Below are 57671 nucleotides of genomic sequence, written 5' to 3'. Positions count from 1 at the left end.
CCACCGAAAGATGCTGCTAGCAATGGCTCAAGATTTACGAGTTATCATGGTCAAATTAGCTGATAGACTACATAACATGCGTACGTTGAAGCACCTGCGAGAAGATAAGCAAAGAAGGATCGCTCAGGAAACTTTAGAAATCTATGCGCCTCTTGCACATCGTCTAGGGATCAGCCGGATCAAATGGGAATTAGAAGATACAGCACTTCGTTATCTAAATCCAAAACAGTATTACCGTATCGTCCACTTGATGCAGACGAAGAGAGAAGAACGTGAAAAATACGTAAGTGGTACTGTTGAAGATATTCGAATAGCGACAGAAGAGCTGGGGATTTTTGCAGAAATCTATGGACGGCCAAAACACATTTATTCAATCTATCGTAAAATGAAAGATCAGAAAAAGCAGTTCAACGAAATTTATGACTTGCTAGCTATTCGAGTGATCGTAGATTCAATCAAGGATTGTTATGCTGTATTAGGAGCAATCCACACAAAATGGAAACCAATGCCCGGCAGATTTAAGGATTATATTGCCATGCCAAAAGCTAATATGTACCAATCTTTGCATACTACCGTGATCGGTCCGGCAGGAAATCCGGTAGAAATTCAAATCCGAACACAGGAAATGCATGAAATCGCTGAATTCGGGGTTGCTGCACACTGGGCCTATAAAGAAGGAAAAAATGAAAAAGTAGAACCAGATGGTATAACGAAACAATTAAGCTGGTTCCATGAGATACTCGAACTTCAAGACGAAAGCTATGATGCTTCTGAATTTATGGAAGGCGTAAAAGGAGATATCTTTAGTGATAAAGTCTACGTCTTCACACCAAAAGGAGACGTTACTGAGTTACCAAAAGGATCCGGACCATTGGACTTTGCATACAGTATCCATACAGATATCGGTAACAAAACCACTGGTGCAAAAGTAAATGGCAAAATGGTGCAGCTTGATTACAAATTGAAAAACGGAGATATCATTGAGATCATGACTTCTCCAAATTCATTTGGCCCAAGTCGCGACTGGTTGAAATTAGTTGCTACTAGCAAAGCAAGAAATAAGATCAAACGTTTCTTCAAAGCCCAAGATCGAGAAGAAAATGTGATCAAAGGCCACGAATCCGTGGTCAAATGTATTACAGATCTAGGATTTACGCCTAAAGATATTTTGACGAAGAACAAACTGCAAGAAGCACTCGATCGTTTTAATTATCAAACAGAAGATGATCTCTATGCAGCTGTAGGGTATGGAGAAGTTAGCCCCTTGACGATGGCCAATCGTCTGACTGAAAAAGAACGTAAAGAACAAAAAATCGAGCAGCAAAAGCAAGAAGCAGAAGAAATCATGAATCAGCCGAAAAAAGAACCTGACAAAATGAAAGTACGTCATGAAGGTGGCGTTGTCATTCAAGGGGTAGAAAACTTACTAATTCGTATCAGTCGCTGCTGTAATCCGATTCCTGGTGATGATATCGTTGGTTATATCACTAAAGGCAGAGGGATATCCATTCATCGTCGAGATTGTCCGAATGTTCAGCCTGACAAACCAAATGTAGCAGAACGTTTGATTGAAGTCGAATGGGAAGATACATCGAATACACGAAAAGAGTATGATGCAGATTTGGAAATTTACGGCTATAATCGTTCAGGCTTATTGAATGATGTACTTCAAACAGTCAATGCGCTAACGAAAAATCTCAACAGCGTTGAAGCACGGACGAATAAAGATAAAATGGCGACGATCCATTTGACGGTTGGTATCCAGAATTTATCCCACCTAAAGAGTATCGTGGATAAAATCAAAGCAGTACCTGATGTCTACAGTGTACGCCGGACGAATGGATAGGAGGACAGATATGAGAGCAGTTGTTCAACGGGTAAGTAAAGCTGCTGTGTCAGTCGATCAGCAAGAAATTGGAAAAATTGGCTACGGCCTACTTGTTTTATTAGGCATTCATGAAACCGATACGCAAAAAGATGTGGACTATCTGGTAAAAAAAATTGCACAAATGCGTATTTTTGAAGATGAACAAGGAAAAATGAATATTAGTGTAGAAGATGTGGGAGGACAAATTTTAAGTATCTCTCAATTCACACTGTTTGCGGATACGAAAAAAGGAAATCGACCAAGCTTTGTGGAAGCCGCACGACCAGAAACAGCTATTCCTTTATACGAATCATTCAATGAAGGAATCAGAAGTCGCGGCATCACAGTCGCTACCGGACAATTCGGAGCAGATATGTCGGTTTCTCTCGTCAATGATGGACCTGTAACGATCATTATTGATTCTAAAAACAAATAAAGTAATCTGGTTTTCACTAGTAAAAACTATGAAACACGTCGCTTAAGTTAGACTGATAAACTCTAACTTAAGTGGCTTTTTTGTCTGCAAAAAGCGCTTCTTTTGTCAGCAGTCGGAAAAAAAGTTAAGCTTAAATTATACAAGTTATTTTTTATAGGAGGTTGCTGAAGATGAAAGAAGTACCAGTAGTAGATATCAAAATCACAGATTTAAAAAAATTGTATCAAAAAGGATACAACATGTTGGAGGAGTTACGCCATGAAGCGGACGCTCCCGTCGTCAAAGCAAAGATTTTCAATAAAGAAGCTATCACGATCTACGGATCATCAGCAGCAAAAGTATTTTATGATCCAAGGAATTTCAAACGAAAAGGTGCTATGCCAAAATTAGTATTGAAGACACTTTTTGGTCAAGGTGGAGTACAGACTTTGGATGGAGCTGCTCATCACCATCGGAAAAATATTTTTATGGATCTAATGACACCGGAAAGAATGGAAGATTATCATCGTATCTTAGATAAGAATCTGACACAAGCACTTGAAGCACAGCATGGTCAATTTGAACTATTTGATTTAAGTAAGATGGTTTTCTTTACATCTATTTGCGAGTGGGCAGGTATCAATTTATCAGCGATTTCTAAAGATGAGGTCGAAAAATTAGCAGAATATCAAATCTCTATGATCAGCGGAACGTTTACTTCTCCGATTGATCACATAAAAGGTGTCGAAAATCGCAAAAAATCAGAAAAATGGGCGCAAGGCTTGATTGAAGAAGCTCGACAAAATCCTGTGGCTGGAAAAGAAAATGTGGCATTATATGCTTTTGCCAATGCCACAGATTTAGATGGTCAGCTTTTACCTCTGGAAGTGGCAGCTGTTGAATTATTGAACATCATCCGTCCAACGGTTGCTCTAACTGTGTGGGCGGCATTGATGGGACATGCACTTTTCAGTAGACCAGATTTGTATCAGCAATTAAAAAATGACTTTTCGACGTTACAAGATCCGTTTATTCAAGAAATGAGACGCTATTATCCTTTCTTCCCAATGCTACCTGCGATTTCGCTGAAAGAAGTAGAAGTAGATGGTTATCGTATACCAGAAGGCAGTTGGGTTATTTTAGATTTATATGGAACAGACCATGATGAACGAACAGTTGAAGCGCCAGATTCCTTTATGATCAAACGGTATGTAGGAAAAGCAAAAGATATTTCCTATAAAGAAGAATATGAGATGATTGCACAAGGCGGGGGAGATTTTCGACAAATGCATCGCTGTGCAGGAGAATGGATCACTCTTCATAGTCTACGTGTGTTTTCCGATCAGCTAGTAAATAAGTTTGAGTTCTCTGTACCTGAACAAGATTGGACGATTCCATTCAATCAGTTTCCGACTTATCCGAATAGCCGAGCGCTACTTTACAAGAATTAGATTAGCATAAACTTATCGAAAAAAAGGAAGATCAAACAGTGCTGATCTTCCTTTTTTCATATTACTATAAATTGATAAGGTCAATTGATCAAAATCCACGAAATGCTTCATCAATGGTTTGATAATCTTCATTGGATAAATGCAAATCTAAAGCTTGGACATTGTCAGATACTTGCTCTGGACGCTTAGCTCCAGGTATAACTACAGACACTCGTGGATTCTTCATGTACCAAGCTAAAACAAGTTGCGCAGGAGTGGCTTGGTATCTTTTAGCAATGGGGCGAAGTACATCGACAGCGGTTAAAATTTCTCTGAAACGTTCTCCTTGGAAATCTGGATTTCTTTTTCGAGGATCTCCTTCACCAAATTGTTTTTCCTCACCAAGTTCATATTTTCCTGTCAGCAAACCGGAAGCAAGAGGAAAATAGGGAACAAAACTGATTTTGTTTTTTTCAAGATAAGGGAATAATTCTTTTTCAGCCTGCCGATGGATCAAACTGTATTTATCTTCTACTACATCGACATATCCATCTGCATTCGCTTCTTTCAATTGTTCTAACGTGAAGTTTGACACACCGACTGCTCGGATTTTTCCTGCTTCTTTTAATTCGTGCAATGTAGCAACTGATTCATTTTTTGGTGTGCTTTCATCCGGAAAGTGGATATAAAAAATGTCGATGTAATCAGTTTGCAGACGTTTTAGTGCATCTTCCACCGATTGTTTGAGAAACTCAGGAGAATTATCAAATGTTCGCCCTTTATTTGGTACATGAGCAGCTTTTGTAGCGATGACGACACGTGAGCGATCATATTCTTTTTCCTTCAGTACCTCGCCAATCAGTTCTTCGGAACGGCCGTTTCCGTAAGCATAAGCGGTATCGATCAAATTGATCCCGCTATTCAAAGCTGTACGAACTACTTGTTTTCCTGTCTCATCTTCCAAACCGTCAAAAAGATTATGTCCTCCAACGGCATTTGCTCCTAATCCAAGCTGTTCTGCGTAGACTTGTGAATGTCCGATTCTTATTTCTGCCATAGCTGATTCCTCCTTTTTGTCTAGTCTAAAGCAAAATACCAAAAAGCTGAACTAAAACGTTTTTGTGAGGGGAAATAGTCAGATATCTCTTGACTTTGAGACTGGTTTTTAGTAGGTTATAAGTAATATCGAATGTCAATGAAAGAGCGAGTAAGTTTTTGAAACTTTACAAGAGAGGATCATCGAGGCTGAAAATGATCTAAAGTTTCATTAGCCTAAAGACACTCTGGAGATGGACGAGTGAAAAGCCGTCCCGCGTACGAGCGTTATTCGTAAGAGGAAAGAGAAATCTTTCAAAATTAGGTGGTACCGTGTATGAATTTCATTCACCCTTGTTCATGATGAACAAGGGTGATTTTTTTATTTACATAGCTAAGAAAGGGAGAGAAAACTATGAGTTTCCAAAGACCAAAAGGAACAAATGATATTTTGCCAGGCGAATCAGAAAAATGGCAGTTTGTCGAAGAAACAGCACGTTTATTATTCAGAGATTATCAGTATAATGAAATGCGTACACCGATTTTTGAACACTATGAAGTGATATCCCGAAGTGTAGGGGATACAACGGATATCGTTTCAAAAGAGATGTATGATTTTTATGACAAAGGGGAACGCCATGTGACGCTTCGACCAGAAGGTACAGCACCAATCGTTCGTTCTTTTGTTGAGCATAAATTGTTCGGCCCAGAGTATGCGAAACCGTTCAAAACTTTTTATATGGGACCAATGTTTCGCTACGAACGCCCTCAAAAAGGACGGTTACGTCAATTCCATCAAATCGGAGTAGAAGCATTTGGATCAGAAAACCCTGCAACTGATGTGGAGAGCATGGTGATGGCACTTGATTTCTTCAAACAGTTGGGGATCACGCAAATCCGGCTAGTCATCAATTCATTAGGTGATAAAGAAACGCGTCAAGCCTATCGTCAAGCATTGATCGACTATCTTTTACCTTTTGAATCAGAGCTGAGTGAAGACTCTAAACGCCGCCTTCATGAAAATCCATTACGCGTATTGGACAGTAAAGACAAACGAGATCAAAAATTTGTGGCAGAAGCTCCATCTATCTTAGATTATCTAAGCGAGCCTGCTCAAAAACATTTTGATACCGTTGTTTCCATGCTGGATGCATTGGCTGTTCCTTATGAAATCGACAGTAATATGGTTCGCGGACTAGATTATTACACACATACGATTTTTGAAATCATGAGTGACGCACCAAAAATGGGGGCACAAGCAACGATTTGCGCAGGCGGACGTTATGACAATCTAGTGGAAGAACTAGGTGGTCCTTCAACACCTGGCTTCGGATTTGCAATGGGTATCGAGCGATTACTCTTGACTATGGAGGCAGAGGAAGTAGTTATCCCTGCATTTAATGAGTTGGATGCTTACGTGGTCGTACTCGGAGACGAAACAAATATCGAAGCATTGAAAGTGGTCCAAGCGATTCGAAACTTTGGTTTTTCAGCTGACCGCGACTTCATGAACCGTAAAGCAAAAGCGCAATTTAAGACAGCAGATAAAGCGAATGCCAAATTAGTATTGGTGATCGGTGAAGATGAGCTTGCTAGTCAAACGATTAATGTCAAAGCAATGGCAAGCCGAAAAGAAAAAAGTTTTCCATTAGAAGAGATATATGAACATTTTGATGAAGTCTATGATGAAATGACTTTATTCGAGTAGGAGGAAAAAAATAAATGGCACAAAGAACGATCTATTGCGGATTAGTTTCCGAACAACAATTAGAACAAACAGTTACATTAAAAGGATGGGTACAAAAAAGACGAGACCTTGGGGGAGTAATCTTTATCGACCTACGTGATCGTGAAGGAATCGTTCAAATCGTCTTTAATCCTGAAATCAACAAAGAAGCATGGGAAATCGCGGATAAATGTCGCAGTGAATACGTGATCGAAGTGACTGGGGAAGTTAGAAGACGCGGAGAAAATGCAGTAAATCCTAAAATGGCCACTGGTGAATTCGAAGTGATTGCAAGTGAAATCGTGATTTTGAATCAAGCAAAAACCCCGCCATTTCAAATTGAAGATGATCAAGCAATCAGTGACGAAATACGTTTGAAATATCGTTATTTGGATCTGCGTCGTCCAAAAATGACTAAAAACATCAAATTAAGAAATGCGACAACAAAAGCGATTCGTCATTATTTAGATGATAATGACTTTCTCGATATCGAAACACCTTACCTAGGGAAATCTACACCAGAAGGCGCAAGAGACTACCTAGTTCCTTCACGTGTCCATGCTGGACATTTCTATGCGTTGCCGCAATCTCCTCAATTGTTTAAACAATTGCTGATGAATGCTGGATTCGACCGTTATTATCAAATCGTTCGTTGTTTCCGCGATGAAGATTTACGTGGAGACCGTCAGCCTGAATTTACGCAAGTAGATATTGAAACAACGTTCTTAACAGCAGAAGAAATCCAAACTTACACAGAGGGATTGATTGCGAAGGTAATGAAAGAAGTTCGCGGTATCGAAGTCACATTGCCATTTCCTCGTATGACCTATGATGAAGCAATGGCTCGCTACGGCAGCGACAAACCGGATACACGTTTTGACATGGAATTGATCGATCTAAGCGATACAGTCAAAGAAGTAGAATTCAAAGTCTTCCAAATGGCTCTTGAAAACGGCGGTGTCGTGAAAGCATTGAATGCTAAAGGCGCTGCAGATCGCTACTCACGAAAAGACATGGATCAGTTAGGTCAATATGTAGGACAATTCGGAGCTAAGGGGCTTGCATGGCTGAAAGTAGAAGAAGACGGATTGAAAGGTCCAATTGCTAAATTCATGGGAGAAGCAACAGAAGCAATCATTAAAGCAACAGATGCAAAACCAGGTGACTTGCTGATGTTTGGCGCAGATAAAAGTGAAATCGTCGCTGCTGCATTAGGTGCTATCCGGACACGTTTAGGAAAAGAATTAGGACTAATTGATGAATCGAAATTCAATTTCTTATGGGTAACTGATTGGCCACAATTTGAATTTTCAGAAGAAGAAGGTCGATATGTCTCTGCTCACCATCCATTCACGATGCCAAAAGAAGAAGATATCCCGTTATTGGCTGAAGACCCTGCAAAAGTCTATGCAGAAGCTTATGATATCGTCTTGAACGGTTATGAACTAGGCGGAGGTTCTATCCGTATTCATACTCGTGAGCTTCAAGAAAAAGTACTAGAAACTCTAGGCTTTACAAAAGAACAAATGGAAGAACAATTTGGTTTCTTGTTAACAGCTTTAGATTACGGATTCCCTCCACATGGCGGTATTGCATTAGGATTGGACCGTTTTGCAATGTTATTAGCCGGAGAAGATAATATTCGTGAAGTCATTGCCTTTCCTAAAAACGGAAAAGCAGCAGATGTGATGAGTGATGCACCAAGTATGGTTTCGCCTTTACAATTGTTCGAATTGAATATTGATGTAACGAATATAGAAGAATAGCCGATAAAAAGGTAAAAAGGATTTGTCGAATACGCTTCTTTTGACAACCTTGATTTAATTGAAAAACACTTTATAATGAAGCCATAACATATAAAGCGGGGCTTTTCCATGAAAAAAACATTCGAAAATTGGGCTTATCATGATTACACGACCAAGCTTTCGGTATCTATCGTTTATGCGTTGATCGCATCAGTCGCATTGAATTTCTTTTATCAGCCAGGACATATTTATTCAAGTGGTATTACTGGTCTAGCTCAGATTTTGACGACTTTGTCAAAATCACTGATAGGATTCGAAGTACCGGTATCAACAACTTTGTATTTACTGAATATACCTTTGTTTGTATTGGCGTGGTTAAAAATCGGGAAGAAGTTTACAATTTTCACTTTTATCACAGTCACTTTGACCTCCCTTTGTATCCATATTTTACCGGAAACAGTCCTATCTACTGATCCAATCATCTGTGCGTTGTTTGGGGGGGCTGTGATGGGACTAGGTATTGGGCTAGCGTTGAGAAACGGCCTATCATCGGGCGGTCTAGATATCGTGAGTATCACGATTCGTAAAAAAACAGGAAAGTCGATTGGTTCTATTTCGATCTACTTCAATGCATTGATCGTTTTTGTTGCCGGAATTCTATTTGGCTGGCAATATATGTTTTACAGTACGTTGTCTATTTTCGTCAGTGGAAAAGTAACTGATGTCGTTTATACTAAACAAAAGAAGATGCAGGTAATGATCGTAACGAAACATCCAGAAAAAGTAGTAAATGAAATCCAAAACTGTATGCGTAGAGGGATCACGATCATCAATGAAGCAGAAGGTGCTTATAAGCATGATAAGCAGACAGTATTGATGACGATCGTTACACGATACGAACTGCCTCTACTTAGAGAAGCAATGAAAGCTTCTGATCCACAAGCTTTTGTAAGTATTGCAGAAAACGTCCAGATACTTGGTCGTTTCTATGAGGATGGCATTTAAATCGAGTTTGACAAAGATTCATGAAATACTGCTGTAGACAGACGTTCGTTTGTCTGCAGTTTTTTTCTACCATAGTAGAATCAGCAAAGAAAAACTGCTTTTTTATTTGAAATTTTCTTAAAGTTGAAAAAAAGCATGTTTATTTTTTTAAATTTATGGGATGATAGAAAAAAATAGTAGAGAAAGGACACGATTCTACTTGCTATTTTCACTTAATACCCGTATATTACGAATGAAAAAAGTTTATGAAAAGTTGGAATATTGAATGGAAAAACAAAAAAGGTTAAAAAACAGCCGCTACATCACTGGGTTTGATGGGCTCCGTTCATTAGCTGTGGTGGGTGTTATCTTCTATCACCTTCTGCCAACTAGTATGAAAGGCGGCTATTTGGGCGTTCCGATTTTTTTCGTCGTATCTGGTTATTTGATCACGGATCTGCTGCGGCAGGAATGGGAACAAAATGGAAAAATCAATATTTGGCAATTTTATGTCAGAAGAATGAAGAGACTCTATCCGGCACTTGTTTTTATGCTTGTGACAGCTTCGGCTTATATCACTTTGTTTCAGCGAGGGCTGTTAAACAATCTTCGAGGAGTTGTGGTCAGCAGCTTACTGTATGTCAACAACTGGTGGCAAATCAATAACGGTTTATCTTATTTCGATCGATTTGCTAATGAGTCACCGTTTACGCATATCTGGTCTTTAGCAGTAGAAGGTCAAAACTATTTGGTTTGGCCGATCTTATTTGTATTGTTGATGGTATTTGTTCGTAAAAGAAAATGGATCTTTTATACTGTGTTAGGTACATCCTTCCTCTCCGCCATCTTGATGATGATCTTGTATACACCAGGAGGCGATCCAACCCGTGTTTATTACGGTACCGACACTCGTCTGTTTTCTATATGGTTGGGAAGTGCGCTTGCGTTTGTTTGGCCAAGTACGCGTTTAAAGAAAAACATCCCGAAACAAGCGAAAAATATTCTGAATATCGCTGGAGGAATCTCGCTTTTGGCACTGATTCTTTGCTTCTTCTTTTTAGATGATCATTACAATTTCATCTATTACGGAGGAATGCTCCTAGTGAGTCTGTTATGCGTAGTGCTAGTTGCAGTGACAGCACACCCTGGAGCAAGTTTGAATCGATGGCTGACAAATCCAGTATTTACTTGGATTGGTAAACGAAGCTATGGCATTTATCTGTATCAGTTTCCAGTTATGATTTTTTATGAAGCAAAGGTGACTGATATTGCCGATCATGTTTTGTTGCATACTTTAGTGGAAATCACATTGATTCTAATCATCAGTGAACTTTCTTATCGATATGTGGAGCGTCCGCTAGCACGTTTTGATTATGGTCGTACATTCCAAGTGATGAAAGGATGGTTCAGCAAACCGATCATCAGTAAGAGCAAACCATGGGTTGTTCCAGGCACATTACTTGTAGCAATTGCACTCGTTGGTTTCGTTACGGCACCGAAAAACGCTGTAACAGCCGATCAAAAACAACTGCAGGCAAAAATCGCTGAAAGTAAAAAATTAGCAGAAGAAACCAGAAACAATTCAGAAAACACCACTAGTTCGGTTGACCAAGCGATCCTTGATAAGTACGAGTTGTCCAAGGCACAAGGGAATAAGGCACAAAAATTAGAACTAACGGCATTTGGTGATTCAGTTATGTTGGATGCTGCAACGGATCTACAAGAACTTTATCCAAAAGTAGTGGTAGATGGAGATGTCGGACGACAATTATATGCCAGTGTACCGTACATTGAAAAATTAAAGGAACAAGATTTGTTGAAAGACACTGTTCTGATTGGACTAGGAACGAATGGCTCATTCTCGGAAGCTCAGTTTGATAGTGTGATGGATGCAATCGGTGATCGAAAAGTATACTGGGTCAATGTCCGAGTACCGACGAAGCGCTGGCAAAATGACGTGAATGCGATGCTTGAACAGATGACGAAAAAATACGACAATATGACGCTGATTGATTGGTACAGCTACAGTAATGACCATAGTGACTGGTTTTATGATGATCAAGTCCATCCAAATCCTGAAGGGATGACACATTACATTCACTTAGTCAGCGAAGCCTTGCTAGGAGGAAGTTCAAGTACGAACAGCAGTGAGACAAACGTGACAGAATGATAGCTACAAAAAACTTCAGGCAAAAACATTTGTTTTTGCCTGAAGTTTTTTTATATTTATCGTGTTTTTAACATTCATATAGATTCAGGAAGCAAAACGGTTGAGTGTGTCTGTAAATAACGTTCTTTTTGTTTTCGGGTGAGTTTTTTGAATGCAGCTTCTGCTTTTGTTGCTTCGCTTCTTGAAGAAAATACTTCTGCATGGATCATCTTAACAGGTCTTCTTTTTTGAAGACGAGTATATTTAGCACCAGTACCATTGTTATGTTCCTCTAATCGTCTAGAAAGATCGGTTGTATATCCACCATAAAATGTCTGATCTTTACAGAATAATACGTAAAAATAATGTTCATTTGCCATAGAGCATCTCACGAATCTCTGCAGTGTATTCTCCATCCATATTGTAAGTGATCAATGGTGGAGCGACTTTGAATCCGTCTAATTTGCCTTCTTTGATTCCTTCAACTAACAAAATATTTGCCTCTTTTCCAGGTTTTGGGTAAACAAATTGGATCCTTTTAGGTGCAATTCGATAGTATTCCATGACCTGAATGATTTCTAAGAACCGATCAGGACGATGGACCATAGTAAAGCGTCCATTTGTTTTTAGTAGCTTACTTGAAATATCGATCACTTCTTCTAACGTCGTATGGATCTCATGACGGGCGATTGCCAGGTGTTTATTAGGGTTCGTTTTATTTGTTGGCAGCCCTTTGAAATAAGGTGGATTACAGACGACTAAGTCACAAGAATTATGTCGAACGACAGATAAGCTGTCTTTCAGATCGATGGTGTGGACGGTCATTTGTTCATTTAAATGGTTAAGCGCGATACTACGTCTTGCCATGTCTGCTAGACGAGGTTGAAGTTCGATAGCGTCGATAGCCGCCTGGGTTCGTTTACTTAAAAAAAGTCCAACTGCGCCATTTCCTGCACAAAGGTCAACAATCTTCCCTTTTTTTGGTACACGGGAAAAGTGAGCAAGCAGCACAGCATCTAAAGAAAAAGAAAACACTTTGGAACTTTGGATAATCTTGATATCTTCTGCGTATAATTGGTCGATTCGTTCGTCTTCGTGAAGCATGGATTCCCTCCAAAATGAAAAAAATAGTCGTCTGTATTATACTATTTTTATTAAAAAGAACCAAGGTGGCTTGTCAAACCTCTATTTTTTATGCATACTATGACCATAAGAAGGGAAAGGAAGAGACTATGTTTTATCGATTTATGCGCGGGGTAGTTCGAGTACTATTAGCCTTAGTTAATGGAAATGCCCGCTATGAGAATAAAGAAGTTTTACCGCAAGATGAGAATTACATACTAGTTGCTCCCCATCGTACTTGGTGGGACCCATTATATCTGGCGGTAGCTGCAGCACCCAAGGAATTCAGCTTTATGGCAAAAGAAGAACTGTTCAAAAATCCAGTTCTGCGATTTATATTAACTCGATCCAATGCTTTTCCAGTTAAAAGAGAAAATCCAGGACCAAGCGTCATTAAAACACCTGTAAAGATTTTGAAATCGACAAATTTGAGTTTGATCATGTTTCCCAGTGGGACAAGACATGCTACAGAACTTAAAGGCGGAATGGCATTGATTTCCAGAATGTCTAAAGCGAAAATCGTGCCAGCTGTATATCAAGGTCCGTTGACACTTTGGGATCTGTTCAAGCGTCAGAGAGTGACAGTGCGTTTCGGCGAACCAATCGACTTATCAGATATCAAGAAAACGGATAAAGAAGGTATGGCGGAGATCGAACGACGAACACAAGCAGCTTTTGACAAATTGGACAAAGAAGTGAACCCTGATTTCAAATATGAAGTCAAAAAAAAATAAAATGATAAGTTTATGCGTGGGCGGTCTTTTGAATCTACTGTCCTGTTCAGTTCAGACTTTTCAATGAAAACGAGGGAGAGACGTCAAGTCTGCCCTCTTTTTGCGTTCCAATATGTAAAATAGAAGACAGGTGTCATGTAATGGATCAAAGTGTTATAATAATTAGAAGGACATTTTTTGAGGTGATTGAATGCGTTTTTTACATACAGCCGATTGGCATATCGGAAAAAAACTACAAGGTTATGACTTGATTGAAGACCAGCGTCATGTACTATCTTCTATACTAGATATCGCGAAAGAAGAAAAAGTAGAGGCAATCGTGATTGCCGGAGACTTATATGATAGGAGTGTCCCAGCTGTTGATGCCGTAGAATTATACAATGAATTGATGGTCGATTGGAATTTAAAGGAAAAGATCCCGATTTTTGCTATATCAGGAAATCACGATAGCAGTACGAGACTTTCAGCGGGTACGCCATGGTTCAGTTATTCGAACTATTTTTTGCGAACACAGCTAGCAGAAGCATTTGAACCAGTCGAGTTTAAAAACGTACAATTTTTCTTTCTTCCTTACTTTGAACCAATTGCAGCGAGATTATATTTTGAAGATGACAATATCCGAACGATCAAGCAAGCGGTAGCCAAGGTGATAGATAAAATGCAGGAGCTATTTGATTCAGAAAAAAAACAAGTATTGATTAGCCATTTTTTTGTAATGGGAAGTGTAAAATCTGATTCGGAAACGAAAATCGAAGTAGGCGGGTTGGATTCGATCCCTGGTGAACTACTTACACCGTTTGATTATGTAGCACTAGGACATTTGCATAATCAAGCTGCTTTGAGACAGGATAATGCTCGCTATAGCGGTTCCCCATTGAAATTCTCTTTATCTGAGATCAACCAAAAAAAAGGCGTATGGATCGTTGACCTGACAACAGGCCTGGAGTTGAATTTTAGGGAGATCGAACCCCTGCATGATATTGAAGAAATAACAGCGAGTTTCAAAGAATTGCTGGACCCTGCCTTTTATCAGTCCGTCAATCGGGAGAATTACATCCATATCTATCTCACTGACAGAACGATCATCCCGAATATGATGAACCAGCTTCGGCAAATATATCCTCGTATTTTGGGGATTGAACGGGCAAACGGTCGAGCAGAACAAACAAAGCGCAAACGGAAAGTACTAGAAATGAAAGATCCTCAAAAATTAGCAAAAGCATTTTTTAGTGAAATGACGGAAGAACAGCTAACTGCAAACCAAGAAAAATGGCTCGGAGAAACGTTGCAAGAAATCATGGAAATGGAATGATCAAGAATGAAACCGAAAAAATTACAACTTAAAAATTTTGGTCCTTTTATCAATGAGACCGTAGATTTTTCACGTTTGACAGAAGCACCGCTTTTTTTGATCAGCGGGAAGACAGGAGCTGGCAAAACGACGATTTTTGATGGGATCACCTTCGCACTTTTTGGTGAAACTTCCGGAAGACTTCGCTCTGGAAAAGAGATGCGTTCTTTGTTTGCTACACCAGACGAAGAAACAAGCGTGACTTTTTCTTTTGAACATCAGCAGATGAGCTATGAAATCGAACGAAAACCAGAACAAGTTTTAGCAAAACGAAAAGGAAACGGAACAAAAAAACAGGCAGCCAAAGTAACGTTGACCATTTTTGATGGGAAAGGAAAAGAAATAAAACAAATCACAAAACGTACAGAAGCAGATCAGTTGATCAGAGAACTGATGAATCTCGATGCGAAACAGTTTTCTCAAATCGTTTTACTACCCCAAGGAGAATTCCGTAATTTTTTGGTTTCATCAAGCAGTGATAAAGAGACTGTTTTACGTCATTTATTCGGTACTCAATTTTTCCAACAGTTCAATGAGCGATTAAAAGAAAAAGCAAAACAACAGCAACAAAAATTGGATCATTTAGAGCAAGAGCTGCATCTTCTGCAAAAAAGGTTTGTTTTAGTCAAAGAAGAGGAACCAGCAGCAGGGTTTGAAGCCGTTTTAGCCCAATGGACAAACCATCAGGCAATACTCGAAAAACAAATCACGGAAGAAAAAGAAGCTCTAACGGAACTTCAGGAAAAACAAAAGCAACTAGAAAATTCCTACTATCGTTTTGAAAGCTTGAAAAAAAGTTATGAAGAAAAAACGATATTAATAAACAAGCAAAAGGAATTAGCTGCTCAAAAAGACGAAATAGAGGAAAAGAAACGATGGATTGGGTATTATGAATTTACGCAACGATTAGTCGAACCAATCCAGCGCCTACAAGAAATAAAAGCTGAAAAAATAGAACTGTCACAAAAAAGTAGTGAGCAAACAAAGAAACTAGCGATGACTACGCAGAATTATGAAGAGTGGCAAAAAAATGAAGCAAACCGCGTACGCCGACAAACAAAAATCAAAGAAGCTGCTCAAAAACTGCAAAACAAACAGATGATGGTGCCAATTGTCGAATCCTTACGTAGTAAAAAACAAGACGCAGAACAATTAACAATTTCATTGGATAAAGAAGAATTGAATGCCGAGAAGCTGTATCAAAATCTCGCTATCTATCAGGAAAGAACTCGAATTCTTCAAGAAAATTTACTGGATCAGGAAAAACTGCAAGAAGATCGTCTTGCTTTTGGACAGTTAAAATATCTAGATGAAAAGCAGCAAGAAATAGAAAAACAAAAAGCAAAAGACACTGGGTCGCTCGCACAGATAAGAGAAGAACTCAAAAAAGCAACTGAAGAAATAACAAAAAATAGTCAGCTATTGAAAGAACAGACAGAACAAGCAGAACAGCTGAAAAGCCAATGGGCAAAGCAGCAAATTGCTCGTCTTCAGCTTTTTTTGCGTCCAGGGGAGCCATGTCTTGTTTGTGGATCAACGGAACACCCCATACAACAATCAAAACACGAACAGCCAAATAAGGAAGATATCTTAAAAGTAGAACAACAACTGGCAGAAGCTGAGTCTGCTGTAGAAAGAACTCAGCAAATCATTGCCAAAAGTGAAGCACATGAAAATAATCTTCAACAACAATTATCAGATTTAGAACAAAAAATCATGGCAACGAATATACAATTGGCTGAACAAGAAGAACACTTGCAACAGGCTTTGAAAAAGGCATTTCCTGAGATAACAGAACAAAAAACAAAAACAGCTCTTGTAGTAATCGAACAATCTTTAGATAGACGAAAAAGCAAGATGGCCAATGCAAGAATAGAGCTGGAAGAAATAAGACAACAAGCAGAAAAGCTCGAACAACAATTAGCTGTCTACAAACAGCAGCAGACAGAAAAAAATAATCAGCTCCAGCAACTGCAAGGAGAAATCAAAAGTTTAGAACAACAATTGCAAGATACGGATAGTAACTGTTTAGAAGAGGAGATACGACGACTTGAAAAACAGTTAGAAGAAGACTCGAATCAACTAGCTGTTGAGCAGAAAGCAGGAGTGCAATTGTTGCAAGATCTTCATACGCTTCGGACACAGCTTGATCTTCAACATGAACAAATAGAAAAAATAGATGAAAAAATAGAAAAGGAACAAGAAAGAATAGCTAAAAAGTTAGAAAGCCAGTCGTATTTTTCAACAATTGAAGAAATCTGTGCATTTGCACAACAGCAAGCACAATATAAAGAAAACCAACGTACAGTTACTTCTTATCATGAAGAGCAATTAGTGACAGCTGACCGGCTGCGTCAATTAGAAAATATCCAGCTAACTGAGACATTCCCAGATACAGAAGAGATCAGCCAACAGTTAGAAGAAATAAGACGTATGATCGAAATAAAGCAAGAAAAGATATACGGTTTACAAGAACAAAAAATTAGTAATCAAAAAATCTACGATGAATGTCTTTCGATTTATCACACAAGCCAGACGAAATTAGATGAGCTTACGCAATTACAGCAGCTTTCGCAAACATTCAACGGAGAAAATCCTAAGAAGACTAGTTTGGAACGGTATGTGCTTCAGGTTTATCTTCAAGAAGTGTTACAAGTAGCAAATGATCATCTCCAACGTTTAACGAAAAATCGTTATCAATTTGAGCTAGCGGATACCATTGGCAGTTATCGAGGGAAAACCGGATTAGAAATCAATATCTATGATGATCAGGCAGGTATGTCTCGAAGTGCGCATACCCTGTCTGGCGGTGAGAGTTTTATTGCAGCACTTTCTTTAGCATTAGCTCTTGCCGATGTGATCCAGACACAAGCTGGTGGTGTAGCAATCGATGCATTGTTTATTGATGAAGGATTTGGGTCATTAGATGAAGAAGCTTTGGAAATGGCAATGGAAGCTTTAGAAACGATCGAAAGTGAAGGAAGAATGATCGGCATCATTAGTCATGTAAGGGAATTGAAAGAACGAGTATTACAACAAATAAGAATTGATACAGAAGGTAGCGGACAAAGCAAAATACGCTATCAACTTGGATAAAAAGGGAGATTGGTAACTATGAAATGGAGTATTCCAGAAAAAGTCATTGCACGTGGACGTCAATACTTGCAAGAAGGCCGAGTGTTATCGGTTGTCCCTGACCAAGAAGAAAACGTGTGGCATGCAGAAGTCTTGGGCAGTGAATTGTATATGGTTGATTTGGATGGTACAGCAAAAGAGATAGATTACTGCCAATGTCCCTATTGGGAGGAACATAAATATTGTAAGCATACAGTTGCTGTGGAACTTTATTTACGGTCGAAAAATCTATCTCGTATCATGAAAAAAGACCAGCCAATGCTAGAACCGGTAAAAGCAACAAGTGAGGGAGAAATCATTGCAAAAGGTTTTTCTCGTCTAAAAACACAAAACAATCCTCAAGCGGTGCAACCTTTGATTATTGAATACCAAGTAGAAACGATTGAGACTAATCAGTATCACCCAGAGCTTTCTATTTTGGCACTTTACTTGCGTATCGGTTCATTGGCATCACCGAAAAAAACATATATCGTAAAAAACATCTATGATTTTTTACAAGCTTACACAGAAAAAGAAACTTACACTGTTAATAAACAGTACCAGTTTCGTCTAGATAAACGGGCGTTTCAAAAAGAAGATCAAAAAATACTCACGCATCTTGCAGGAAGTGCTCAGACGCATCAATTATTAGGTACGAACGGCTTACAAGTCAAAGGAAAACTAGATAAAAGATATCTGCTTCTCCCAGTAGAACAAGCCCGCTTCCTGTTAGAGCAGATGAATCAGACTACACGTTTGCATCTGCAGATAAATGAACAAAACGATCAAGGAATACAATTTTCCGATCAAAACAAACCTTTATCATTCAAAGTGGAAAAATTTGGAGAAGATTATTTGCTGCAAGCATTGAATGATTTTGATTTTTTCTTTATGCATTATCAGTGGGGAGTTATCCAAGGGACATTTTATTCTCTGACGAAATATCAACAAACGGTTTATCAAACTTGGAAACAATTGATTCGCCGATTGGAGAAACCAGAAGTAGTGTTCAAGAAAAAAGAATTACCGTCTTTGTTTAAAGAGATTATCCCTCTGCTTTCAGAGATCGGCGACGTAGCTATTGCCCCTGCAGTAGAAGAGGAAGTAGCAGATATCCCCGTCGAATTTATTTTCTTTTTCCGAAAAGCAAAAGGAAAAATCCAAGCTCGAGTCGATTTCGTCTATGGCGAAGTCATCTATTCGACTGACCCGAAGCATGAGGTCTCGACAGAACAGGCTTTTCAGGTGTTACGTGACACAGTAGAAGAGAAACGAGTACTTGATCTATTCAGAATGTATCGCTACCAGAAAAATGAAACTGGTTATGAACGTCCATTGCCAAGCGGGGAAGAACTATATGCCTTTTTCCGCACAGAACTATCTGTCTTCCGTCAGTTTGGTGAAGTCAGACTTGGAAGAAAATTGCGAGAGTTGTATTTAGATGCGCATAAACATCAACCGAAAATCGAAGTAACCGAGACCGGTTCATGGCTCGATATTCGATTCGATGTGACAGGGATAGAGGAGCAAGAAATCGATCATGTCCTGCAAAGCTTGCTGAGAAATGATGCTTTTTATACATTAGAAAATGGTCAGGTTCTTTCTTTTGATTCAGAAGAATTTCAACAAACAAGCCAAGTGTTGCAACAATTACGGGAATCGATACGTACAGAAGAAGGAACGATCCATGTACCTAAAAATCAAGGATTGATCATTCAAAATCAATTGGAAAAAAGCAATGCTACTTTTAGTGAATCGTTCCAAACGATGGTACAAGATCTCATTCATCCAGAAAGATACCAGGCGCAGCTTCCCAAAGGATTGAATGCAACGATGAGAGATTATCAAAAGCAAGGTTTTCGATGGTTGAAGATGTTAGGTCATTATCAGTTTGGCGGTATTTTAGCCGATGAAATGGGACTTGGGAAAACACTACAGACAATTGCCTTTTTACTTTCGGAAAAAGAAGAACGGAAAAGCTTCTCTGCTTTGATCGTAGCGCCTGCGAGCTTAATTTACAACTGGCAGGCAGAGGTGAGAAAATTCGCCCCTTCTTTAAGTATCCAAGTAATCAATGGGAATAAAAAAGAACGTGAAGAATTACTGGCTAAAGACACAGATATCCGAGTGACTTCTTATGCCAGCTTAAGACAGGATCTAGCTAATTATCAGTCGCAAAAAATTGATTATTTGATTCTTGATGAGGCACAAATGGTCAAAAATAGCAGTACGAAAACTGCACAAGCATTGAGAGAATTAGCTGTACCTCAGCGGTTTGCACTGAGTGGGACACCAATCGAGAATAATTTAGAAGAATTGTGGTCATTGTTTGCAACGATTATGCCAGGATTTTTCCCGACTAAAACAAAATTCAGGGAACTTGCCGCAGAAGAAATTGCGCAAATGATTCGACCGTTTATTTTACGGCGAGATAAACAAACTGTGTTGAAAGACTTGCCGGAAAAAACAGAGATGAATCTATATTCTGCACTTACAGAAGAACAAAAAACTGTTTATTTAGCTTACTTGCGTCAAATGCGTGAAGAAATCACATCAATGGATTCTGAAGCATTCAAGAAAAACCGGATCGGGATACTTGCTGGTCTGACAAGACTGCGACAAATTTGCTGCGATCCTCGTCTGTTTATTGAAGATTATCAAGGCGGTTCCGGCAAGCTCGAACAAGTAAAAGATCTACTGGTAGCTGCCAAAGAGAACAAACGAAGAGTTTTGCTGTTTTCTCAATTTACAGGGATGCTGACTATCTTGCAAGAAGAGTTAGCCGAGCTAGGGATCTCGACATTTTATTTAAGAGGCAGTACGAAACCACAAGATCGGTTAAGTATGGTAGACGCATTTAATGCTGGCGAAAAAGATGTTTTTCTGATTTCCTTAAAGGCTGGGGGAACTGGATTGAATCTCACGGGAGCAGATACGGTCATCTTGTATGACCTTTGGTGGAATCCTGCCATTGAAGAACAAGCTGCTGGACGTGCACATCGGATCGGACAAAAAAATGTGGTAGAAGTGTGGCGTATGATCTCTGAAGGAACGATTGAGGAACGCATGGATTCACTCCAGCAAGAAAAACGCGAACTGTTCCAAAAAGTGATCCAAGGTAATGAAGAACAGTTGACGAAACTGACTGAAGAAGACATCCGCATGATTTTAAGTGTAGGAGAAATCGAGGAGTAAGAGACTCGAAAAAGCGTTCAGTAATGGGTAAGAAAGTCTTTCTAAAGAAGCGATTGTTTATTTGATTTAAAAAATAGCAAGGAGGCTGGGATTCCATTTTATCCCAGCTTCCTTGCTATCATTTTTTTATTTCTATTTTTAAAGGTTATACAAAGATTGTCTTCATTGTCTCTAACAGCTGATCAAAAGAAGAAATCTCGATATCGCAAATTGGAGTCTGTTCAATTTTGCGTTCTCGATGGTTGAACCAAAGCGCTTGCCAGTTAGCACTTTTTGCACCTAGAACATCATTGTCGTAATTATCGCCAACGTATAAGGTCTCTTCTGGAAGCATATGAAATTCTTTCTCAGCCAGCTGAAAAATCTCTTTTTCTGGTTTTTGGAAACCTGTTGCTTGAGAAATGAGCATATTGCGGGAAGGAATCCAATTGTTCAATTGAAGTTGCTTCAGTTTTTTTGTCTGATGGTCAGTCGGCCCATTTGTGATAATTCCTAATGGGACATTCTTTTCCTTCAAGAAATCGAGGGTTTTTTTGACCTCCTCATGCAAGCAGATATTATCAAGTTCTTCCTCGTAAATTTTTTGAAATAAGAGGCCATCTTCTTCCGTAATATGAGGGTAGTCTAAATCTTTTAGTGATTGGCTGATCCGATGTGCTCGCATATATTCTAGTGTCCAATCTCCTGCCATTACTTTTGGGAAGTTTTCATCACTATGATGGCGGAACCGGATATATAGTGGATGCATATCTGCATCTGAAACAAGCGGAACGACTCTTTTGACCGCGTTTCGAAATGGCTGCTGCTGATCATACATCGTATCATCAACATCAAACACAACTGATTTAATCAAAATTTTACACGCCTTTCGGTTTTCATTGATTTTTTCACAAATCCTTGACTATTGTAACAGAAAAAATTGTCTAAAAAAGCTGATAAATAAAGGTTTTTCTTACTATATTTCTATTTCCTTGACAGAATAAGGTTTTTATATTTCAGTTTTTTTCACTAAAAATCGTGAAACACGTCAATAAGTTTGATGAACAAATTAATCATTATGGTAGAAGTCGATTGATTTATTTTAATGCAATCTCTGTGGAATTTTCGAAAGATTTATTTTTTTAATACAGTCTCAATATAACTATTCAAACATAAAATAACGTTATTTGATTTATTTGTTTATAGTAAATTTTATTTAGTAATCATTGCTTTAAAATACTACGCTTATATAACAGAGAAAATAAGCGTTATAATAAAGAACAGTATTATTTAAAATGACAGAAAACATTACTATTAAAGAAATAAAAAACATAAAAAATCTTAAGAAATCGGTTTCATTTAGCTTTTGAGATAAAATAATAGTACAGTTTTATACGCTGTTTCATATGTTTAGAAAATTTGAATTAGATTTGAAAACTCTAATTTTTAAATGATAAAAAAAGCGAGAATGCTGGTTTTACTGTATATTAACCTTAGATAACTTTCATTTTTTTAAAAAAATTATGAAAAAAAGGTAGCTATTTAAAAGTTGATTATGTATAATAGAAACAGATGGGAGATTATTATGATCTTCTGTTACAAAAAAGTGATTCTTATCACGAAAAGGAGTGGTGCACGTTGTTAACATTATATACTTCCCCAAGTTGTACTTCCTGCAGAAAGGCTCGTGCGTGGTTGCAAGAACATCAGATTCCATTTGTTGAACGTAATATTTTTTCAGAACCATTGAACAGTTCTGAATTAAAAGCGATTTTACAAATGACAGAAGACGGAACAGAAGAAATCATCTCGACACGTTCCAAAGTATTCCAAAAACTGAACATGGATTTAGATGATCTGCCGTTACAAGAATTATTGGAACTTGTGCAAAACAATCCTGGATTGCTTCGCCGTCCAATCATGATTGATGATAAACGTCTGCAAGTTGGTTTTAATGAAGATGAAATTCGTCGGTTCCTACCGCGCGATGTACGACAATTAGAATTACGTCAAGCGCAATTGATGGCTGGATTATAGAAGGATAATACGAAACTTGGAAAAGACTATTACAAAGATAGTTTTTCCAAGTTTTTTTGTTTTTACAAAAAGTATTCTTGATTAGATGTATAAAAAGGTAGTAGAAGATGATGATTGCACGAAAAATAGAGAGGAAAAATTAGCTGAAAAGTCGGCTATATAGTATTCGTCTGCCAAAAATGTTATAGTTAAATAAGATAGCTTGAAAGGTTGAAAAATCCGCTGGTTTTATTAAATTCACTTAACAGCGAGATTTTTTTTCTTTACATTTAAGCTGATTTCGCTACAATGAATCTATATTAAACATTGTGGCAAAGTGAGGTGTAGCAAAATGGAAATGGAACATATTAATGAAAATACGATCCGTGTACTAATTGGTCATGAAGATTTAGAGGAACGGGGCGTTTCATTTTTGGATTTACTTGGCAATCACAAAGAAATCGAAAATTTCTTTTATAGTATTTTGGAAGAAGTTGATATCGAAGAGGAGTTCCGAGGAAGCGAAGCTGTCACTTTCCAAGTTTTGCCAAAAGGAGACGGATTAGAACTGTTTATCAGTAAAAATCTTCCGGATGAAGAAATTTCTCAATCAGAAGATTCTACTGTTGATTCAGAAGATGTGAGTGACTTTCTTCGTCAGCAGATTATTGGCAGCGATCCGGAGGAAGAATTATCTGGAAGCGCCCTAGAAGAACAGGAAAGACAAGCAACTTTTGCTTTTGAAGATTTTGAACAAGTGATCCAACTTGCAACAGATGTCGAACTAGAGTCTGCTTGGACTGATTTGTATTTATTCGAAGAGCGCTATTACCTAGTCGTTCACTTCTGGATGGAAAATCTCAACCAAGCGGATGTAGAGAATCAGATTGCTCGAATTTTGGAGTTTGCTGAAAAGAGCGATCGTACACCAGAAACATTGAATGAATATGGAAAATGTCTGATGGCGCGTAATGCTATCGAGCGAACGAAATTTTATTTTGTATAAATCAGCATTATAGTAAGAGACTGTGACAAAAATTGTGTCGCAGTCTTTTTTTCGTATAAATAGTGTTCAAAAGCTTGCATCTGCGGTAACAAGCCCAACCAAACGAAAAATATTGGGAACTATTTTTGTTTAGCTGTTCTTATTACTTGATGCAGAATAGCTTTTTCACGCCCTCTTTTTTCGTGTAAATAAATTCTTAGACGTAAATAAGTTCAGAGGGAGAAAAATGCTGCTTGCAATGAATGAATATAATAAGTGCTGTTTTGCTAAACATGCAGAAAAAGGAAAGAAATATTATTGTCGTGGCTGTCGAAAAAGAGTGATTTTGAAAAAGGGAAAGAAAAAATGTGCTCATTTTGCCCATCAAAAATCAGATAACTGTTCGGTCTTTAGTGAAAGAGAATCAAAAGAGCACTTACAGTTAAAGGAATGCTTCATGGATTGGCTGGGACAGTCAGTAGAACCAGTATTTTTGGAAGCCTATTTGCCGAGGTTGCGGCAAAGGCCTGATATTTTGTTGGCGAATCTAGCAATAGAAATCCAATGTTCTAGACTGTCTCACCAGAGATTTATTGAAAGAACCCAAAATTATTTGAATAACAGTTACCAAGTATGGTGGATACTTGGTAATTCTTTTCTTGGACAATCGCAATTCTCATTGATAGAAAAAAGTTGCTGCTACTATAATAGAAAAAGAGGAGTGCATTGCTGGAAAGCTGATCTCAAGAAACAAAAGCTTTATTTGTATCATCATATTACAGAGACTGTATCAGGGCATATTTCCTTTTGCAGTAGCTGCTGGACTTTTTCTAGTAGGGACCTTAAAGAAATATTCACTAGTAACGAAATTAAAATGAACCAAATGAAAAAAATAGAAAAAGTGAGTGAAGATGGGAAGAAATGGCTGACACGCCAACTTATTCACAAGCAAAAGAATACAGTATCCATACAAGAACAATGCTACTTGCGTCATAAACATCTTTTGCATCTATCATCGTGGATCTATCAAAAAAGTCGGTTTTTCTTTTATTTACAAGAACAGGTTTTTCTTTATCGAATGTTGTACGAAGAAGCCTTGGAAAACCAGAAAGTTCCTGATTTCAACTCATGGATTTGCCAAATAAAAGAACATAAAAGGGAATGGCTTTTTCCTATGATTGATGAAGAGATGGTCTATCAGCAGTTTTTTAACGAATGCATACATTTGTCTTCTTTGAAAAAATAGTAAGTATAAAAATAGGCTAGGAATCGGTTTTCTATGTAAAACAAGATTTAGTTATGCTAAAATTGATGGAAGCAGACACATGAATGAGTAGAAAAGTTAGATGCTGTGACATGTGGATGTTAGACTATGATCTATTTTGATAGATAGAGCTAAGGGAAGAAAAGGAGTGGATTTCATGGAAGTAAAGCAGTTGCCAAAACGAGAAGAATTGCCTGAAAATTTAACTTGGGACTTGACCAAGATCTTTTCAAGCGACCAAGAGTTTGATGAGAAATATTTGGAATTATCAGAAGAGTTAAAACAATCTGAAAAACACAAAGGAACACTTGATCAAGGCGCTTCTCAATTTTTAAATGCGATTGAATTCGTATTGAGGGTTTATCGCCAAACTGAAGTCATTTATGTATATGCGCACCTTAAAAACGATCAAGACACTGGAAATACAGATTACCAAGCGCTTTATGCAAGAGCAAGCAGTCTGTTTTCGAAAGTTAGTGAAGCCGTTTCCTGGTTTGAACCAGAAATATTGCAATTGTCAGATGACCAGATTTGGCAATATTTCAAAGAAGAACCAAAATTGGAAGTCTATCGCCATTATATCCAGCAAATAGTAGATAATCGAGCCCATGTCTTATCTGCTGAGCAGGAATCTCTTCTTGCTGGAGCAGGTGAAATCTTTGATGCTTCAAGTGATACATTTGCTGTTTTGAATAATGCAGATCTAGTTTTTCCAACGATTGAAGGAGAAAATGGTGAAATAGTCCAATTATCTCATGGCGTGTATGGTCAGTTGCTAGAAAGCACGGATCGAAGGGTACGCGAAGCAGCATTTAAGGGATTGTACAGTGTTTACGAACAATTTAGAAATACATTTGCTTCTACTTTAGGCACACATATAAAAGGACATAATTTTAAAGCGAAAGTCCGTAATTACAGCTCTGCCAGAGAAGCGTCTTTGAGCAATAATCATATTCCTGAAAGTGTATACGATACTTTGGTAGACGTGGTAAACAAGCATTTGCCTTTGTTACATCGATACATGGAATTACGGAAACGTTTATTAGAAGTGGAAAAACTGCACATGTATGATCTTTATACACCGGTCTTAGGGGAAGCTCCAATTACCTTTACGTACGAAGAAGCAAAAGAAAAAGCTTTAGAAGCACTGAAACCAATGGGTGAAGAATACATGGCCATCGTAGAAAAAGCATTCTCTGAACGTTGGATCGATGTTGTCGAAAATAAAGGGAAACGAAGCGGTGCTTATTCTTCGGGAAGCTATGACACAAATCCATATATTTTATTGAATTGGCATGATACGCTGGATCAGCTATTTACGCTTGTCCACGAAATGGGACATAGTGTTCATAGTTATTTCACTCGTTCGAACCAGCCTTATGTGTACGGCGACTACTCCATCTTTTTAGCAGAAATTGCTTCGACAACGAATGAAAATATCCTAACGGAGTATTTATTGGAAACAGAAAAAGACCCTCGTGTACGGGCTTATGTACTCAACCATTACTTGGATGGGTTTAAAGGAACAGTTTTCCGCCAGACACAATTCGCTGAATTCGAGCATTTCATGCATACGGAAGATGAAAAAGGTGTGCCATTGACTAGTGAATACCTAAGTGATAGTTATGGTAAATTGAATGCAAAATATTATGGTCCAGCAGTCGAAGAAGACCCAGAAATTAAATTCGAATGGTCACGGATACCGCATTTTTATTATAATTACTATGTTTTCCAATACTCGACTGGCTTTTCTGCTGCTTCAGCACTGGCGAAGAAAATACTAAACCAGGAACCAGAGGCACTAGAGAACTACTTGGCTTACCTAAAAGCAGGTAACAGCGATTATCCTGTGGAAGTAATGAAAAAAGCAGGAGTTGATATGACACAGGCTGCATATATCGAAGATGCAATGTCGATGTTTGAACAACGTCTAAATGAATTAGAAGAATTGATCGATCGTTTATAAGGCTTTCTATTTTTGATTTTCTCGAATAGAAACGAAAAAAATACGTCGGCTCTCTTGTAAGGGAGTCGACGTATTTTTTTAATTAGAAAGCAAGTGTAAATGGCTAGTTCTTGAATGGAACTGAGAATCATTTGTATGTAAATGTTCACCATTAAAAACTTGATATGAGTTATCTGTTGTTTTACACAGCTCTGTGATTCTCCAAAGGCTACTTGTACCTTTTACTTCTACTAAAACACCAAAATCACGGTCGCAGGCATAATTGTAAACGACTGCAGAAGGGTGTTTTGTGATGCCCATTTCCCGAGCAATTTTTTGATCAGAAAAGAATACTTCTTTAACGAAGTCAGACTGCCGATCTTCTTTAAACATATTCAAATCGCCGCCGATTTCTTCAAATATGGATTCAGCAAGTTCTTGAGAATATGGTATGTCATTACAGCCGACTGCTTCTTGCAATTTGATCAAAAAACGGCGGCCTTTTTTCTTTCCTTGAAACTGCGCCGCTTTGCAGTCTAATGCTGCAGAATAAGTCATTGAGAATAAGTGATTACGTTCCTCAAGATTGTTCTGAGAAATTCCTTTTTGTTGCATGACATCCCCAATTGTCTGCAAATTGACCAAAGGAAGAAAGCGAAATTGCATCTTTTCTTTTGATGGTGTTCCGTACTCTTCTTCGATAAATTGTAATAACTGTTGTTCCATTTCGAAACAATATTCCCCTAAAGGATTAACAAATAAATAGATTTCGATCATATGAATCTCCCCCAAAATAGATTCTATACAACTAGTGACTAGATTCTTTCACATCCTATAACTTAACAGAAAAAAGTAAAAAAATGAACTCAAGTGCCTTGTGAAAATGAAAGGTTTCTAATTTTTAGCTTCAAGCATACGTTGGATCTTGTTCTTAGCAGGACGATAAGGTAAAGAAAAACGTTTTAAAAAATTTATAAAAGCAATTTTTCCCACAGATGCATCCCCTACCTCTAGTTCCAGTTCAAAATCGTGTAGATTGTCTCCCCAGCTTTCATCAATAGCTAAAAGTCCTTCTTCAATAGGGAATTCAGCCCGTTTTGTTGTAAGCTTTCCGGTTTGGATTAATGAAGCAGGATCGATATTCAAATCAGAAAGTTTTTGAAAAACTGCGCCTGAACGAGGCAGACGTTTTTCGAAGATAAATGCTTCTGCTTCTTCTGTTATAAAGGTATCCGTTGTTTCGAGACGCCCTTTTTCAGCAGGTGTTTTTAATGTATATTCAGCTTGATGACCAACGAAACGGATCCGTAGGCCACAATTTTGTTTCTTCAGCTGTTCATCAACGGTATCGAAATAAATATTAGTCTGTACACGGAAATCTTTATCTGTTAATTGATAGTGAGCGATGAATATCTCGTACTCTTGCTTTGTCAGCATAGATTTATATTCGATTTCAAGCATTTGTGTCATTTGATCGACTCCTTTTTGTCTATTTTGCCTAATTTTCTTTTTTTGGTCAATGCATAAATCAAGAGTACGAAAAAACTTTGCATATATGGTAGAATAAACAATGAATGTTAATGAAGTAGAGGTATCAGCTATGGAACGAGATTGGGAAGCATTTTTAGCACCATATGAACAAACTGTATCAGAATTGAAAGTGAAACTGCGGGGGATCCGCAAACAGTTCCGTGAACAAAATCGACATGTCCCGATTGAATTTGTCACTGGGAGAGTCAAGCCAGTCGATAGTATTGTAACAAAATCACAATTACGGCATATTCCAATGGGACGTTTAGAAGAAGAAATGTCTGATATTGCCGGGTTAAGGATCATGTGTCAGTTTGTAGAAGATATCCATCAAGTTGTTGAGATCATCCGTAAAAGAAAAGACATGAAAGTTCTCCAAGAACGAGATTACATCACAAATAAAAAAGCAAGTGGCTACCGTTCTTATCATCTGGTGATCGAGTATCCTGTACAGCTGATCAGCGGTGAGAAGAAAATTTTGGCGGAAATCCAGATTCGGACTCTTGCGATGAATTTCTGGGCAACGATTGAGCATTCGCTGAATTATAAATATCAAGGCGTTTTTCCAGAAGAAATGAGTGAACGACTTCAGCGTGCGGCAGAAGCTGCCTATCAGTTGGATGAAGAGATGTCCAGTATCCGTGAAGAAATCCAAGAAGCACAGCGGTTATTCTCCCATGGAAGAGGAAAATCAGATGATGTCTACTATCGAACGCTTTTGAAGAAAGAAAGCGAAAGAGAGGAGGCAGGGGATGAAAGTAGCGATCGTTCATAATAAAGAGGCAAAGACTATAGAAGTGACAGAACGTTTGAACGCACTTTTAGAACAAGCAGGGATTCAACGAGATGATCATGAGCCAGAATTGGTCATCTCAGTCGGCGGAGACGGCACATTATTGTCGGCGTTCCATCACTACAGTCATTGTCTGAATGATGTGCGTTTCTTGGGCGTGCATACAGGTCATTTAGGGTTTTACACGGATTGGCGGGATTACGAGCTGGAAGAACTAGTAGACAGCTTACGAACGAACCGGGAACAAAGTGTTAGTTATCCCTTGCTGGATGTTCGGATCAGTTATTTGGATGAAACACCGGACCAGCATTTTTTAGCACTGAATGAATCAACGATTAAACGGGCCAATCGTACGATGGTAGCCGATGTATACATCAAAAACGAGCTGTTTGAAAGTTTTAGAGGAGATGGATTGACGATTTCTACGCCTACTGGTTCGACAGCATATAATAAAAGTGTCGGCGGTGCTGTGATCCATCCTAGTATCAATGCCTTTCAGTTGGCAGAGATTGCTTCACTGAATAATCGAGTGTTTCGTACTTTGGGTTCTCCGATCGTGATTGCCCATGATGAATGGCTAGAAATAAAATTGGAAAATACAGAAGATTATCTTGTAACGGTTGATCAATTGAATGTCGCAAAAGCAAATATCCGCTCAATTTATTATCGAATAGCAGAAGAACGGATCCATTTTGCTTCTTATCGACATATGCATTTTTGGCATCGTGTGAAAGATGCCTTTATTAGTGAGGATTGATATGCAGTTTACATGGGATTATGAGAAAGATCATTCTCAGCAAGTAAAATATTTTTTAAAAGAAAAAGGGATCTCAAAGGGTCTGTTAGCGAAAATAAAATTTCAAGGCGGTCAAATCAAAGTTAATGATCAAGTAGAAAATGTCTTGTTTTCTCTAGCTAAGGATGATAAGGTAACCATTGTGATTCCTGCTGAAGGAGAACATGAAACCGTACTTTTGGATGAAACACCGATCGATATCGTGTATGAAGATGAACACGTTCTGGTAGTAAATAAACCAGCAGGCGTTTCGTCTATTCCTGCCCAATACCATCCAAATGGGACAATGGCTAATCGTGTAAAGGCTTATTATAAAAAACAAGGTTACGAAAACCAAGTAATCCATGTGGTGACGCGACTAGATCGGGATACATCTGGTTTGATGCTTTTTGCAAAGCATGGATTTGCGCACGCAAAATTAGATATGCAACTTCGTGAAAAGAAGTTTGTGAAAAAATATCAGGCCTTAGTCAGTGGAAGGCTTTCAGATTTATCGGCACATGGACATATCGATTTGCCGATCGCCCGAGATTATTCTTCGCTATTGAAGCGAATGGTCTCTGATGAAGGACGTTCGGCACAGACTGAGTACTGGATAGAGAAGCGACTAACAGAAATCGCGTTAGTTGATATCCAGCTGCATACAGGAAGGACACATCAAATAAGAGTTCATTTTTCCGCAATTGGCTGTGCCCTGCTCGGTGATGATATGTATGGCGGGCGAATGGATCTGGGAATAAAAAGACAAGCCCTTCATTGTTATGATCTGCGTTTTTACCATCCATTTACAGAAGAGTTGCTGGAGTTCAAGCAGCCTTTAGCCGCAGACATGGAGGCAGTTGTGAGACGGTTTGAAGAATAAGGCGAGGTGAGATTGGTTTGGATGAAAATCAAGAATTAGAGGAAAGATTTGCCCAGTTGACTCAAGATTTAAGGGAAAATAATATTCAGGCATTCAGAAACAGTTTTTTAGAGATGCATATCTATGAGCAGGGGCAATTCTACCAATCTCTTACAGAAGAGAACAGGCAGCTGATCTATTCCTATCTGTCGCCTAAAGAATTAGCGGATATGTTCGATGTGATTGAAGAAGACAACGAACATATGAAAGAATACCTAGATGAAATGCGTCCTAGCTATGCAGCTGATATGCTTTCTGAGATGTATACAGATAATGCTGTTGACTTGCTTAATACGCTGGATAAAAAGCAAATTGCTAAATATTTAAGTTTGATGTCGGCAGACGATGCCAGTGAAATCAAGGAACTTCTCCATTACGAGGATGAAACGGCTGGCGCGATCATGACAACTGAATTTGTTTCGATCGTAGCCAATCAAACTGTTCGCTCTGCGATGTACGTGCTGAAGAACGAAGCAGATGTAGCTGAAACAATCTATTACATCTATGTCGTTAATCAAGAAGGTCAGCTAGTAGGGGTTATTTCTCTGCGCGACCTAATCGTGAATGATGACGACGCAATGATTTCTGATCTGATGAGCGAACGAGTGCTTTCAGTTCATGTAGGCGACGACCAAGAAGATGTGGCACAAACATTTAGAGATTATGACTTCTTAGCTCTTCCTGTTACCGATTATGATGATCATTTGTTAGGAATCGTCACAGTCGATGATATCATCGACGTTATTGATGATGAAGCTGCTAGCGATTATTCAGGACTTGCCGGGGTCAATGTGGAAGAAATTAATGAAAATCCAGTAAAGGCAGCGTCTCGACGTTTGCCTTGGCTGATCACTCTGTTGTTTTTAGGTATGTCGACCGCTTCTTTAATCAGTCACTATGAAGACTTGGTAAGTGAAGCGAGTATTTTAGCAGTCTTCATTTCGCTGATTACAGGAACTGCCGGTAATGCTGGAACCCAGTCGCTAGCTGTGGCTGTTCGTCGACTTGCGATTTCTGATGAGAAAGATCATGGATTTGTTCGACTTGTTTTGGCTGAAGTCTTGACCGGCGTTGTCACAGGAGCTGTTACGGGGATCACGATTTTTCTAATCGTAGGTTTTTGGAAACATAATTTTATCTTGGGGTTTGTCATAGGGATGGCTATGCTATTTGCAATCACAGTGGCGAATCTTGCAGGTAGTTTAATCCCGATGCTAATGGATCGTCTAGGATTTGATCCAGCAGTAGCAAGCGGTCCCTTTATCACGACTTTGAGCGATTTGACGAGTGTACTGATTTATTTCAATATTGCTTCTTTATTTATGGGCTATTTTATGTAAAAAAACAAAAACATTTGCAATAAGCATTATGCCTGTTGCAAATGTTTTTTTGTTTATAAGATTATAACTGAAGATCCACGATTTTGGTTCCGTGTACTTCGCTTACGTTCAATTCTTTAGCTACATGTGCTGCATTCTCTGCAGTGACACCACCACCAGGCAAAATGATTAAGCGGCCATCTGTATAGGCAATCAATTCTTTAAGCCGTGGGAAATTTTCTACAATAGTTTTGTCAGCAGGACCGCCATGAGTCAAGATACGGTCAACACCATGTTCTACCAGCCAATCGATTGCTTCGAATTGCCGATCTTCAGGAATACTGTCAAAAGCCATATGGAAGGTGATCTGCAACCCTTCTGCTGTTTCGATCAATAGTTCTAAGGCCTCTTCGTCTAGCCAGCCTGAAGGAGTAAGACAACCAAATACTACGCCATCCGTCCCTAATTTCTTTGCTTCAATCAAATCAGTATGCATGATTTTCAATTCGATATCGTTATAGACGAAGTCGCCCCCTCTAGGACGAATAATCGTCATTACGGGGATATCTTTTTCCCCAGCATAACTTAACGTTTCTTCGATCACACCAGTACTCGGGGTTGTGCCACCGACCGCTAAGTTGTCACACAATTCGATCCGATCGGCTCCTCTAGCAATTGCTAGAGGAATAGATGTGTAGTTTTCAGCGCAAAATTCTTTGATCATCTAATCTTCTCCTTTATCTTTCACTTTCTTCTAGGCATTGTATCATATTTTTAGCAGTTGCCAAAGTGAGCATCTAACGGTAAGATAAAACAGAAATGAGGGGGAACTATGTTAAAAAAAATTGACCGAGGACGCCAGTTTTTGGCAGAAAATCATCAGCTGTTCCGCTGTCCGGTTTGCCAAGAAGAAGTAAAAAAGTCTGATAATGGCTTGATATGCAAAAATAATCACCGTTTTGACCTTTCCAAAAAAGGAACACTTTATTTTTTATCCCATGCGGTTAAAACAGAATACGATCAAGGAATGTTCGTTCCAAGGCGTAGAATGATCCAATCAGGCATGTATCAGCCCGTTATTGAGACTATTGCGCAGCATCTACCTGAAGAAGTCTCGCTATTAGATGTTGGCTGCGGAGAAGGTAGCTTCTTGAATGAACTTTCAAAATTGAAAAAGATTCAAAATGCTGTTGGATTTGATATTTCAAAAGAAGGAGTCTACGCAGCTACAGAACAATCTGCCGAAGCATTTTGGTGTGTAGCTGATTTGACCAATTTGCCGTTTGCTGATCAAACATTCAACGCGGTTTTAAATATCTTTTCGCCTTCTCATTACCAAGAATTCCAACGTGTACTCTCAGAAGATGGAGAAGTGTTGAAGGTGGTGCCACAAGAAAATTATTTAAAGGAACTACGTCAGGCTTTTTATCCGAATCAACCTGAAAAACAGAGTTATTCCAATGAACGTGTAGTAGCCAAGTTTGCTGAAGCAATGAAATTAACTGAACGTCAGCGTGTAACCTATGAATTTGAGATACCAGAGGAAAATAAAAAAGATCTTTTGGCCATGTCACCTTTAGAATGGCAGGTAGAAGAGCGAATCAAAGCAGACTTATATAAGAATCCTTTGAAGAAGATTACAATTGACATAGAATTATTAAAAGGAACTAAGAGAAAACGTTTTTCTAGCAGTTTTTAATGAGTAGAGGTTGCAAAAAAAAGTTGAGGGTGTTATATTAGCAACAAGTTGTTTTTCATTGGTTTTTATCAGGTTCCTGTTCTGATAAAAGTTAGTGAGAAGAGCTTCACTAACGTAACGACTCGCAGTGACTGACACCGAGTTGATACGTTTTTTTTTATGCAAAAATCAAATTGTCAGAAAATAGAAACGAACATAAATATGAGAGGAATGATCCTGATGAATCATATCGTTTTATTTGAACCATTAATCCCTGCAAACACTGGAAATATTGCCCGTACGTGTGCAGCCACGAATACTCCGCTTCATTTAATCGAGCCACTAGGTTTTTCAACTGATGACAAACATCTAAAACGGGCAGGGTTGGATTATTGGAATGATGTAAATATTACTTACCACAGTAATTTAGAAGCTTTTTTAACATTTTTAGGTAATCGTAAACTACATTTGATCTCAAAATTTGCCCATAAAGTATATAGTGACGAAAATTTTGCTGATGGAGAAGAGCACTTCTTTTTATTTGGAAAAGAAACAACCGGTTTGCCAGAAACATTTATGCGTGAAAACGAAGAAAAGTGTTTACGCATCCCTATGAATGATGAGCATGTCCGCTCATTGAATTTATCGAATACAGCTGCAATGATAGTGTATGAAGCACTTCGCCAGCAAGGATTCCCTAATTTAGAATTGACGCATCACTATGAAAATGACAAGCTGGATTAGACAGTTTATTATAGAGTAAAATAAAAGAAAGACAGGAGAGTGCTGCGTATGGAACTATATTTTACCCGACATGGGAAGACACAATGGAATCAGGAAAGACGTTTTCAAGGGAGCAATGGCGATTCTCCGCTTTTGCCACAAAGTTACGAAGAAATCAAAGCATTTGGGAAAAAGGTAAAATATGTTCCTTTTAAAGCAATTTATTCCAGTACAGCAAAGCGAGCACGTGATACAGCAGAAGGTATCAACAAAGAGCTTGCTCGTCCGGTAGAGATTTTTTATACAGATAAGCTAAGAGAACTAGGGCTGGGTACTTTAGAAGGTCAGTCGATCGATGAAATGTACCAGAAATATCCGGATAATCTGCCGAATTTGCGTAATCATTTAGATCTGTATGATCCTTCTCCTTTTCACGGAGAAACGATTGAATCGGCAATCACACGTATCGAAACTGTTGTAGCAGATGCGGTTGCCCAACATAAAGATGGCCCACTTTTATTCGTAGGACATGGAGCTTCTTTAACTGCAGCTATTCAATGGATGACAGGAAAAGAGCTAAGTGAGTTGCGTGAAATGGGTGGATTGTTCAATAGTAGTTTGACGATTTTAGAGACTGAAGAGCCTTGCAGATTATTGCCATATGAACTGAAAGTATGGAACCAAACAGATTTTTTAGGAACTGAAACAGCACCAGAACCTTTACTATAGAAGAAGGAGGCGGCTTCCGATGCAGCCAGAAGAAATGCCTTATTTCGTTGGTACAGTTGCCGCGATTTTTTTTCAAAATCCTAGTAATTTTTACAAAGTGCTTTTGGTACACATCAGTGAAACCACAGCTGATTACCGTGAAAAAGAGATTGTAGTCACCGGAAGTTTCGGCGATATTCAAGAAAATGAGACTTATCGTTTTTATGGAGAATTAGTGGATCATCCTAAATACGGAAGGCAGCTTAAACTCGAAAGATATGAGCAAGAAAAGCCAACAACTGCAAATGGGATCGTAGCGTATCTTTCCAGCGAAAAATTCCCAGGAATCGGGAAGAAAACAGCAGAAAAAATTGTAGAATTGCTGGGAGAAGATGCTATCGAAAAAATCATTGCTGATCCTTCGGTATTAAAACAAATCTCCGGTTTGACGAAGCCAAAAAGAGAAATGCTTGCTGAGACGATTCGGCTAAACCACGGGATGGATCAAGTGATCATGGGACTGAATCGTTACGGGTTCGGTAGTCAGTTAGCTTTCAGTATCTACCAGGCCTATAAGAACGAGTCTTTGGATATCATCGAAGAAAATCCGTACCAGCTAGTCGAAGACATAGAAGGAATCGGGTTCAAACGTGCAGATAATCTAGCCGAACAAATCGGTATTGCAGCAGATTCACCGAGAAGAATTCGAGCAGCTATCTTGCATCAGATTTTTCAGCATGCAGTTCAAACAGGAGATACATACGTACCGGCGGAGACATTGCTTCAGCAAACGATCCGTATTTTAGAAACAAGTCGCCCAATTGAAATCCAGCCTGATCAGGTTGCTACTGTAATTATCCAACTTGTTGAAGAAGGAAAGATACAACAAGAAGAGACTAATCTTTACGAAAACAGTTTGTACTTTTCTGAATGGGGGATCGGTAATTCGATCCAGCGCCTTCTCAGTCGTAAAAAAGAAATCCATTATCCTGAAAAAGAAGTGCAGAAGAATATTCGGCGTATCGAAAAAATATTCGGCATACAGTATGGACCTTCGCAAGAACAAGCTATCGCTGAAGCAATCCGTTCCCCTCTATTTATTTTAACAGGAGGACCAGGTACGGGGAAAACTACTGTGATCAACGGAATCGTCAATCTTTTTGCAGAGTTGAACGGACTGGAATTGGATCCTTCAAAATATACCCAAGAAATTTTTCCTATTCTACTTGCAGCACCAACTGGCCGAGCAGCTAAACGAATGAACGAAACGACAGGTCTGCCTGCCAGTACGATCCATCGTCTTCTGGGGCTGAATGGACGGGAAAAAACACCTTCAGTCAGTACGAAAGAATTAGAAGGCGGACTTTTGATTGTTGATGAGATGTCTATGGTCGATACATGGCTGGCTAACACATTATTCAAAGCGATTCCGACGAATATGCAAGTTATCTTAGTAGGAGACAAAGATCAGCTTCCCTCTGTCGGTCCTGGTCAAGTACTCCATGATCTTTTGGAAATCGAACAAATTCCCAAAATGGAACTCAATCAGATTTATCGGCAAGGTGATGGTTCTAGTATTATTCCTCTTGCCCATGAGATCAAAGAAGGACGTCTGCCAAAAGATTTCACAAAGAATCAAAAAGATCGTTCCTATTTCCGAAGTGATGCTTATCAAATTGAACCCTTGATCTCTAAAATTGTGGAAAAAGCGAAAAATAAGGGATTCCGTGCACAAGATATCCAAGTATTAGCACCAATGTATCGGGGACCTGCAGGGATCGATGCGTTAAATAAAATGATGCAGGAGATATTCAATCCAGGGAAACCTGGAAAAAAGGAAGTACATTGGAACGACACCGTTTATCGGATAGGAGACAAAGTCCTCCAATTAGTCAATACTCCCGAATTGAATGTATTCAATGGAGATATGGGAGAAATCACGGGTATCATCTTGGCAAAAGATTCTGAAGATAAAGTGGATGAATTAGTTATCCAGTTTGATGCAAATGAGGTCACTTATAAAAGAAACGAATGGAATAAAATCACTCTTTCTTATTGTTGCTCAATCCATAAATCACAAGGCAGTGAATTCAAGATGGTTATTTTGCCCATGGTCCATCAATATCAGCGGATGCTTCAGCGTAATTTGCTCTACACGGCAGTGACTCGCAGTAAGGAACTGTTGATTTTGTTAGGGGAAGAGCAAGCCTATGTCACTTGTGTAGCGAATGAATCAGCAAGCCGGATGACTACGTTGAAATCAAGGATCATAGATAATGATAAAATGAATATCACTCTCCGGACCAAACTAGCAGCTTATGAAGATTCTTTGGTCGGAAATGATCCATTTGAAGATGGGAACTATACAAAAGAGCCACGGGTTGTAAAAGAAAAGCTACCTGTAGAAGATGACAGAGGGACGAATGAATCGAAAAAACAAGTAATGGAAACAGTGGAACCAGATCTGTTTTCTTCATTTGTTGGAGAAGAAAAGAAAGAAGAGGTAGAACCTGCTGTTTCTAAAGATTTCGTTCTTACAGCAGAAGTGATCGATAACCAGTTAGTAGATCCGATGATTGGTATGGAAAACAGTTCTCCCTACGATTTTATACCGGCAAAAAATGCTTGATTTTAAAGATGAGAAATAGCTAAAAATGATCATTGGTTAGCGTTTTCTTTTGTTTTTTCAGTGTGATATGCTAAGCTGAAATCAAAAGGGGGACGTTACTTTATGGCTAAAGAAACCGAAGATAAATTAGCGAAATTAGCAAAAGAATCTGGCAATGACTTTAAAAAGTTAGATGAGATGGAAAAAGAATTCAAATTGAATGAAAGTCCTGATGTAGAACGAGACGATCGTGAAGAATCAAAACTAGAAAAAACGTTAGACAAGGCGCCTATTTTTCCGCCTAACACGCCGAACAATCCAACGAATCCTTGATTCTTTCAATCGTGAGGAAATGGTTTGCGGGACAATTGAATAGAAGATGTGAAAAAAACCTGAATGATGCGAAGGAGCATCATTCAGGTTTTTTTGTGTTAGATAAGACTTATTGCAAATGCTGATAAAAATAGATAGCCAATTGCGTGCGATCCCGTAAATCTAGCTTTTCTAGTAATTGGCTGATGTAATTACGAACAGTGCCGTCACTCAAGTACAAGGCATCTGCAATTTCTTTATTGTTTTTCCCGGCAGCTACTTCTTTGATGATTGCAAGCTCACGTTCACTAAAAGAAGCATAAGCATGACTATCAATCGTCGGTTTATTCTTCATCATTTGAGTGAAAGTCTCGATGATTTCATTACCAAATACGGCCTGTCCATTATAAGCGGATTTGACAGAAGGAATAATCGCTTGCAAGTTCTGTTTGATTAAATACCCTTTGACACCGATGGAAAATGCTTCGCGGATGTATTCTTCATCTTTGAATGTCGTCAAAAGCAAAAGGATGGCTTTGGGAAATTTAGCCAAAATTTCTTTGGCAGCATCGATGCCCGTTTGTTTAGGCATGCGGATGTCCGTCAGCAAAACATCGGGACGATGGGTTTCGTATAAGACTAGCGCATCCTTGGCACAATGACCAATGCCTAACACACGGATCTCTTTCGTGCTTTCTAAAATGGTTTGTAACGATTTCGTCACAAATGGATCATCATCAATAATGACTACTGTTATCATTGGTGTCCCTCCCTTGGTAAAATGATCGTTAACTGAAATTGCTGGTTTTCTTGGAAAATATGGACTTGTCCCTTTTATTCTTGAACACGTTGACGCATCGTTTTCAAACCAATACCGGGAGCAGAATTTTTTTGTGGGCTGGTGCCATCATTCGTGATTTGCAAGCGATAAAAGGCCGGCAACGTTCGAAAATGTAAAACAACGGTTTTGGCATGACTATGTTTGATACTGTTGGTTAAGGCTTCTTTGATGACCATTAAGAAGCAGTTTTGCTGCGTTTCATTCAATCCTTCAAACAAGTTTCCTTCAATCGTAACAGAAGAAGGAAAATCAGCGATCAGAAACTCTAAGGAGTGTTGAAAAGAGATCGATGTCTCATGGAGGTCATGGACACTTTGACGAATCCGATCCATCCCAGTGTGAACGGTGGCACTTAAATTTTCTAATGGTTCTTTTAGTTTTGGTTCTTGATTGATCATTTCAAGCGCACCAATTTGTAAAATCGCACTTGACAGCAGATGACCGACATTGTCATGGATGTCTCGGGCAATTCGGTTCCGTTCTTCCACAATTTGCAAGGCTAATTGTGTTTCTTGTGACAGGGCCAATGCTTTATTTTGTTCCGATAACTCTTGTTGTTTTTCCCAATGAGTATCTTTGGAGACAATGTACTTTTTCTCAAGATCGGTCGTTCGTTGATCTTTTTTTCGTAAGTAAAAGGAAAAAAACAGCAAAATTACGACAAAGGCGACCTTGATGGGGGGATGATTACCAACCGTCGAAATCAACAAAAAACCTAACAAAAACAAGTAATCAAGGTGGCTTTCTTCAGGGGCGATCACTCGCATCGTCGCTGGCAGAAACAGGACAAGATCAGGTAAAAAGGCACATAAAAGAAATAGAATAACTTGGAAAATCCAATTTGGCTTTGTAGGCAGTAAATAACTGACACCAGTGAATAAAACGGCGATCAATAAATAGATAACTTGCATAGCAACGAATCCTTGACTTACCAGCAAAAGCAATGAGATAACCAGTAGAAAGCTAGTTTCGTTGAGTAGCCGAGATTTATGCATAGCAGACTCCTTCATTGTGACAAATGTCATGTGTGGTTTAGCCAATCGTCACTAGTTTCTTTTCTTGCACTTTATTATAGTCAGATCAACAAGAAATTTGGAAGGAGTTTTTCATGATGATTATCGAAATTGATAAATTAGTCAAACGCTATGGAGATTTTGTAGCATTGAATCATTTTGATCTGCAAGTACAAGAAGGAGAAGTCTTAGGTCTGTTAGGACCAAACGGCAGTGGGAAATCGACTGCCATCAACTGTATGCTTTCTTTGTTAAATTATGACAAAGGAACCATTAAATTGTTCGGGACAACAATGACTCCTGAAAATTATGCTGTCAAGGCAATGATTGGGGTCGTTCCTCAAGACGTTGCGGTCTTTGACGAACTAAGTGTGCAAGAAAATATCGATTATTTTTGCGGTTTATATGTTTCCGAAAAAGAGAAAAGGAAAGCCTTGATTGAAGAGGTGATTCAATTAGTGGGATTAGAAAAATATGTGTCGTTTCGTCCAGGAGAACTTAGTGGTGGCTTGAAACGTCGGTTGAACATCGCATGTGGGATTGCCCACAAGCCGCGGTTAATTTTTTTAGATGAGCCGACAGTAGCTGTAGACCCCCAAAGTCGGAATAAAATTTTAGAAAGTATCAAGGAGCTGAATCGACAAGGAGCAACCATTGTCTATACAACACATTACATGGAAGAAGTAGAAATTCTTTGCGACCAGATCGTGATCATGGATCAAGGACAGGTGATTGCTAAAGGAACCAAAGAATCTCTAAAAGATATGGTACGGACGGCGGATCGTTTGACGATCGACATCCCATTACTCCCAGAAAACGTGTTGTCAGCGATTCAGCGAACAATAGCTTCTGATGGAATCGCTTATAAAAAAGGTCAGCTCCAAGTAACAACTACTGAACTAAATACAGTATTGTTGCCGATTCTTACAATCTTACAAGAAGAAAAGATCAGTTACGGAAAAATAGCAACCAAAGAAGCGTCCTTGAATGATGTCTTTTTAGAGATTACTGGCAAGGATTTGAGAGACTAGAGGAGGGGAAATAATGTTTTGGCATTTTTATAAATATCGCACAAAAATACTGCTGCGAAATAAATCCATGTTGTTTTGGACATTGGCCTTTCCAATTCTTTTAGGATTGATGTTTATGGCGGCCTTTGGCGAGATTGATCAAGGTGGCAATCTCGAAACGATTAATACTGGAATTGTAATCAAAGCGGATCAAACAGCGCTTTCGGAAAATTTTACCACAGTCTTAGAACAAGTCGAAGTCAATGATAAACCATTATTTGAAGTACAGGAACTATCGGAAGTAGAAGCGAATGAAAAGCTAAATGCAGATGATTTGGCTGGTTTTTATCTCATTGATGGTTCATCTGTTTCGCTCCATGTGGGTCAAGCAGGAATGAGTCAGACGTTGATGAAAAACGTCATGGATCAATTTTTACAGCGTATTGGTATAATTTCGAGTAAAGTGGCAGAAGTGGAGAACGTTGATCTCGCGCCCATCATGACTGTTTTTGAACAAGAAGTATCTTTTCAAGAAGTTCATGCAGGTCGTAATATGAGTTTCAAAAGTTTTTATTTCTTCACTCTGATTGGAATGGCGATTCTCTACGGGACGATGTGGGGGGTCCGCAATGTACAGGATCAGCAAGCAAATCAATCGTCAAATGGTATTCGCTTGTCCTTGATTCCTAGAAAGCAATCGTTAGTTTCAATCGCTAATTTGGCAGCAAGCTTTACGATTGTTTTGACAGAGATTTATATTATGTTAGCTGTCTTTCGTTTTATCTATCAAGTAGACTTTGGTGAACGTTGGCAATGGTTGATGATTGTTACCGCTCTGGGGTCGTTGTGTGCGATTTTGTTAGGTACATTGGTTGGTAATTTGATACCAAAAATGAATCTGGTGCAAAAGGATAGCATCTTGATTTCAGTGACGATTGCGATGAGCTTTTTTGCTGGTATGATGGGGTCGGAACAAGTGAAGTATTGGATTGATCTTCATATTCCGATTGTTGGTCAATTAAATCTCGTCAACTTGATCAGCGAAAGTTTGTATAAACTTTATTTCTACACTGATTTGGCTAGTTTTTATACCAATCTTCTATGGTTGATCGGATTTATTTTCCTTTTTGCGTTAGGAAATGCTTGGATGGAAAGAGGGGTGCGTTATGACGCTTTATAAAACGATTTGGACATTGCTTAAAGCAAATAAATCGAATTTACTGATAGGTGTAATTATCACTGTTGTTGCCACATTCTTTTTTGCGCAAAATATTGATGTTGAAAATACCTCTCTGCAAGATGCGAAAATCGCCTTGATTAGTGAAGAAGAGTCGCCTGTAGTCGAAGGCCTTCGTAAATATTTGAATGACAAGGAAACAGTCGTTACATTGGATGGAACCTCACAAAAAGAAATCGATGATGCTCTTTATTTTAATCGTGTAAACATTATCTTGCATCTGCCTGCAGACTTTACCGAACAAGTCGAAGTAGGAAAGATGCCGACGATCAAGATACAGAGTCGCCCAGATGCCTTTTCTAAAACAGTTGTTACACAGCAAGTGAACACCTTTTTGCAAACACTGATTCTGTTTCAAGAAGAAGATAAAACAATCGATGCAGCTATGGAACAGACACAAATGGCACTCTCGGTTACTGGAGAAGTTGAGCTAAGTGCGGGATATAGTCAGCGGATGAAAAAGCTGTTGACGGGCACAACCTTTAATTTCTTGTCTTATGGGTTGTTTCTATCCATTTTTAGCGGTTTCAGCGTCATCAATCTAGCGTTTAATCGCAAAGAGATCAGTAAACGAAACCAGAGTGCGCCCATTACCAAACGAAACTTGAATCGCAAAGTAACCTTTAGTTTGATTAGTTACTCGCTGCTGTTGTTCAGTGGCTTCTTACTTCTAATGGTTCTGTTAGTGATCCACACCTCGTGGGATATAACGGTATGGTATCATATTTTAAATACTTTCTTGTTTTTATTGCCGGTCATTAGCTTTTCGGCTTGTATCACTTCATTGGTAAAAAACTCAGAAACCAGCAGTGGGATCAAAGATATTTTTATCACAGGCAGTTGCTTTATCGGTGGGGTGTTTGTACCAGCAGAATACTTGCCAGAAATGGTTAGCAAAATAGCGGCATTCACACCAACATATTGGTTTGTTCAAAATAATAACTTGATCAGTGAAACACTCAGTTACAATCAAACATTTGCAGAATCTTTTTGGTTCAATGGTTGTGTCTTAGTTGCTTTTGCTGCGGTGTTTTCAATGATCCAATTTATTTTGGGTAAAGAAAGAAACTATCGATGGCAACCCAATTGGGCAAAGAATTAACTGCATAGTAAAAAAAGGACTGTGACAAAAGTCGTGTCACAGTCCTTTTTTCCGAATAAACGGTGTTCCAGATGTAGCTTCTGACAAAACCTCTTTTATTAACACCAAAACAACTGTTTAGTTGTGGTTATTGTGATATCAAAAGGTCGTTTTTCCATTTCTTCTCCATCTTCTTGACCATGTTGCGGTGTTGTTGAAACGATACGTAATCTGTTTGTTGTGTAGTGATGGAAATATTTCGATTTCAATTGTTTTTTCTGTATAAGTAAAAGAATGAGCCACAAGATTTTAAAGAAATTGATTCGTTCGACCACGACAAAATCAATGACTGGTTTAGACGCATCAGCAGTTGGAACAATCGCGATTCCTCCGCCAAAAAAAGGATGCTTCGTTGCTGTACATAAAAATGCGTTTGAAAAACTTAATTGTTTTCCTCCTGCATCTACCAGAATTGGAAATCCTTTTTGAGTGAATAAAGCACGGAGAATAGAGAATAAATACGAAAATGATCCTAAGTTGTATTTGTTCAATCGCTTTTTTGTGGAAGAATGATTTGTCGCATGGACGATAGCTGCATCTAATCCTATACCGAAATTATTAACAGCTATTCCTTTTTTTTCACTTATTTTTTCTTCATAAGCCATTATGTGGACTTTTTCTGGTGATTGAGCTGCTAAAATCAGCTGAAGTCCTTTTTTGGGATTTTTTGGAAGGCCTGCCCCTCGAGCAAAATCATTTCCAGAACCTGCTGGAATATAAGCAACTGGGAATTCTACTTCCATCTGATAGAAAGTATCAAGTACCTGATGTAAGGTGCCGTCACCTCCTACGATGATCAAAAGGGGGAAAATATCGATTGTTTTCTGTTCTTCTTCTATCCAAGGAATCAATGTTTCTTTTGCCAAAGTTTCAGCAATCTCAGCATCGTGTCCTTTGTATTCACTATAATGAAGTGTATAGTCAATATGCTTATTTTTTAATACCGGTAAAATTCTTTCTGCTACTTTATAGCCATTTCCGCTGCCTGCCGATGGATTGATCAATATATGATAATGGAATTTCATAATTTCCTCCTGCTATTCAATAAAACAAGATATTTTAATACTCCTGTTTGCTGGTTAACCAATAATTAGCAAGCTTTTTCTATTTTTTGAATGAAAGAAACTTGTTTTTTCAAAAAAATCTGTTACAAAATTAATTCTTGGTTATTATAGCAGAAGTCTAGGAAAATGAAAAAGGTCCGAAGACCGAAAAACACAAAAAAGCCTAGCAAGCGCATGATCCATTACTTACGTAAGGAGAAGTTCCAAGGTTCGGCATGTCCACTTAGATCTTCAGCTGCTTGCTAGACCGTTCTCTAGTAAGAGGTTGCTCAAATTCCCACATCCTTTTTTATTTATTTAAGTTTCACAACAATTCTGTTCTTGCAGATCCTACTTCGTCTGCTTTACTGGGAATTCTTATGACCCCTTACACTTACTTTATACCATATCCCACGATTTTTAGCAAACGTTTACATTATTTAAGCTTTTGCTTTTTTAAAAGCAGATAAGACGGATTGAAATAAATGAAAAGTCTGTTATAATTATTGTTTGTTTCACATAACCGCGGTTCATCAACCATCCCGCGTTAAAAAAACTAGGAGAAAAGAGGAGAGAAAATGCAAAAAACGAAAAGCAGACAACGGTTATCCGTAATCGTTGTAAATGGCATCATCATGGCTCTTTATCTAGCGTTAACTATTTTAGTTGCGCCTGTATCCTCAGGGCCGATCCAGTTTCGTATTTCAGAAAGTTTGAATCATTTAGTTGTCTTTAACCGTAAATTGCTTGGGGGAGTTTTAGGCGGGGTCATCGTCTATAATGCCTTCTTTGGTTTTGGTATCATGGATGTGGTTTTTGGTGGCGGCCAAACATTGCTTTCTTTAGGCCTGACAGCTTTATTGCAAAACAAAGTGAAAAATGTAAAGATGCGTTTAGTATTGAACACGATCTTCTTTACCATCAGCATGGGACTGATTGCTTATATGTTAGTTCCAACAGGTGGCCAAGCATTTTGGACAACCTATGGCACGCTTGCATTAAGTGAGTTTATCGTCATGGCTGTTTCAGCACCATTGATGTATTATTTAGATCGCGCGCTTGATTTTGAAAAGCGTGTCTAATTATAAAAAGCGAAAAAAGAAAGCAGATTAGCTGTTTTCTTTTTTCGCTTTTTGATTATGCTTCTTGGTTTTGCAAATTTTCAATTTCTACCACTTTATAATTCTTTTTCTCTAAGTGGTTGACGATCGTTTCACATACTTTCGCTTCAGTGTTAGCCGGTAGCGTGATCAATGTACGTCGAATGTATTCGTCTTTTTCGATATCAAGAGTAATACAGCTGGCAATGCTGCTGTGTTTTGAAATGATTTTTGCAATAGCAGCCAAATCTCCTTGCTTTCCTGTGGAAGCAATTGTCAGTACATAGCTTCCTTGTTCTACGCTCCAAGATTGAGAGAGCATATTAAGCAACGTACTATGTGTCAAAATACCATAAAAATGATTTTCACTGTCAAGGACAGCAATATAAGGAAGCTCTTTGATCGTAAAGAATACTTTGAAGAAAGAAGTATCCAGGTAAATGAACTTTGTAGCGTTTTTCAAAAGATGAGTGACAGGAAGTGTCATATCACCGCCATTTGCTTTATGACGATAGATATGCATTTTGTAAATGTTTCCACGGAAAATATTACCTGAAGAATCTAAGATCGGCACACAACGGTATCCGGAAGTTTCTAAAATTTTTAATGCTTCTTCTAATGTACTAGTCTCTGTAACGGTTGTCAGATCTTTTTTCTTATATACAAGTGTTTTTAATAGCATCGCTATACCTCCAATTGTCTCATTTTAGCTTAATTTCAAATTAATCATATCATAATTTTATCCAAAACAATAGATAGTTTATTTCACAAATTGACAAGTAAAAAGTTACGTGATACTGTTATGAAGTATAAGTCTGATTCTCAGCAAGGGGGCAGAAGTAAATGGCAAAGAAAAAAGCAGCACTCGCTTGTTCCATTTGTGGGTCTCGCAACTACACAAAATCAGTCAGTGAAGGAAAAAGCGGCGAACGTTTGGAAATCAATAAGTTTTGTAAATATTGTAATCAATATACATTACATAAAGAAACGAAATAAACAGTAGCAAGGGAGGTTGTCTCATGAAATTTCTAAAAAGCGTAAAAGATGAAATCAAACAAGTAACTTGGCCAAGCAGAAAACAACTCCGTAAAGATACGTTAGTAGTCATCGAAACTTCTATTATTTTCGGATTGATGTTTTACGTAATGGATACAGCCATCCAAAGTTTATTTGGCTGGATCTTAAAATAACTCGCTAGCCACAACGTACTTTTAGTGCTATAATGAAGCGAAAGAAAAACTTCGGGTGTACTGAGGTTTTTTTATTTTACAATGAAATGAGGAGCCTTCAATGGAATCTTTTGAAAAAAACTGGTATGTCTTGCATACATATTCAGGATATGAAAACAAAGTAAAAGCAAATATCGAATCTCGTGCGCAAAGTATGAAAATGGCCGACTTTATTTTCCGTGTCGTTGTTCCTGAAGAAAAAGAAACTGAAGTCAAAAATGGGAAAGAAAAAGAAATCGTTCATAAAACATTCCCAGGATACGTACTTGTTGAAATGATCATGACAGACGCTTCATGGTATGTTGTCCGCAACACACCTGGTGTGACAGGATTCGTTGGTTCACACGGAGCCGGAAGCAAACCAGCACCATTACTTCCAGAAGAAGTCAATCATATCTTGCGTTCTATCGGTATGAGCCTGCGACAAAATGATCTAGAAGTAGAAGTTGGCGAAGTCGTGAAAATCATCGAAGGCGCATTTGCTGGATTAGAAGGACAAGTAACAGAAGTTGACGGAGAAAAAGAAAAATTGAAAGTCAACATCGATATGTTTGGACGTGAAACCAGTACAGAACTTGATTTCGATCAAGTAGATAAAATCGATTAATAAAGAGACTTGAAATGTTGATCATATGATTGGCCTTTCAAGTCTTTCTTTTTTCTATATGGAAAGGAAGAGGTGTATGACAGAACCAATCAAAAATTTATGCAAACGTGCAACTGCAGCAGCTTTAGTCCTTATCAGTTTGTTTGCGTTAAGTGGTTGCCAGACGACGAAGATAAATACTACTGAAGTTTCTGATAAAGAAAAAACGGCAGAATCCAGTAAAGTGATAGAAAAAACCACTATTCCAACACTTTTTTTCCACGGCTACAGCGGGACAGAAAATTCCTTTAAAGGGATGTTGCGGCGTTTGGAAAAAAATCAGCAAGCAGTAAAAGAATTGGTTTTAACAGTAGGAACAGATGGACAAATACAAGCAACAGGAGATTTGTCTGGAAAAGCAGACAATCCGATGGTCCAAGTATTGTTTGAAGATAATAAAAATAACGAGTGGAATCAAGCAGAATGGATCAAATCTTGTCTTTTGTATCTGAAAGAAAACTACGGCATAGATAAAGTCAACATAGTGGGGCATTCCATGGGAGGAGTTAGTGCACTACGCTATTTAGGAACGTATGGACAGGATACGTCATTGCCACAAGTTCAGACATTAACAGCAATTGGCGCGCCTTTTAATGATTTTGTCGATGACAGTGCGCAGTCTCTGACAGATGAGTTAGCAAAGGGGCCTGCTGTCGTTTCTAACCGCTATCAAGATTACCAGCAAATGATCGGTAATATTCCTATAACCACTCGATTTTTCTTGATTGCTGGTCAACTAGATGAAACAGACTTGAGTGATGGAACAGTACCGTTAAACAGTGCATTAGCGGTCTATGCGTTGTTGAAGCAACGCGGAAATGAAATAGAGGAAAAAGTAGTGACAGGTGAAAATGCCTCTCATAGTATGCTTCATGAAAACCAAGAAGTAGATCAGCTTGTAAGTCGATTTATTTGGAAAGAATAGCGATAAAAGTATCTGAGAGTAAATGTTTGCTTACTTTTTGTAAGTTTAGTATGATTTATATGTAATCAAGAAGATGAAAGAAGGATCTACTATGACTTATCATACAAGTAATGAAGAACATCCAATCGATATTGTAAACATTGCCTCACTAGAAGGTCGTGTAAAAGAGCGCATGGAAGCAGGAGCTTTTGGCTATATTCGCGGTGGTTCTGAAGATGAGTGGACGATGAAAGAAAATACGACTTCTTTTAATACAAAGAAAATCATGCCACGGATATTACGCGGAATCGACTCAGCCGATTTGCATACATCTGTTTTCGGAATTGAATTAGATACACCGATTATCCAAGCGCCATCAGCGGCCCAAGGATTGGCACATGAAAAAGGGGAAGCTGATACAGCTAAAGGAGTAGCTGCTGCTGGATCAATCTTTTCCATCAGCACTTATGCAAATACGACAATCAAAGACGCAGCCGATGCAGCGCCAGGCGCACCGCAGTTTTTCCAATTATATATGAGTAAAGACGACAGATTCAATGAGTTCATTTTGAACAAAGCAGTAGAAGCAGGGGCTAAAGCTATCATTTTAACGGCAGATTCAACGCTCGGTGGTTACCGTGAAGAAGACGTCATCAATCAATTCCAATTTCCATTACCAATGCCTAACTTAGCTGCGTATAGCGAACAAAGTGCAAGTGGTAATGGCGAAGGAAAAGGAATCGCAGAAATTTATGCAGCTGCAAAACAAGGCTTGACACCAGATGACATCAAAACAATCAAAGAAATCACCCATCTTCCAGTTATCGTAAAAGGAATACAATCGCCAGAAGATGCAGTAATCGCTATCTCTGCAGGGGCAGATGGTATCTGGGTATCCAATCATGGTGGACGTCAATTAGATGGAGGTCCTGCTTCCTTTGAAGTATTGCCAAAAATTGCCGAAGTAGTCAACAAACGTGTACCAGTGATTTTCGACTCTGGTGTCCGTCGAGGAGAGCATGTCTTCAAAGCTCTGGCAAGTGGTGCTGACTTAGTTGCGATTGGCCGACCAGTGATTTATGGGTTGAATCTAGGTGGGGCAGAAGGAGTAACATCTGTTTTTGAACACCTGAACAAAGAATTGTCGATCACGATGCAACTTGCAGGAACAAAAACGATCGATGAAGTAAAAAATACGAAATTGATGGATTAATAAAAAACGAAGAGAAGGGCAATTAGTCCTCTCTTCGTTTTTTGTTATGAAGATAACTAATCTCTTAATACTCGAAATTAAGGAGCTTTATCACGCCCTCTTATTTAAAATCTCTTCCGCAAGTCGTTTAGCAGTTGGCGTAACAGCTAAGCCACCTTCTGCTGTTTCTTTGAAAATCGACGGCATTTGACGTCCGACTTGGTACATTGCAGCAACGACTTCATCCGGCGGAATGACACTTTCGATACCCGCTAATGCCATATCAGCAGAGATAAAAGCTTGAGAAGAGCCTAAAGCATTACGTTTGACACACGGGACTTCAACTAAGCCTGCAACGGGATCGCAAATCAGTCCCATCATATTTTTCAATGTAATGGCTACTGCTTGTGCTGCTTGATGAGGAGTCCCATTTTTTGCACAAACCAAAGCTGCTGCTGCCATTGCACTTGCAGAACCAACTTCTGCTTGACATCCCCCTTCTGCACCACTGATAGAAGCGTTGTTTGCGATAACTAACCCGAAAGCGCCAGCGGTAAATAAGAATTCCAATTGCTGTTCATGTGTCAAATCAAGCCGATCTCGGACAGCCATCAGCACACCAGGAACAACACCCGCGCTTCCGGCAGTCGGTGTAGCACAAATCAACCCCATTTTTGCATTGACTTCATTAACAGCTACAGCATTGCGTACAGCTTTTAAGATTGTTTCTCCACTTAAAAAGTCTGCCTCATTTAAATAATCATCTAATTTTTTTGCATCACCACCGGTAATTCCTGTGACGGAGGTAACACCTTCTTTTCCCTCGTTGATTGATTGTTCCATTACTGAGAGGTTTTTTTCCATAATCTCGATGATGTGACTACGGGAACGGCCACTCATTTCCATTTCAACTGCAATCATCAATTCTGCTACACTTGGATAAGCTTTTGCTTGATCTACTAATTCTTCAATCGATAAAAACATTTTTTTAGCTCCTTAATCGAAATAATTTACGCTGTCGATATTTGGCAGCTGTTTGAGTCTTTTTACCGTTTCTTCAACTTGAGGATTATCTACTTCAATGATCATGATGGCACTTTCGCCTTTTGATTCCCGTGTCACTGTCATAGTACCGATATTCGTATTGGTCTCAGAAAGTATACTAGTCACTTTAGCAATCATACCTGGAACATCTTGGTGGACAACGATCAAGGTAGGAGTACCCATGCTTAAAGAAATTTTGAATCCATTCAATTCAGAAATCTGGATATTGCCACCGCCGATCGAAATGCCAGTGACTGAAAGCTTTCGTGTTCCTTTTTTTAGAAGCATCTTTACAGAGTTTGGATGTTCGGCTTTTTCACTCTTAGGAACAAACAAGACTTCCATACCGGCTTCATATGCCAATTTCAAAGAATCAGCTAAACGTTCATCATCGGGTTCCATCCCTAACAGGCCGCCAACTAATGCAATATCTGTTCCGTGCCCCCGATAGGTTTTTGCAAATGATTCATATAGATAAATATCTACAGAATCAGGTTGTTCGCCAAATATACTACGTATGATTTTCCCGATTCTAGCAGCTCCGGCAGTGTGAGAGCTACTTGGACCAATCATCACAGGTCCAATAATATCAAAGACACTTCTATACCTTAAATCTTTCATTTTCTCCACCTCATTTTGTTATGTAGGAATCTTTGTACAAGGGTCTAAAAAACCGTGTTATTGTTTGCTTTCATCTGTTGAACCATGCTAGCGCAAGTGTAACATAAAAGAAGAAATGGGAACGAAAAATTGTTGTTTTTTTAGAATAAATTTAGCGTTTATTCAAGCAAAATGTAAAAATAGCAGAAAAAAATCTTGAAAAAACAAATAAATTTGCTATACTGTACCAGTGTGCATTGTTTTGCACATTATTTGTCTGGATTTTTTCAGATCAGATAAAACGTGGGAGGAGAAATATGCATCTCCAATTAACCACATCACGGACTTAAGGAGGTATGTCTCGTGGCAAAGAAAGTAGAAAAAATCGTTAAATTGCAAATTCCTGCAGGTAAAGCAACTCCAGCTCCACCAGTAGGTCCTGCACTAGGTCAAGCGGGTATCAATATCATGGGATTCACAAAAGAATTCAACGCTCGTACAGCTGATCAAGCAGGTTTGATCATTCCGGTTGTTATTTCTGTATACGAAGACCGTTCATTCACATTCGTTACAAAAACACCGCCAGCTGCTGTTCTATTGAAAAAAGCAGCTAAAATCGAAAAAGGTTCAGGCGAACCAAACAAAAATAAAGTTGCGAAAGTTTCTAGCGATCAAGTAAGAGAAATCGCTGAATTAAAAATGGAAGACCTAAACGCAGCTAACGTTGAAGCAGCAATGCGCATGGTTGAAGGAACTGCACGAAGCATGGGGATCACTGTAGAATAATCTATACACCCTAAGACAGCAGCTTCTCAGTTGGCTCTATATTGAAAGATATAGAACACGTGGGAGGTACAACCGTTATAACCACAATCAAGGAGGAACCAAAATGGCTAAAAAGAGCAAAAAAATGCAAGATGCATTAAAAAAAGTTGATTCAAGTAAAGTTTATCCTGTTGCCGAAGCAGTAGCTTTAGCAAAAGAAACAAACATTGCAAAATTTGATGCAACAGTTGAAGTTGCATACCGTTTGAACGTAGACCCTAAAAAAGCAGACCAACAAATCCGTGGTGCTGTTGTATTACCAAACGGAACTGGTAAAACACAAACTGTTTTAGTTTTTGCTAAAGGAGACAAAGCAAAAGAAGCTGAAGCAGCTGGTGCAGATTTCGTAGGTGACGACGACATGGTTCAAAAAATCCAAAACGGATGGTTTGACTTTGATGTAGTTGTTGCAACACCTGATATGATGGCTACTGTAGGTCGTCTAGGACGAGTATTAGGACCAAAAGGCTTAATGCCAAACCCTAAAACTGGTACAGTTACAATGGACGTAACAAAAGCAGTAAACGAAGTGAAAGCTGGTAAAGTAACTTACCGTGTGGACAAAGCTGGAAATATCCATGTACCAATCGGAAAAGTTTCATTTGACGATGAAAAATTAGTTGAAAACTTTGCAGCAATCCATGATGTATTGCTAAAAGCTAAACCATCAGCAGCTAAAGGTCAATACATGAAAAATGTAACGATCACAACAACATTTGGACCTGGTATCCATGTTGACCAAGCTTCTTTCTAATTAAATATTAGAATGTTGATTGATCCAACTGAAAAATAATTCTTGACTCAACTAGTTTAGCATGCTAAGCTAGTTGAGGTTAATAATTAACTTGTACCGAAGACAGTAGGTGGCATCAAACCTTAATTTCCTACCGAGGACGTTTATTGAATATATTCAATAGTCCCTCTATGTCTGCGGTGGCATAGAGTTTTTTATTGTGAATCACTATGAACGAAGTGAAGAGATGATGAACAATACTGGTTGAGCAAAGCGAAAGGAGTTTCCTTTCGAGCAAAGCGAGTAGAATCACTATGAACGAAGTGAATAGGTGATGAACAATACTGGTTGAGCAAAGTAACTATAAAAGTGACTTGCCTTTTCAGTGCAAAAAACTCTTCCATCAAAATTCAGGAGGTGAAACTCAAAAATGAGTGAAGCAATTATCGCAAAAAAAGCAGCAATCGTTGATGAAGTAAGCGAAAAATTTACAGCAGCTGCATCAGTAGTAGTCGTTGACTACCGCGGATTAACAGTTGATGAAGTAACACGTTTACGTAAACAACTTCGTGATGCTAACGTAGAAATGAAAGTTATCAAAAATTCTATTCTTTCACGTGCAGCTAAAAAAGCTGGCCTTGAAGGCATGGACGAAGTATTCACTGGACCTACAGCTGTTGCATTCAGTAACGAAGATGTAGTCGCACCAGCGAAAATCATGGACGAATTTGCTAAAGAAGCAAAAGCATTAGAAATCAAAGGCGGTATCATCGAAGGTAAAGTCTCTTCATTGGAAGAAATCACAGCATTGGCAAAATTGCCAAATCGCGAAGGACTTCTATCTATGTTGCTATCTGTACTACAAGCGCCAGTCCGCAACGTGGCTTACGCTGTCAAAGCAGTGGCAGACAAAGAAGATGGAGATGCAGCTTAATTGCCGCATAAAGCATTAAATAAAAAAGAACAATTAAACGGAGGAAATTATAATGGCATTGAACATTGAAAACATCGTTGCTGAGTTAAAAGAAGCAACTATCCTAGAACTTAACGACCTAGTTAAAGCTATTGAAGAAGAATTTGGCGTATCTGCTGCTGCTCCTGTAGCTGTAGCTGCTGCTGGTGGCGCTGCTGCTGCTGAAGAACAAACAGAATTCACTGTAGAATTAACTGCAGCTGGAGACCAAAAAGTTAAAGTTATCAAAGCAGTTCGTGAAGCAACTGGTTTAGGCTTGAAAGAAGCTAAAGCTGTAGTTGATGGCGCTCCTGCACCAGTTAAAGAAGGCGTATCTAAAGAAGAAGCTGAAGAATTGAAAGCTAAACTTGAAGAAGTTGGCGCATCTGTAACTGTTAAATAATTTTTACTATTTAAAAGCACTGAGATCCTATGTTGGATTTCGGTGCTTTTTTGTTTTTATGTTAAACTATTATTTAATGAATATAGATTTTTTTCAGGAGGAAATATGAAAAAGAAAATAATCCGATTGATGTTGATCACGTTGGGAATCATTCTGATACTGGTAGTGGGCTATCGGTTGTATTTAGAATATCAGACAGACATCCAATTATTTTTAAATCCGAGAGCAAGTAAGGCAGAGCTACTCGCACATATTCGTTCGCATGGGACTTTTGCATCGATACTCTTGATCGTATTGACAGCGGTGATGTGTGCTGTTCCAGGTATTCCTACTTCAGTAGTTGGAGTCATCGCTGGTTTGAGCTTTGGACCACTGACAGGTGCGATCATCAACATTTTGGGTAATGCTCTTGGTAACATCACTGCAATTTTCCTTATGCATCGCTTAAAATTTTTAGATAAGAAAACCGAAACGAATCATTGGGTGCAATCTATTCGGCAAATGAAACATCCAAAAATAGGCGTAATGTTAGGTTACATGATACCGGTGATCCCATCTTCTATGGTCAATTTTGCTGCAGATGCGATGAAATTGCCTCTACAGCAAATCATATTGTCGATCGTGATTGGAGTCATCCCTTCGTCTGTGTTGTATGCGTGTGGTGGAGAAGCTCTGTTTCATGGATATAATAAAACTGCAGTTATGTTGGTTGCAAGTGTTACTGTACTAGTAGGGTTAGTTGTCTTTATTTATAAAGATCGCAAGAAAAAACAAGGAAAACAAAAGCACAAATAATAAGTGTGGCGAATAGTTGTATTTTTCTATTTCCAATCTTTTCCATAAGTTGTAAACTAAGATAGGAAATGGGGGAAATCAATGAAGAGTAATGAAAAAACACCTTTAACAACTTCGCTTATTTTACTATTATCAATCACTTGTGGCGTTGTTGTTGCCAATATGTATTATATCCAGCCGATTGGAACGAAAGTAGCAGCAAGCTTATCTGTTAGCACAAGTGCAGTCGGGATATTGACGATGTTGACCCAATTAGGCTATGCGTTAGGGTTACTGTTTTTAGTTCCTTTAGGGGACGTGGTGGATCGTCCAAAATTGATCATTCGAATGGCAGCGTTATCTGCCGTCTCTCTGTTGGCCGCTTTTTTTGCGCCTTCGTTTACGTTATTTGCATGCGCTTCTTTCTTGATTGGGTTACTTTCGATCGTACCACAGATCATCATTCCTTACGGTGCGGTATTAGCGGGACCAAAAGCAAGAGGGAAGGTCATGGGTACATTGCTTAGCGGTTTACTCGTGGGGATTTTGCTTTCTCGCACGGTGTCTGGCATTGTTGCAAGTCTTTTTTCTTGGCGGATGATCTATTTATTTGCTTTATGTGCAGTCGGAATTCTTACACTTCTGCTTTACTGGAAAATGCCGCGTTCTGTCCAGCAAAGTAGTACAGCTGTTTCATACCTTGATTCACTTAAAAGTTTGCCGCATTTAGTTGCTTCTCAACGTCTATTAAGAGAAGCGGCAGTCAGTGGATTTTTCATGTTTGGAACATTTTCGATCTTTTGGTCTACGTTGATTTTTTATATCAGCAGTCCCGCCTACAATTGGGGAACATTCGAAGCAGGGATATTAGCGATTTTTGGTTTGTCTGGAGCAGTTGCTGCACCTATCGTGGGACGACTGGCAGATTCTTATTCTGAAAGAAAAATCGTGTATATGGGACTTGTTATGCAAACAATAAGCTTTATTGCTTTATTGGTTGGCGGAAGCCATTTGGCCATTTTGCTTTTAGCTATTATTTTATTAGACGTCGGGAATCAATTTGGTCAAGTCGCCAATCAAACACGAGTACAAGGGCTAGGTGAAGCAGCAAGCAACCGAAATAATACTGTATTTATGTTTATGTACTTTATTGGAGGTGCGGCTGGTTCATTGCTAGGGACGACAATGTGGCAGCAGTATGGCTGGTTAGGTGTAACGGTTAGCGGGCTTGTTTTTCAAGGATGTGCGTTCTTCTTTCAAACAGTTGTTTTTAAAGGAAAGAGAAATCTCGAAAATAAAAAATAGACGAAAAGAGGTTGTGAAAAGCTGTTCTGCATCAAGTAATAAGAATAGCCAAATAAAAATAGCTCCTCATATTTTGCCGTTTTTTGAGCTAATACCGAAGGTCAGCTAATTGGACACCATTTATTCAGAAGAAGGAGTTGTGACAAAATTTTTGTCACAGCTCCTTTTTTTCAACTATTCAATCAAACGTTTATTTTGGTTCAATCTCAATGACTCGTTGCACAAGATCTTGATAAAATTCTTGTTCATGAGAGACGATGATTACTGTTCCTGGAAATTTCTGTATCCCGTCTTGTAAGCTTTCTTTCGTTTCTTGATCGATATGGTTCGTCGGTTCATCGAGAATCAGTAAATTACCTTGGTTCATTGTCAACTGTGCAAGTTTCACCTTAGTTTGTTCCCCACCACTTAATGTAGTGAGAGGTTCACTTGCTAATTGATTAACTAACCCTGCTCTAGCTAGTTGGCGACGTAATTCTTTGATAGTCGCTTTTGGAAATTGACTGCTTAAATATTGTAGTGGTGTTTCTAATGGATTTTCCCAGTACAGATCTTGTGAAAAGTAATTGATTTTTGTGTTATCTGGGAAGTGGAAATCGCCACTTATTTTTTCAATCTCACCGATCAGTGTTTTTAATAAAGTAGATTTTCCAATCCCGTTGAAGCCTCGAATGGCAATATTTTCACCAAAGCGGATGGTCAAATTGATGGGTGCAAGTAGCGGTCGATCATATCCGATGACTAAATCAGTTGTTTCCACTGCTAATGTCGTGACAATAGGCGAGAATGGAAAATCAAAGACAGCTTTACTTGCTGAAGCTGGAGGCGTCAGCCGTTCGATTTTATCTAATTGTTTTTGTCGGCTTTTTGCCATCGTTGATCGGGAACCGGCTTTGTATTTTCGAATATAAGCTTCGGTCTTTTCGATTTGTTTTTGTTGAGCATGATATTGGCGCAAATAGCTTTCGCGATTTTGTTCCTTTTGTTTCAATGCTTGTTTTAGATGGCCAGTATACTTAGTAATCTTTCCAAACTCGATGTCTGCGATATGGGTGGTGATCTGATCAAGAAATTCTTGGTCATGGGAAATCACGATATACGCACCGTCAAAATCCTGAAGAAACTGCGTCAGCCATTGGATATGCTGATCATCTAAGTGATTGGTTGGTTCATCTAAGATCAGAACATCTGGGTTTTCTAAAAGTAGTTTTGCTAAAATCACCTTTGAACGTTGTCCACCACTTAGATTTTTCAA

52 protein-coding genes, 1 pseudogene, 1 riboswitch and 1 other annotated feature (2 of these 55 cut by a window edge) are annotated in these 57671 nt (G+C 38.7%); of the genes and pseudogenes, 39 read left to right on the top strand and 14 right to left on the bottom strand.

Annotated features, from left to right (window positions below; translation table 11 throughout):
• The 3 genes from IGL31_RS11640 to IGL31_RS11630 form a co-directional block, all read left to right on the top strand.
• A protein-coding gene (locus IGL31_RS11640; RefSeq protein WP_086300250.1) for a RelA/SpoT family protein crosses the window boundary here: on the top strand, positions 1-1846 show its 3' portion. 368 nt of this gene lie to the left of the window's left edge; the window shows 1846 of its 2214 coding nt (coding positions 369-2214); its start codon lies beyond the left edge, outside the window; its stop codon occupies positions 1844-1846.
• A 10-nt stretch (positions 1847-1856) separates the two neighbouring features.
• Positions 1857-2303, top strand: coding sequence for a D-aminoacyl-tRNA deacylase (gene dtd / locus IGL31_RS11635; protein WP_002289097.1), 447 nt, complete (start codon positions 1857-1859; stop codon positions 2301-2303).
• Between the two features lie 170 nt (positions 2304-2473).
• Positions 2474-3733 carry a cytochrome P450 gene (locus IGL31_RS11630; RefSeq protein ID WP_002301280.1) on the top strand — a complete coding sequence of 420 codons (1260 nt, stop codon included), beginning with the start codon at positions 2474-2476 and terminating at the stop codon, positions 3731-3733.
• A gap of 88 nt (positions 3734-3821) precedes the next feature.
• Here IGL31_RS11630 and IGL31_RS11625 read toward each other — a convergent pair whose 3' ends face one another.
• Complete coding sequence (locus IGL31_RS11625; RefSeq protein ID WP_002289101.1) at positions 3822-4769, bottom strand: aldo/keto reductase; 948 nt, start codon at positions 4767-4769, stop codon at positions 3822-3824.
• Between the two features lie 393 nt (positions 4770-5162).
• On the opposite strand from IGL31_RS11625, the gene hisS reads away from it, so the two are divergent.
• From hisS to IGL31_RS11605, 4 genes are all read left to right on the top strand, one after another.
• On the top strand, positions 5163-6455 hold the full coding sequence (gene hisS, locus IGL31_RS11620; RefSeq protein WP_086300251.1) for a histidine--tRNA ligase: 1293 nt from the start codon (positions 5163-5165) through the stop codon (positions 6453-6455).
• 14 nt (positions 6456-6469) lie between these two features.
• A complete protein-coding gene (gene aspS, locus IGL31_RS11615; RefSeq protein ID WP_002289105.1) occupies positions 6470-8239 on the top strand; it encodes an aspartate--tRNA ligase in 1770 nt (589 codons plus the stop codon).
• Positions 8240-8347: 108 nt separating this feature from the next.
• Complete coding sequence (locus tag IGL31_RS11610) at positions 8348-9223, top strand: YitT family protein (RefSeq protein WP_002293644.1); 876 nt, start codon at positions 8348-8350, stop codon at positions 9221-9223.
• 265 nt (positions 9224-9488) lie between these two features.
• Positions 9489-11372, top strand: a complete 1884-nt coding sequence (locus tag IGL31_RS11605; RefSeq protein ID WP_002303199.1) for an acyltransferase family protein — start codon at positions 9489-9491, stop codon at positions 11370-11372.
• Between the two features lie 74 nt (positions 11373-11446).
• On the opposite strand, the gene IGL31_RS11600 is transcribed toward IGL31_RS11605, so the two are convergent.
• Together IGL31_RS11600 and IGL31_RS11595 are read right to left on the bottom strand one after the other, a co-directional pair.
• On the bottom strand, positions 11447-11731 hold the full coding sequence (locus IGL31_RS11600; protein ID WP_002304776.1) for a GIY-YIG nuclease family protein: 285 nt from the start codon (positions 11729-11731) through the stop codon (positions 11447-11449).
• Positions 11721-12455 (bottom strand): tRNA1(Val) (adenine(37)-N6)-methyltransferase, encoded by a 735-nt coding sequence (locus IGL31_RS11595; RefSeq protein ID WP_002324237.1) that lies wholly within the window; start codon positions 12453-12455, stop codon positions 11721-11723. The genes IGL31_RS11600 and IGL31_RS11595 overlap by 11 nt, the downstream gene beginning before the upstream one ends.
• Positions 12456-12583: 128 nt before the next feature.
• On the opposite strand from IGL31_RS11595, the gene IGL31_RS11590 reads away from it, so the two are divergent.
• The 4 genes from IGL31_RS11590 (at position 12584) to IGL31_RS11575 (ending at position 20867) form a co-directional block, all read left to right on the top strand.
• Positions 12584-13207 carry a lysophospholipid acyltransferase family protein gene (locus tag IGL31_RS11590; RefSeq protein ID WP_086300252.1) on the top strand — a complete coding sequence of 208 codons (624 nt, stop codon included), beginning with the start codon at positions 12584-12586 and terminating at the stop codon, positions 13205-13207.
• Between the two features lie 190 nt (positions 13208-13397).
• Positions 13398-14519, top strand: a complete 1122-nt coding sequence (locus IGL31_RS11585; protein ID WP_086300253.1) for an exonuclease SbcCD subunit D — start codon at positions 13398-13400, stop codon at positions 14517-14519.
• Positions 14520-14525: 6 nt separating this feature from the next.
• A complete protein-coding gene (locus tag IGL31_RS11580; protein ID WP_002343353.1) occupies positions 14526-17654 on the top strand; it encodes an AAA family ATPase in 3129 nt (1042 codons plus the stop codon).
• Positions 17655-17672: 18 nt separating this feature from the next.
• Positions 17673-20867: a DEAD/DEAH box helicase gene (locus IGL31_RS11575; protein ID WP_002288952.1), complete on the top strand. Its 3195-nt coding sequence runs from the start codon at positions 17673-17675 to the stop codon at positions 20865-20867.
• 145 nt (positions 20868-21012) lie between these two features.
• Here IGL31_RS11575 and IGL31_RS11570 read toward each other — a convergent pair whose 3' ends face one another.
• The gene (locus IGL31_RS11570) at positions 21013-21720 is read right to left on the bottom strand and encodes an HAD family hydrolase (RefSeq protein ID WP_002294563.1); all 708 of its coding nucleotides are present in this window, start codon (positions 21718-21720) and stop codon (positions 21013-21015) included.
• 764 nt (positions 21721-22484) lie between these two features.
• Between IGL31_RS11570 and spxA the strand changes: the two genes are divergently transcribed.
• From spxA to pepF, 4 genes are all read left to right on the top strand, one after another.
• Positions 22485-22883, top strand: a complete 399-nt coding sequence (gene spxA / locus IGL31_RS11565; RefSeq protein WP_002296384.1) for a transcriptional regulator SpxA — start codon at positions 22485-22487, stop codon at positions 22881-22883.
• Positions 22884-23214: 331 nt separating this feature from the next.
• The gene (locus IGL31_RS11560) at positions 23215-23868 is read left to right on the top strand and encodes an adaptor protein MecA (RefSeq protein WP_002299370.1); all 654 of its coding nucleotides are present in this window, start codon (positions 23215-23217) and stop codon (positions 23866-23868) included.
• A gap of 226 nt (positions 23869-24094) precedes the next feature.
• A complete protein-coding gene (locus tag IGL31_RS11555) occupies positions 24095-25093 on the top strand; it encodes a competence protein CoiA (RefSeq protein ID WP_002324232.1) in 999 nt (332 codons plus the stop codon).
• A 175-nt stretch (positions 25094-25268) separates the two neighbouring features.
• The gene (gene pepF, locus IGL31_RS11550; protein ID WP_002288947.1) at positions 25269-27077 is read left to right on the top strand and encodes an oligoendopeptidase F; all 1809 of its coding nucleotides are present in this window, start codon (positions 25269-25271) and stop codon (positions 27075-27077) included.
• Between the two features lie 78 nt (positions 27078-27155).
• Here pepF and IGL31_RS11545 read toward each other — a convergent pair whose 3' ends face one another.
• On the bottom strand, positions 27156-27833 hold the full coding sequence (locus IGL31_RS11545; RefSeq protein ID WP_002289850.1) for a ClpXP adapter SpxH family protein: 678 nt from the start codon (positions 27831-27833) through the stop codon (positions 27156-27158).
• A gap of 117 nt (positions 27834-27950) precedes the next feature.
• Positions 27951-28526 (bottom strand): CYTH domain-containing protein, encoded by a 576-nt coding sequence (locus tag IGL31_RS11540; protein WP_002289849.1) that lies wholly within the window; start codon positions 28524-28526, stop codon positions 27951-27953.
• A gap of 130 nt (positions 28527-28656) precedes the next feature.
• On the opposite strand from IGL31_RS11540, the gene IGL31_RS11535 reads away from it, so the two are divergent.
• The 4 genes from IGL31_RS11535 to mgtE are packed head-to-tail and all read left to right on the top strand — an operon-like array spanning position 28657 to position 32416.
• Positions 28657-29361 (top strand): GTP pyrophosphokinase, encoded by a 705-nt coding sequence (locus IGL31_RS11535; protein ID WP_002289848.1) that lies wholly within the window; start codon positions 28657-28659, stop codon positions 29359-29361.
• Positions 29339-30136 (top strand): NAD kinase, encoded by a 798-nt coding sequence (locus IGL31_RS11530; protein ID WP_002289847.1) that lies wholly within the window; start codon positions 29339-29341, stop codon positions 30134-30136. The genes IGL31_RS11535 and IGL31_RS11530 overlap by 23 nt, the downstream gene beginning before the upstream one ends.
• Before the next feature lies 1 nt (position 30137).
• The gene (locus tag IGL31_RS11525) at positions 30138-31037 is read left to right on the top strand and encodes an RluA family pseudouridine synthase (protein ID WP_002294562.1); all 900 of its coding nucleotides are present in this window, start codon (positions 30138-30140) and stop codon (positions 31035-31037) included.
• A 17-nt stretch (positions 31038-31054) separates the two neighbouring features.
• Positions 31055-32416, top strand: a complete 1362-nt coding sequence (gene mgtE, locus IGL31_RS11520) for a magnesium transporter (RefSeq protein WP_002294561.1) — start codon at positions 31055-31057, stop codon at positions 32414-32416.
• A 61-nt stretch (positions 32417-32477) separates the two neighbouring features.
• Here mgtE and IGL31_RS11515 read toward each other — a convergent pair whose 3' ends face one another.
• Positions 32478-33119 carry a copper homeostasis protein CutC gene (locus tag IGL31_RS11515; protein WP_002294560.1) on the bottom strand — a complete coding sequence of 214 codons (642 nt, stop codon included), beginning with the start codon at positions 33117-33119 and terminating at the stop codon, positions 32478-32480.
• 108 nt (positions 33120-33227) lie between these two features.
• On the opposite strand from IGL31_RS11515, the gene IGL31_RS11510 reads away from it, so the two are divergent.
• The 5 genes from IGL31_RS11510 to IGL31_RS11490 all read left to right on the top strand — a co-directional run bounded on the left by IGL31_RS11510 (position 33228) and on the right by IGL31_RS11490 (position 38445).
• The gene (locus IGL31_RS11510; RefSeq protein ID WP_010829739.1) at positions 33228-34094 is read left to right on the top strand and encodes a methyltransferase domain-containing protein; all 867 of its coding nucleotides are present in this window, start codon (positions 33228-33230) and stop codon (positions 34092-34094) included.
• 219 nt (positions 34095-34313) lie between these two features.
• On the top strand, positions 34314-34817 hold the full coding sequence (trmL, locus tag IGL31_RS11505; protein ID WP_002289592.1) for a tRNA (uridine(34)/cytosine(34)/5-carboxymethylaminomethyluridine(34)-2'-O)-methyltransferase TrmL: 504 nt from the start codon (positions 34314-34316) through the stop codon (positions 34815-34817).
• A 48-nt stretch (positions 34818-34865) separates the two neighbouring features.
• Positions 34866-35525: a histidine phosphatase family protein gene (locus tag IGL31_RS11500; RefSeq protein ID WP_002294557.1), complete on the top strand. Its 660-nt coding sequence runs from the start codon at positions 34866-34868 to the stop codon at positions 35523-35525.
• Positions 35526-35544: 19 nt separating this feature from the next.
• Entirely contained in the window at positions 35545-38133 is a 2589-nt protein-coding gene (recD2, locus tag IGL31_RS11495) for an SF1B family DNA helicase RecD2 (RefSeq protein ID WP_010728075.1), read from the top strand.
• Positions 38134-38235: 102 nt separating this feature from the next.
• The gene (locus tag IGL31_RS11490) at positions 38236-38445 is read left to right on the top strand and encodes a cold-shock protein (protein ID WP_086300254.1); all 210 of its coding nucleotides are present in this window, start codon (positions 38236-38238) and stop codon (positions 38443-38445) included.
• 109 nt (positions 38446-38554) lie between these two features.
• Here the strand turns inward: IGL31_RS11490 and IGL31_RS11485 are convergent, their stop codons facing one another.
• Positions 38555-39184 carry a response regulator transcription factor gene (locus IGL31_RS11485; RefSeq protein WP_002289597.1) on the bottom strand — a complete coding sequence of 210 codons (630 nt, stop codon included), beginning with the start codon at positions 39182-39184 and terminating at the stop codon, positions 38555-38557.
• Positions 39181-40290, bottom strand: a pseudogene (locus tag IGL31_RS11480) (sensor histidine kinase). Before IGL31_RS11480 ends, IGL31_RS11485 begins: the two are co-directional and overlap by 4 nt.
• A gap of 86 nt (positions 40291-40376) precedes the next feature.
• Between IGL31_RS11480 and IGL31_RS11475 the strand changes: the two are divergent.
• The 3 genes from IGL31_RS11475 to IGL31_RS11465 are packed head-to-tail and all read left to right on the top strand — an operon-like array spanning position 40377 to position 43627.
• A complete protein-coding gene (locus IGL31_RS11475) occupies positions 40377-41309 on the top strand; it encodes an ABC transporter ATP-binding protein (protein WP_002324227.1) in 933 nt (310 codons plus the stop codon).
• Between the two features lie 13 nt (positions 41310-41322).
• Positions 41323-42468 carry an ABC transporter permease gene (locus tag IGL31_RS11470; RefSeq protein ID WP_002294551.1) on the top strand — a complete coding sequence of 382 codons (1146 nt, stop codon included), beginning with the start codon at positions 41323-41325 and terminating at the stop codon, positions 42466-42468.
• On the top strand, positions 42455-43627 hold the full coding sequence (locus IGL31_RS11465) for an ABC transporter permease (protein WP_010829738.1): 1173 nt from the start codon (positions 42455-42457) through the stop codon (positions 43625-43627). Before IGL31_RS11470 ends, IGL31_RS11465 begins: the two co-directional genes overlap by 14 nt.
• A 98-nt stretch (positions 43628-43725) precedes the next feature.
• Here the strand turns inward: IGL31_RS11465 and IGL31_RS11460 are convergent, their stop codons facing one another.
• Positions 43726-44691, bottom strand: a complete 966-nt coding sequence (locus IGL31_RS11460; RefSeq protein WP_002318552.1) for a diacylglycerol/lipid kinase family protein — start codon at positions 44689-44691, stop codon at positions 43726-43728.
• A 537-nt stretch (positions 44692-45228) separates the two neighbouring features.
• Positions 45229-45275, top strand: a riboswitch (PreQ1 riboswitch).
• Between the two features lie 12 nt (positions 45276-45287).
• Here IGL31_RS11460 and IGL31_RS11455 point away from each other — a divergent pair.
• Positions 45288-45791, top strand: a complete 504-nt coding sequence (locus IGL31_RS11455; RefSeq protein WP_010829737.1) for a QueT transporter family protein — start codon at positions 45288-45290, stop codon at positions 45789-45791.
• Positions 45792-45846: 55 nt separating this feature from the next.
• Here the strand turns inward: IGL31_RS11455 and cbpA are convergent, their stop codons facing one another.
• Positions 45847-46491 carry a cyclic di-AMP binding protein CbpA gene (gene cbpA, locus IGL31_RS11450; protein ID WP_002294577.1) on the bottom strand — a complete coding sequence of 215 codons (645 nt, stop codon included), beginning with the start codon at positions 46489-46491 and terminating at the stop codon, positions 45847-45849.
• A 161-nt stretch (positions 46492-46652) separates the two neighbouring features.
• On the opposite strand from cbpA, the gene rpmG reads away from it, so the two are divergent.
• The 5 genes from rpmG (at position 46653) to IGL31_RS11425 (ending at position 49801) form a co-directional block, all read left to right on the top strand.
• A complete protein-coding gene (gene rpmG / locus IGL31_RS11445) occupies positions 46653-46805 on the top strand; it encodes a 50S ribosomal protein L33 (protein ID WP_010727345.1) in 153 nt (50 codons plus the stop codon).
• 23 nt (positions 46806-46828) lie between these two features.
• Positions 46829-46999: a preprotein translocase subunit SecE gene (secE, locus tag IGL31_RS11440; protein ID WP_002294579.1), complete on the top strand. Its 171-nt coding sequence runs from the start codon at positions 46829-46831 to the stop codon at positions 46997-46999.
• Positions 47000-47099: 100 nt separating this feature from the next.
• Positions 47100-47645: a transcription termination/antitermination protein NusG gene (nusG, locus tag IGL31_RS11435; RefSeq protein WP_002294580.1), complete on the top strand. Its 546-nt coding sequence runs from the start codon at positions 47100-47102 to the stop codon at positions 47643-47645.
• 76 nt (positions 47646-47721) lie between these two features.
• Complete coding sequence (locus IGL31_RS11430; RefSeq protein WP_010829736.1) at positions 47722-48609, top strand: alpha/beta fold hydrolase; 888 nt, start codon at positions 47722-47724, stop codon at positions 48607-48609.
• A 91-nt stretch (positions 48610-48700) separates the two neighbouring features.
• The gene (locus IGL31_RS11425) at positions 48701-49801 is read left to right on the top strand and encodes a lactate oxidase (protein ID WP_002319574.1); all 1101 of its coding nucleotides are present in this window, start codon (positions 48701-48703) and stop codon (positions 49799-49801) included.
• Positions 49802-49891: 90 nt separating this feature from the next.
• Here IGL31_RS11425 and sdaAA read toward each other — a convergent pair whose 3' ends face one another.
• Positions 49892-50764: an L-serine ammonia-lyase, iron-sulfur-dependent, subunit alpha gene (gene sdaAA / locus IGL31_RS11420; protein WP_002294584.1), complete on the bottom strand. Its 873-nt coding sequence runs from the start codon at positions 50762-50764 to the stop codon at positions 49892-49894.
• 12 nt (positions 50765-50776) lie between these two features.
• Positions 50777-51445 carry an L-serine ammonia-lyase, iron-sulfur-dependent subunit beta gene (gene sdaAB, locus IGL31_RS11415; protein WP_002307114.1) on the bottom strand — a complete coding sequence of 223 codons (669 nt, stop codon included), beginning with the start codon at positions 51443-51445 and terminating at the stop codon, positions 50777-50779.
• A 342-nt stretch (positions 51446-51787) separates the two neighbouring features.
• On the opposite strand from sdaAB, the gene rplK reads away from it, so the two are divergent.
• The 6 genes from rplK (at position 51788) to IGL31_RS11385 (ending at position 56416) form a co-directional block, all read left to right on the top strand.
• Positions 51788-52210 carry a 50S ribosomal protein L11 gene (gene rplK / locus IGL31_RS11410; protein WP_002291638.1) on the top strand — a complete coding sequence of 141 codons (423 nt, stop codon included), beginning with the start codon at positions 51788-51790 and terminating at the stop codon, positions 52208-52210.
• Positions 52211-52313: 103 nt separating this feature from the next.
• On the top strand, positions 52314-53003 hold the full coding sequence (gene rplA / locus IGL31_RS11405) for a 50S ribosomal protein L1 (protein ID WP_002294587.1): 690 nt from the start codon (positions 52314-52316) through the stop codon (positions 53001-53003).
• Positions 53004-53081: 78 nt separating this feature from the next.
• Positions 53082-53209, top strand: a sequence feature (ribosomal protein L10 leader region).
• Positions 53210-53412: 203 nt separating this feature from the next.
• Positions 53413-53916, top strand: a complete 504-nt coding sequence (gene rplJ, locus IGL31_RS11400) for a 50S ribosomal protein L10 (RefSeq protein ID WP_002291634.1) — start codon at positions 53413-53415, stop codon at positions 53914-53916.
• A gap of 52 nt (positions 53917-53968) precedes the next feature.
• A complete protein-coding gene (gene rplL, locus IGL31_RS11395) occupies positions 53969-54337 on the top strand; it encodes a 50S ribosomal protein L7/L12 (protein ID WP_002294588.1) in 369 nt (122 codons plus the stop codon).
• Between the two features lie 105 nt (positions 54338-54442).
• Positions 54443-55132 carry a TVP38/TMEM64 family protein gene (locus IGL31_RS11390; protein WP_086300255.1) on the top strand — a complete coding sequence of 230 codons (690 nt, stop codon included), beginning with the start codon at positions 54443-54445 and terminating at the stop codon, positions 55130-55132.
• Positions 55133-55213: 81 nt separating this feature from the next.
• On the top strand, positions 55214-56416 hold the full coding sequence (locus IGL31_RS11385; RefSeq protein WP_002301341.1) for an MFS transporter: 1203 nt from the start codon (positions 55214-55216) through the stop codon (positions 56414-56416).
• Positions 56417-56606: 190 nt separating this feature from the next.
• Here the strand turns inward: IGL31_RS11385 and IGL31_RS11380 are convergent, their stop codons facing one another.
• On the bottom strand, positions 56607-57671 hold the 3' portion of the coding sequence (locus tag IGL31_RS11380) for an ABC-F family ATP-binding cassette domain-containing protein (protein ID WP_086300256.1). 468 nt of this gene lie beyond the right edge of the window; 1065 of the gene's 1533 nt are visible here — the last part of the coding sequence; its start codon lies beyond the right edge, outside the window; it ends in the stop codon at positions 56607-56609.

The organism is Enterococcus sp. MSG3290, assembly GCF_050555565.1.
GTDB lineage: Bacteria > Bacillota > Bacilli > Lactobacillales > Enterococcaceae > Enterococcus_B > Enterococcus_B faecium.
Note: the sequence above shows the minus strand (reverse complement) of the source record. Positions and strands in the feature narration are given on the sequence as shown.

Coding starts and splice junctions, on each gene's coding strand:
- IGL31_RS11590 (WP_086300252.1), top strand. CDS start 12,584: ATGTTTTATCGATTTATGCGCGGGGTAGTTCGAGTACTATTAGCCTTA.
- IGL31_RS11430 (WP_010829736.1), top strand. CDS start 47,722: ATGACAGAACCAATCAAAAATTTATGCAAACGTGCAACTGCAGCAGCT.
- IGL31_RS11535 (WP_002289848.1), top strand. CDS start 28,657: ATGGAACGAGATTGGGAAGCATTTTTAGCACCATATGAACAAACTGTA.
- cbpA (WP_002294577.1), bottom strand. CDS start 46,491: ATGCTATTAAAAACACTTGTATATAAGAAAAAAGATCTGACAACCGTT.
- IGL31_RS11425 (WP_002319574.1), top strand. CDS start 48,701: ATGACTTATCATACAAGTAATGAAGAACATCCAATCGATATTGTAAAC.
- pepF (WP_002288947.1), top strand. CDS start 25,269: ATGGAAGTAAAGCAGTTGCCAAAACGAGAAGAATTGCCTGAAAATTTA.
- IGL31_RS11525 (WP_002294562.1), top strand. CDS start 30,138: ATGCAGTTTACATGGGATTATGAGAAAGATCATTCTCAGCAAGTAAAA.
- IGL31_RS11560 (WP_002299370.1), top strand. CDS start 23,215: ATGGAAATGGAACATATTAATGAAAATACGATCCGTGTACTAATTGGT.
- rplA (WP_002294587.1), top strand. CDS start 52,314: ATGGCTAAAAAGAGCAAAAAAATGCAAGATGCATTAAAAAAAGTTGAT.
- IGL31_RS11475 (WP_002324227.1), top strand. CDS start 40,377: ATGATTATCGAAATTGATAAATTAGTCAAACGCTATGGAGATTTTGTA.
- rplJ (WP_002291634.1), top strand. CDS start 53,413: ATGAGTGAAGCAATTATCGCAAAAAAAGCAGCAATCGTTGATGAAGTA.
- IGL31_RS11580 (WP_002343353.1), top strand. CDS start 14,526: ATGAAACCGAAAAAATTACAACTTAAAAATTTTGGTCCTTTTATCAAT.
- IGL31_RS11500 (WP_002294557.1), top strand. CDS start 34,866: ATGGAACTATATTTTACCCGACATGGGAAGACACAATGGAATCAGGAA.
- IGL31_RS11600 (WP_002304776.1), bottom strand. CDS start 11,731: ATGGCAAATGAACATTATTTTTACGTATTATTCTGTAAAGATCAGACA.
- IGL31_RS11490 (WP_086300254.1), top strand. CDS start 38,236: ATGGCTAAAGAAACCGAAGATAAATTAGCGAAATTAGCAAAAGAATCT.
- sdaAB (WP_002307114.1), bottom strand. CDS start 51,445: ATGAAAGATTTAAGGTATAGAAGTGTCTTTGATATTATTGGACCTGTG.
- IGL31_RS11555 (WP_002324232.1), top strand. CDS start 24,095: ATGCTGCTTGCAATGAATGAATATAATAAGTGCTGTTTTGCTAAACAT.
- IGL31_RS11485 (WP_002289597.1), bottom strand. CDS start 39,184: ATGATAACAGTAGTCATTATTGATGATGATCCATTTGTGACGAAATCG.
- IGL31_RS11465 (WP_010829738.1), top strand. CDS start 42,455: ATGACGCTTTATAAAACGATTTGGACATTGCTTAAAGCAAATAAATCG.
- secE (WP_002294579.1), top strand. CDS start 46,829: ATGAAATTTCTAAAAAGCGTAAAAGATGAAATCAAACAAGTAACTTGG.
- IGL31_RS11575 (WP_002288952.1), top strand. CDS start 17,673: ATGAAATGGAGTATTCCAGAAAAAGTCATTGCACGTGGACGTCAATAC.
- IGL31_RS11630 (WP_002301280.1), top strand. CDS start 2,474: ATGAAAGAAGTACCAGTAGTAGATATCAAAATCACAGATTTAAAAAAA.
- IGL31_RS11610 (WP_002293644.1), top strand. CDS start 8,348: ATGAAAAAAACATTCGAAAATTGGGCTTATCATGATTACACGACCAAG.
- trmL (WP_002289592.1), top strand. CDS start 34,314: ATGAATCATATCGTTTTATTTGAACCATTAATCCCTGCAAACACTGGA.
- rpmG (WP_010727345.1), top strand. CDS start 46,653: ATGGCAAAGAAAAAAGCAGCACTCGCTTGTTCCATTTGTGGGTCTCGC.
- IGL31_RS11625 (WP_002289101.1), bottom strand. CDS start 4,769: ATGGCAGAAATAAGAATCGGACATTCACAAGTCTACGCAGAACAGCTT.
- hisS (WP_086300251.1), top strand. CDS start 5,163: ATGAGTTTCCAAAGACCAAAAGGAACAAATGATATTTTGCCAGGCGAA.
- nusG (WP_002294580.1), top strand. CDS start 47,100: ATGGAATCTTTTGAAAAAAACTGGTATGTCTTGCATACATATTCAGGA.
- aspS (WP_002289105.1), top strand. CDS start 6,470: ATGGCACAAAGAACGATCTATTGCGGATTAGTTTCCGAACAACAATTA.
- IGL31_RS11460 (WP_002318552.1), bottom strand. CDS start 44,691: ATGAAATTCCATTATCATATATTGATCAATCCATCGGCAGGCAGCGGA.
- IGL31_RS11470 (WP_002294551.1), top strand. CDS start 41,323: ATGTTTTGGCATTTTTATAAATATCGCACAAAAATACTGCTGCGAAAT.
- IGL31_RS11595 (WP_002324237.1), bottom strand. CDS start 12,455: ATGCTTCACGAAGACGAACGAATCGACCAATTATACGCAGAAGATATC.
- IGL31_RS11540 (WP_002289849.1), bottom strand. CDS start 28,526: ATGACACAAATGCTTGAAATCGAATATAAATCTATGCTGACAAAGCAA.
- IGL31_RS11385 (WP_002301341.1), top strand. CDS start 55,214: ATGAAGAGTAATGAAAAAACACCTTTAACAACTTCGCTTATTTTACTA.
- IGL31_RS11455 (WP_010829737.1), top strand. CDS start 45,288: ATGCAAAAAACGAAAAGCAGACAACGGTTATCCGTAATCGTTGTAAAT.
- IGL31_RS11510 (WP_010829739.1), top strand. CDS start 33,228: ATGTTAAAAAAAATTGACCGAGGACGCCAGTTTTTGGCAGAAAATCAT.
- IGL31_RS11530 (WP_002289847.1), top strand. CDS start 29,339: ATGAAAGTAGCGATCGTTCATAATAAAGAGGCAAAGACTATAGAAGTG.
- IGL31_RS11390 (WP_086300255.1), top strand. CDS start 54,443: ATGAAAAAGAAAATAATCCGATTGATGTTGATCACGTTGGGAATCATT.
- IGL31_RS11605 (WP_002303199.1), top strand. CDS start 9,489: ATGGAAAAACAAAAAAGGTTAAAAAACAGCCGCTACATCACTGGGTTT.
- IGL31_RS11585 (WP_086300253.1), top strand. CDS start 13,398: ATGCGTTTTTTACATACAGCCGATTGGCATATCGGAAAAAAACTACAA.
- recD2 (WP_010728075.1), top strand. CDS start 35,545: ATGCAGCCAGAAGAAATGCCTTATTTCGTTGGTACAGTTGCCGCGATT.
- rplL (WP_002294588.1), top strand. CDS start 53,969: ATGGCATTGAACATTGAAAACATCGTTGCTGAGTTAAAAGAAGCAACT.
- IGL31_RS11545 (WP_002289850.1), bottom strand. CDS start 27,833: ATGATCGAAATCTATTTATTTGTTAATCCTTTAGGGGAATATTGTTTC.
- IGL31_RS11515 (WP_002294560.1), bottom strand. CDS start 33,119: ATGATCAAAGAATTTTGCGCTGAAAACTACACATCTATTCCTCTAGCA.
- sdaAA (WP_002294584.1), bottom strand. CDS start 50,764: ATGTTTTTATCGATTGAAGAATTAGTAGATCAAGCAAAAGCTTATCCA.
- dtd (WP_002289097.1), top strand. CDS start 1,857: ATGAGAGCAGTTGTTCAACGGGTAAGTAAAGCTGCTGTGTCAGTCGAT.